The sequence below is a fragment of the Bradyrhizobium ingae genome, from assembly GCF_055791185.1.
The window spans coordinates 56972-112318 of record NZ_JBVUBB010000028.1; the positions used below are offsets into that span (position 1 = coordinate 56972).

Annotated in this window: 49 protein-coding genes and 1 tRNA gene (1 of these 50 running past the window's edge); 16 read left to right on the forward strand and 34 right to left on the reverse strand. The window is 63.2% G+C overall.

Annotated elements, in window-relative coordinates; all coding sequences use genetic code 11:
- The 3 genes from chrA to ACV1FX_RS30275 form a co-directional block, all read left to right on the forward strand.
- On the forward strand, positions 1 to 9 hold the final stretch of the coding sequence (gene chrA / locus ACV1FX_RS30265; protein ID WP_473121255.1) for a chromate efflux transporter. Its footprint begins 1377 nt before the window's first position; the window shows 9 of its 1386 coding nt (coding positions 1378–1386); the start codon falls outside the window, past its left edge; its stop codon occupies positions 7 to 9.
- Positions 10 to 206: 197 nt separating this feature from the next.
- Positions 207 to 3581: an AAA family ATPase gene (locus tag ACV1FX_RS30270; RefSeq protein ID WP_473121213.1), complete on the forward strand. Its 3375-nt coding sequence runs from the start codon at positions 207 to 209 to the stop codon at positions 3579 to 3581.
- A 250-nt stretch (positions 3582 to 3831) separates the two neighbouring features.
- The gene (locus tag ACV1FX_RS30275; protein ID WP_473121214.1) at positions 3832 to 5013 is read left to right on the forward strand and encodes a patatin-like phospholipase family protein; all 1182 of its coding nucleotides are present in this window, start codon (positions 3832 to 3834) and stop codon (positions 5011 to 5013) included.
- 42 nt (positions 5014 to 5055) lie between these two features.
- Here ACV1FX_RS30275 and ACV1FX_RS30280 read toward each other — a convergent pair whose 3' ends face one another.
- Both ACV1FX_RS30280 and ACV1FX_RS30285 read right to left on the reverse strand, forming a co-directional pair.
- Positions 5056 to 6771 carry a SulP family inorganic anion transporter gene (locus ACV1FX_RS30280; RefSeq protein WP_473121215.1) on the reverse strand — a complete coding sequence of 572 codons (1716 nt, stop codon included), beginning with the start codon at positions 6769 to 6771 and terminating at the stop codon, positions 5056 to 5058.
- A 113-nt stretch (positions 6772 to 6884) separates the two neighbouring features.
- Complete coding sequence (locus ACV1FX_RS30285) at positions 6885 to 7310, reverse strand: hypothetical protein (protein WP_473121216.1); 426 nt, start codon at positions 7308 to 7310, stop codon at positions 6885 to 6887.
- A 269-nt stretch (positions 7311 to 7579) separates the two neighbouring features.
- Between ACV1FX_RS30285 and ACV1FX_RS30290 the strand changes: the two genes are divergently transcribed.
- On the forward strand, positions 7580 to 8890 hold the full coding sequence (locus ACV1FX_RS30290) for a hypothetical protein (RefSeq protein ID WP_473121217.1): 1311 nt from the start codon (positions 7580 to 7582) through the stop codon (positions 8888 to 8890).
- Positions 8891 to 8961: 71 nt separating this feature from the next.
- Positions 8962 to 9768: a hypothetical protein gene (locus ACV1FX_RS30295; RefSeq protein ID WP_473121218.1), complete on the forward strand. Its 807-nt coding sequence runs from the start codon at positions 8962 to 8964 to the stop codon at positions 9766 to 9768.
- An 81-nt stretch (positions 9769 to 9849) separates the two neighbouring features.
- Here ACV1FX_RS30295 and parC read toward each other — a convergent pair whose 3' ends face one another.
- The 11 genes from parC to rpoZ all read right to left on the reverse strand — a co-directional run bounded on the left by parC (position 9850) and on the right by rpoZ (position 20965).
- A complete protein-coding gene (gene parC / locus ACV1FX_RS30300) occupies positions 9850 to 12108 on the reverse strand; it encodes a DNA topoisomerase IV subunit A (RefSeq protein ID WP_473121219.1) in 2259 nt (752 codons plus the stop codon).
- Positions 12109 to 12336: 228 nt separating this feature from the next.
- A complete protein-coding gene (locus tag ACV1FX_RS30305; RefSeq protein ID WP_473121220.1) occupies positions 12337 to 12609 on the reverse strand; it encodes a hypothetical protein in 273 nt (90 codons plus the stop codon).
- Between the two features lie 97 nt (positions 12610 to 12706).
- Positions 12707 to 13456: a DNA repair protein RecO gene (recO, locus tag ACV1FX_RS30310; RefSeq protein ID WP_473121221.1), complete on the reverse strand. Its 750-nt coding sequence runs from the start codon at positions 13454 to 13456 to the stop codon at positions 12707 to 12709.
- A 144-nt stretch (positions 13457 to 13600) separates the two neighbouring features.
- Positions 13601 to 13981 (reverse strand): hypothetical protein, encoded by a 381-nt coding sequence (locus ACV1FX_RS30315; RefSeq protein WP_473121222.1) that lies wholly within the window; start codon positions 13979 to 13981, stop codon positions 13601 to 13603.
- 22 nt (positions 13982 to 14003) lie between these two features.
- Positions 14004 to 14933 carry a GTPase Era gene (gene era, locus ACV1FX_RS30320; protein WP_473121223.1) on the reverse strand — a complete coding sequence of 310 codons (930 nt, stop codon included), beginning with the start codon at positions 14931 to 14933 and terminating at the stop codon, positions 14004 to 14006.
- Positions 14923 to 15738, reverse strand: coding sequence for a ribonuclease III (rnc, locus tag ACV1FX_RS30325; protein WP_473121224.1), 816 nt, complete (start codon positions 15736 to 15738; stop codon positions 14923 to 14925). Before rnc ends, era begins: the two co-directional genes overlap by 11 nt.
- On the reverse strand, positions 15735 to 16496 hold the full coding sequence (gene lepB / locus ACV1FX_RS30330; protein WP_473121225.1) for a signal peptidase I: 762 nt from the start codon (positions 16494 to 16496) through the stop codon (positions 15735 to 15737). The genes rnc and lepB overlap by 4 nt, the downstream gene beginning before the upstream one ends.
- Before the next feature lie 252 nt (positions 16497 to 16748).
- The gene (gene acpS / locus ACV1FX_RS30335; RefSeq protein ID WP_473121226.1) at positions 16749 to 17168 is read right to left on the reverse strand and encodes a holo-ACP synthase; all 420 of its coding nucleotides are present in this window, start codon (positions 17166 to 17168) and stop codon (positions 16749 to 16751) included.
- Positions 17165 to 17917 (reverse strand): pyridoxine 5'-phosphate synthase, encoded by a 753-nt coding sequence (locus tag ACV1FX_RS30340; protein WP_473121227.1) that lies wholly within the window; start codon positions 17915 to 17917, stop codon positions 17165 to 17167. The genes acpS and ACV1FX_RS30340 overlap by 4 nt, the downstream gene beginning before the upstream one ends.
- 149 nt (positions 17918 to 18066) lie before the next feature.
- On the reverse strand, positions 18067 to 20352 hold the full coding sequence (locus tag ACV1FX_RS30345; RefSeq protein WP_473121228.1) for a RelA/SpoT family protein: 2286 nt from the start codon (positions 20350 to 20352) through the stop codon (positions 18067 to 18069).
- 220 nt (positions 20353 to 20572) lie between these two features.
- Positions 20573 to 20965 (reverse strand): DNA-directed RNA polymerase subunit omega, encoded by a 393-nt coding sequence (gene rpoZ / locus ACV1FX_RS30350; protein WP_027522935.1) that lies wholly within the window; start codon positions 20963 to 20965, stop codon positions 20573 to 20575.
- Positions 20966 to 21291: 326 nt separating this feature from the next.
- On the opposite strand from rpoZ, the gene ACV1FX_RS30355 reads away from it, so the two are divergent.
- Together ACV1FX_RS30355 and ACV1FX_RS30360 are read left to right on the forward strand one after the other, a co-directional pair.
- Entirely contained in the window at positions 21292 to 21936 is a 645-nt protein-coding gene (locus ACV1FX_RS30355) for a LabA-like NYN domain-containing protein (RefSeq protein WP_254095709.1), read from the forward strand.
- On the forward strand, positions 21917 to 22591 hold the full coding sequence (locus ACV1FX_RS30360) for a uracil-DNA glycosylase (RefSeq protein ID WP_473121229.1): 675 nt from the start codon (positions 21917 to 21919) through the stop codon (positions 22589 to 22591). Before ACV1FX_RS30355 ends, ACV1FX_RS30360 begins: the two co-directional genes overlap by 20 nt.
- On the opposite strand, the gene ACV1FX_RS30365 is transcribed toward ACV1FX_RS30360, so the two are convergent.
- From ACV1FX_RS30365 to dapA, 4 genes are read right to left on the reverse strand one after another with little or no spacing between them, the layout of a single operon-like run.
- On the reverse strand, positions 22588 to 23169 hold the full coding sequence (locus ACV1FX_RS30365) for a peroxiredoxin (RefSeq protein WP_473121230.1): 582 nt from the start codon (positions 23167 to 23169) through the stop codon (positions 22588 to 22590). The genes ACV1FX_RS30360 and ACV1FX_RS30365 overlap by 4 nt on opposite strands.
- Positions 23170 to 23173: 4 nt before the next feature.
- Positions 23174 to 23647 carry an SsrA-binding protein SmpB gene (smpB, locus tag ACV1FX_RS30370; RefSeq protein ID WP_449380856.1) on the reverse strand — a complete coding sequence of 158 codons (474 nt, stop codon included), beginning with the start codon at positions 23645 to 23647 and terminating at the stop codon, positions 23174 to 23176.
- Between the two features lie 59 nt (positions 23648 to 23706).
- Positions 23707 to 24123, reverse strand: a complete 417-nt coding sequence (gene mscL, locus ACV1FX_RS30375) for a large conductance mechanosensitive channel protein MscL (protein ID WP_473121256.1) — start codon at positions 24121 to 24123, stop codon at positions 23707 to 23709.
- A 52-nt stretch (positions 24124 to 24175) separates the two neighbouring features.
- Positions 24176 to 25066 carry a 4-hydroxy-tetrahydrodipicolinate synthase gene (dapA, locus tag ACV1FX_RS30380; protein WP_473121231.1) on the reverse strand — a complete coding sequence of 297 codons (891 nt, stop codon included), beginning with the start codon at positions 25064 to 25066 and terminating at the stop codon, positions 24176 to 24178.
- A gap of 281 nt (positions 25067 to 25347) precedes the next feature.
- Between dapA and ACV1FX_RS30385 the strand changes: the two genes are divergently transcribed.
- Positions 25348 to 27747: a lytic transglycosylase domain-containing protein gene (locus tag ACV1FX_RS30385; RefSeq protein WP_473121257.1), complete on the forward strand. Its 2400-nt coding sequence runs from the start codon at positions 25348 to 25350 to the stop codon at positions 27745 to 27747.
- 582 nt (positions 27748 to 28329) lie between these two features.
- The gene (locus ACV1FX_RS30390) at positions 28330 to 28602 is read left to right on the forward strand and encodes a DUF3551 domain-containing protein (RefSeq protein WP_473121232.1); all 273 of its coding nucleotides are present in this window, start codon (positions 28330 to 28332) and stop codon (positions 28600 to 28602) included.
- Between the two features lie 53 nt (positions 28603 to 28655).
- Here ACV1FX_RS30390 and ACV1FX_RS30395 read toward each other — a convergent pair whose 3' ends face one another.
- From ACV1FX_RS30395 to ACV1FX_RS30410, 4 genes are all read right to left on the reverse strand, one after another.
- Positions 28656 to 28967: a DUF3551 domain-containing protein gene (locus tag ACV1FX_RS30395; RefSeq protein ID WP_473121233.1), complete on the reverse strand. Its 312-nt coding sequence runs from the start codon at positions 28965 to 28967 to the stop codon at positions 28656 to 28658.
- A 145-nt stretch (positions 28968 to 29112) separates the two neighbouring features.
- The gene (locus ACV1FX_RS30400) at positions 29113 to 31719 is read right to left on the reverse strand and encodes a tetratricopeptide repeat protein (protein WP_473121234.1); all 2607 of its coding nucleotides are present in this window, start codon (positions 31717 to 31719) and stop codon (positions 29113 to 29115) included.
- A 183-nt stretch (positions 31720 to 31902) separates the two neighbouring features.
- A complete protein-coding gene (locus tag ACV1FX_RS30405) occupies positions 31903 to 33396 on the reverse strand; it encodes a porin (protein ID WP_473121235.1) in 1494 nt (497 codons plus the stop codon).
- Between the two features lie 617 nt (positions 33397 to 34013).
- Positions 34014 to 34107, reverse strand: a tRNA-Ser gene (locus ACV1FX_RS30410).
- Between the two features lie 407 nt (positions 34108 to 34514).
- Between ACV1FX_RS30410 and ACV1FX_RS30415 the strand changes: the two genes are divergently transcribed.
- Together ACV1FX_RS30415 and ACV1FX_RS30420 are read left to right on the forward strand one after the other, a co-directional pair.
- A complete protein-coding gene (locus ACV1FX_RS30415; protein WP_473121236.1) occupies positions 34515 to 36401 on the forward strand; it encodes an O-linked N-acetylglucosamine transferase, SPINDLY family protein in 1887 nt (628 codons plus the stop codon).
- A 254-nt stretch (positions 36402 to 36655) separates the two neighbouring features.
- Positions 36656 to 38665 (forward strand): tetratricopeptide repeat protein, encoded by a 2010-nt coding sequence (locus tag ACV1FX_RS30420; RefSeq protein ID WP_473121237.1) that lies wholly within the window; start codon positions 36656 to 36658, stop codon positions 38663 to 38665.
- Positions 38666 to 38740: 75 nt separating this feature from the next.
- On the opposite strand, the gene ACV1FX_RS30425 is transcribed toward ACV1FX_RS30420, so the two are convergent.
- Positions 38741 to 39007 (reverse strand): hypothetical protein, encoded by a 267-nt coding sequence (locus ACV1FX_RS30425; protein ID WP_473121238.1) that lies wholly within the window; start codon positions 39005 to 39007, stop codon positions 38741 to 38743.
- Positions 39008 to 40471: 1464 nt separating this feature from the next.
- Positions 40472 to 41956 (reverse strand): Asp-tRNA(Asn)/Glu-tRNA(Gln) amidotransferase subunit GatB, encoded by a 1485-nt coding sequence (gene gatB / locus ACV1FX_RS30430; protein WP_473121239.1) that lies wholly within the window; start codon positions 41954 to 41956, stop codon positions 40472 to 40474.
- A 180-nt stretch (positions 41957 to 42136) separates the two neighbouring features.
- Between gatB and ACV1FX_RS30435 the strand changes: the two genes are divergently transcribed.
- A complete protein-coding gene (locus ACV1FX_RS30435) occupies positions 42137 to 43579 on the forward strand; it encodes an FkbM family methyltransferase (protein ID WP_473121240.1) in 1443 nt (480 codons plus the stop codon).
- Between the two features lie 28 nt (positions 43580 to 43607).
- On the opposite strand, the gene ACV1FX_RS30440 is transcribed toward ACV1FX_RS30435, so the two are convergent.
- The 6 genes from ACV1FX_RS30440 to ACV1FX_RS30465 all read right to left on the reverse strand — a co-directional run bounded on the left by ACV1FX_RS30440 (position 43608) and on the right by ACV1FX_RS30465 (position 48173).
- A complete protein-coding gene (locus ACV1FX_RS30440; RefSeq protein WP_473121241.1) occupies positions 43608 to 43898 on the reverse strand; it encodes a hypothetical protein in 291 nt (96 codons plus the stop codon).
- A complete protein-coding gene (gatA, locus tag ACV1FX_RS30445) occupies positions 43889 to 45364 on the reverse strand; it encodes an Asp-tRNA(Asn)/Glu-tRNA(Gln) amidotransferase subunit GatA (protein WP_473121242.1) in 1476 nt (491 codons plus the stop codon). The genes ACV1FX_RS30440 and gatA overlap by 10 nt, the downstream gene beginning before the upstream one ends.
- Entirely contained in the window at positions 45361 to 45573 is a 213-nt protein-coding gene (locus ACV1FX_RS30450; RefSeq protein WP_473121243.1) for a hypothetical protein, read from the reverse strand. The genes gatA and ACV1FX_RS30450 overlap by 4 nt, the downstream gene beginning before the upstream one ends.
- 18 nt (positions 45574 to 45591) lie before the next feature.
- Entirely contained in the window at positions 45592 to 45879 is a 288-nt protein-coding gene (gene gatC / locus ACV1FX_RS30455; RefSeq protein WP_473121244.1) for an Asp-tRNA(Asn)/Glu-tRNA(Gln) amidotransferase subunit GatC, read from the reverse strand.
- A gap of 192 nt (positions 45880 to 46071) precedes the next feature.
- Positions 46072 to 47148, reverse strand: coding sequence for an NAD(P)H-dependent flavin oxidoreductase (locus ACV1FX_RS30460; RefSeq protein ID WP_473121245.1), 1077 nt, complete (start codon positions 47146 to 47148; stop codon positions 46072 to 46074).
- Between the two features lie 11 nt (positions 47149 to 47159).
- Positions 47160 to 48173 carry an NAD(P)H-dependent flavin oxidoreductase gene (locus ACV1FX_RS30465; RefSeq protein ID WP_473121246.1) on the reverse strand — a complete coding sequence of 338 codons (1014 nt, stop codon included), beginning with the start codon at positions 48171 to 48173 and terminating at the stop codon, positions 47160 to 47162.
- A gap of 98 nt (positions 48174 to 48271) precedes the next feature.
- Between ACV1FX_RS30465 and ACV1FX_RS30470 the strand changes: the two genes are divergently transcribed.
- A complete protein-coding gene (locus ACV1FX_RS30470; RefSeq protein ID WP_473121247.1) occupies positions 48272 to 49162 on the forward strand; it encodes a LysR substrate-binding domain-containing protein in 891 nt (296 codons plus the stop codon).
- Here the strand turns inward: ACV1FX_RS30470 and ACV1FX_RS30475 are convergent.
- The gene (locus tag ACV1FX_RS30475; RefSeq protein ID WP_027522959.1) at positions 49149 to 49364 is read right to left on the reverse strand and encodes a hypothetical protein; all 216 of its coding nucleotides are present in this window, start codon (positions 49362 to 49364) and stop codon (positions 49149 to 49151) included. The genes ACV1FX_RS30470 and ACV1FX_RS30475 overlap by 14 nt on opposite strands.
- A 47-nt stretch (positions 49365 to 49411) precedes the next feature.
- On the opposite strand from ACV1FX_RS30475, the gene ruvX reads away from it, so the two are divergent.
- Together ruvX and ACV1FX_RS30485 are read left to right on the forward strand one after the other, a co-directional pair.
- Complete coding sequence (ruvX, locus tag ACV1FX_RS30480) at positions 49412 to 49903, forward strand: Holliday junction resolvase RuvX (RefSeq protein WP_473121248.1); 492 nt, start codon at positions 49412 to 49414, stop codon at positions 49901 to 49903.
- Positions 49904 to 49906: 3 nt separating this feature from the next.
- Complete coding sequence (locus ACV1FX_RS30485) at positions 49907 to 50836, forward strand: AEC family transporter (RefSeq protein WP_473121249.1); 930 nt, start codon at positions 49907 to 49909, stop codon at positions 50834 to 50836.
- Here ACV1FX_RS30485 and ACV1FX_RS30490 read toward each other — a convergent pair.
- Positions 50833 to 51036 (reverse strand): CPBP family glutamic-type intramembrane protease, encoded by a 204-nt coding sequence (locus ACV1FX_RS30490; protein ID WP_473121250.1) that lies wholly within the window; start codon positions 51034 to 51036, stop codon positions 50833 to 50835. The genes ACV1FX_RS30485 and ACV1FX_RS30490 overlap by 4 nt on opposite strands.
- Between ACV1FX_RS30490 and ACV1FX_RS30495 the strand changes: the two genes are divergently transcribed.
- Positions 51016 to 51708, forward strand: a complete 693-nt coding sequence (locus tag ACV1FX_RS30495; protein WP_473121251.1) for an integrase core domain-containing protein — start codon at positions 51016 to 51018, stop codon at positions 51706 to 51708. The genes ACV1FX_RS30490 and ACV1FX_RS30495 overlap by 21 nt on opposite strands.
- 163 nt (positions 51709 to 51871) lie before the next feature.
- Here ACV1FX_RS30495 and ACV1FX_RS30500 read toward each other — a convergent pair whose 3' ends face one another.
- From ACV1FX_RS30500 to ACV1FX_RS30510, 3 genes are all read right to left on the reverse strand, one after another.
- Positions 51872 to 52642 (reverse strand): lysostaphin resistance A-like protein, encoded by a 771-nt coding sequence (locus tag ACV1FX_RS30500; protein ID WP_473121252.1) that lies wholly within the window; start codon positions 52640 to 52642, stop codon positions 51872 to 51874.
- 92 nt (positions 52643 to 52734) lie between these two features.
- A complete protein-coding gene (locus ACV1FX_RS30505; RefSeq protein ID WP_473121253.1) occupies positions 52735 to 54378 on the reverse strand; it encodes an acyl-CoA dehydrogenase family protein in 1644 nt (547 codons plus the stop codon).
- 20 nt (positions 54379 to 54398) lie between these two features.
- Positions 54399 to 55148 carry a M15 family metallopeptidase gene (locus ACV1FX_RS30510; protein ID WP_473121254.1) on the reverse strand — a complete coding sequence of 250 codons (750 nt, stop codon included), beginning with the start codon at positions 55146 to 55148 and terminating at the stop codon, positions 54399 to 54401.
- Between the last annotated feature and the right edge of the window lie 199 nt (positions 55149 to 55347).

Genomic DNA, 55347 nt, shown 5'->3' on the forward strand with positions numbered 1-55347 from the left:
TTGATCTAGGAGCCAAGAGAGCCCCGGCGGCTTGATGGCGACGCTGCCGTTTGCTGCGGTGCATAAAACTTGAATCGCATGACGGCGTCGAGCACCGCTTCGGCCTGGCGGCGCCCTCTGCCCGCATGCGATCGGTCCCGGTCGACTGACCTGCTTCGCATGCGTTTCTAACGTGCTACAATTCCTGCGTGAGCCATGGATTAGCCATGACTGGGTTTGCCATGACTGGTATCGCAGAGTGGCTAGCATCGATCGGCTTGGAAGAATACGCTCCGCGCTTCAGCGAGAATGCCGTTGACGTCTCGGTCCTGCGCGATCTCACGGAGCAGGATCTCAAGGATCTCGGCGTCTTGCTTGGACATCGCCGCAAGATGCTGCGCGCGATCGCAGAACTTACTGCGGACGACCCTCGAACCCTCCCAACCGGCCTTCGACCGGCATCGCGCGACGGCGCCGAGCGGCGTCAACTTACGATCATGTTTTGCGATCTGGTGGGCTCGTCGGCACTTTCGGCCCGCCTGGATCCGGAGGACTTGCGGGCGGTAATCCGCGCCTATCACACCTGCATCGCAGCGGTTATCGCCCAGAAGGAGGGCATCATCGCGCGGTATATGGGGGATGGCGTGCTCGCATATTTTGGCTACCCCCAGGCACACGAGGACGATGCCGAGCAGGCGATACGCGCGGGTTTGGCGCTAGTCGATGCCGTGGCCAACCTTCAAACCGATGCCGGAATTGGCCTCCAGGTTCGCGTTGGCATCGCTACCGGCATGGTGGTCGTGGGCGATTTGATCGGCGAAGGCGCTGCCAAGGAGCAGGCGGTCATCGGCGAGACACCGAACCTGGCGGCTCGCCTGCAGGCATTGGCCGAGCCCGGTGCAGTGCTGGTTTCCGAGAGCACTCACCAGCTCTGCGACGGGCATTTCGAATTCCGCAATCTCGGTCCCGTGGCGCTCAAAGGATGGACAGACCCCGTACCAGCCTGGCGGGTACTGGCGGCAACCGGAGTTGAAAGCCGCTTTGAGGCCCAGCACAAGGCCCGGTTGACCCCACTCATCGGCCGGGACGAGGAGATGGAGCTGCTGTTGCGCCGCTGGCAGCAAGCCGCGCGGGGCGAAGGCTGCGCGGTGGTTCTGACCGGAGAGCCAGGCATCGGCAAGTCGCACATTGCCCTGGCGCTCCAACAGCAGCTTGAGGCCCAACCCCACATTACGGTGCGGCAGTTCTGCTCGGCGCACCACACCAATAGTGCACTCTATCCATTGATCGCCCAACTCGAACGGGCGGCTCGGTTCGAGCGAAGCGACTCCCCGGCGGAGAAGTTCGCCAAGCTCGAGGCCCTGCTCCTGCGGTCCGGCGCTGACGCCGGCCGCGTGGTGCCACCTTTGGCCAATCTTCTGTCGCTGCCGCTCAACGACCGGTATTACGTACCAGAGCTCAGCCCCCAGAAGCGCAAGGAAATGATACTGGCGGCGTTCCTGGCTCAGCTCGAGGGCTTGGCGGCGCGGCAGCCCGTATTCGTCATCTTTGAGGATGTTCATTGGGCGGACCCGACCTCGCTGGAACTGCTCACGATCACGCTGGAACGGCTGCCGCAGCTTCGAGTGCTACTGCTCATAACCGCAAGGCGAGAGTTCAAGCCGCCGTGGCCCGGTCATGCGCATGTTACGACGATCTCGCTCACGCGACTGAGCAGGCGCGACGGGGCGGCGTTGGTCGAGCGGATCACGGCCGGCAAGACGCTACCGGAGGAAGTACTGGACCAAATCCTCGCTCGCACCGACGGCGTGCCACTATTCGTCGAGGAGTTGACCAAGACGGTCCTCGAAACCGGGCTTTTGCAGGAAGGCGACGATCACTACGTCCTCAATCGCCCGTTACCCGCGATGGCGATTCCGACGACATTGCACGCATCGCTGATGGCGAGGCTCGACCGATTGGCACCGGTCAGGGAAGTCGCTCAGATCGGCGCGGTCGTGGGTCGCGAGTTCTCTTTCGAACTGCTGAGCACAGTCGTCGGGCTGCCAAGGGAGAGACTTGAAGAGGCGCTTGCCCAGCTGGTTCGGTCGGAACTGATATTTTGCCGGGGCGAAGTGCCCCAAGCGGTCTATACTTTCAAGCACGCCCTCGTGCGAGATGCCGCCTACTCCGGACTTCTAAAGAGCCGACGCACCGGACTGCATGCCACGATCGCGGACACATTCGAGCAACACTTCCCGGAGATCGTAGAGGCGCAACCCGAAACTCTCGCACATCATCTCACCGAAGCCGGACTGATCGAAAAAGCCACAGGCTATTGGCTACAAGCCGGTAAGAAGGCTGCCATGCGCTCCGCCAATCTCGAAGCCATCGCACACGCGCAGCGAGGCCTCGAAGCCCTGCGTCATTTGCCCGAAGGCGCAGCGAGGGACGCGCTGGAGCTTGATTTTCACCTCGTGTTGGGGCCATGCCTGATCGCTACCCAAGGGCCAGCGTCGAACAAATCGATGGCGACCTTCGCTCGCGCTCGCGAACTGTGCGAACGCCTCGGAGACCCCCCTGAGCACCTCCAGGTCTTGTTCTGGTTGACCACCGCGACGGTCATTCGTGGCGAGCTGCCGCTGGCCCAGGAAATGATCGCGGCTTTGCTTCAGCTCATTGAAGCGCGCGGTGAGCGACCGGCATTGCTCAATGCGATGCGCGGACAAGCCATGATCCGTCTCTTCATGGGCCATGCCAGCGCTGCCCGAGAATTGCTGCAACGCGCTTTCGAGGCATTCAACGCAAGCAGCGAAGAACAACAATGGGCAGCGCGCGCCGCTGGCCAGGACGCTGGAGTGGCTGACCTCGCCTTGATGTCGTGGTCTCTCTGGCTACTCGGTCACGCTGATACGGCTATCACGCGAATAAATGCCGCCGTTCAGCGGGCCAACGCCATCGATCATCCGCATTCCCAGGCTTACGCCTACTATTATGCGTCCGTTCTTCACGCTCTCCGCGGCGAGTTCTCGAACGCGCATTGGTTTGCCGAGCGCTGTCTCACCCTGTCGGAAGAACACGGATTCCGGCAGTGGCGCGGCTTGGCCCGCGCCATTCGGGGCATATGCGTCACCCTGCTCACCCCTTCGCCCAGCGTGATCGAGGAAGTACGGAGCGCGTTCGATGAATATCGAGGAGCGGGTTATCAACTCGGTATCACTGCGCTTTACGTACTCTTGTGCCCGGCGTTGTTGCTCAGCCACAGCTACGACGCTGCGCTGGATCTGATTGAGCTGGGGCTCGCTACCGTGAACCGCAATCGCGAGCGAATATTCGAGGCCGAATTGTATCGACTGAAAGCGCAGATACTGATCGTCCGCGACGCGGCTGCCGCCAGCGCGGACGCACAGTCTCTGCTCGAAACGGCACTGAGCACAGCGAGAAATCAGGACGTCAAGGCACTCGAACTTCGAGCTGCAAAGGATCTTGCTGCGCTGTGGAACGATCAGGGAAGGCGCGAGGACGCGCTGGACCTCCTGGCGCCCATCTATGCCTGGTTCACCGAGGGCTTGGGTACCCAGGACCTGAAGGAGGCAAAGGCTTTGCTCGACCAGCAACGGTAGCTCGCATCGACAGCGTTCCAACAAATCCTCGGACCGGTCCGCACGATTCGATCGAGCGCGGCGGACCAACCGGCTACCGTTTTCCATTTCACCGCCGAGGACGGAGATTAGCGCCAGCGACTATGAAATGCTTCACATTGGTTTGCAGAGCTGCGTGCTATGCAACCTCTAGAAGAGGCGCAAGTGCCTTTCCCCAACACAGTGCTTATTGCAGCAGATTCAAGCGACCTTGCTTGAGAGGGGGAGTCCAATGAAAAGAGCGATTACGCTTGGTGGCGGCGGCCCGGCAGCCGGGTTGCATATCGGCATTCTGGAAGCTCTTCAGGGCCATCCAGACATCAAGTTCGATGTGTGGTCATTGTCCTGCATCGGTGCGTGGGTAGGCATCGTCTACAATCAGTTCGAGGGATCCGACAAAGCCCGGCTCACATATCAATTCTTCAGGGATCACGTGTTTCGTGACGACGAAAGCTATGAACGCTTTCCCATCAACTCCGTCTTCGGGACGGACTGGTTCGGCAACACACAAGCCTTGATGAACTTCGTGTTTGACGTCCGGAATTATGACAAGGTGTGGTTGCCGGGCAGAATGGTGAAAGCCGTCGGAGAGACCATGTCGATGCTCTCCGACCCCGGGCAGAAATGGGATCGCGGAGATATCAACGGCTGGGTTTTGAACCAGGCCTTGGCGCCAAATCCCTTTGTTCGCTATCTGACGTCGCTCATGTATTTGTCCGGCGTCAATGGTCTGTCCAAGATCAACTATCCGGACAGCAAATTTATGAGAAGCATAAAGTTCGAAAGACTGCTGCGGCACGACATGCCGCTCATCTTTCACAACGCATTCGACCTTCACAGCCGCGAACTGGTGTTTTTCGACAACAATCGCATGAAGCGCAATCGTCCCAGAGGGACCATCAGCGCATCGTCTCTATGCGCGTGTTCAGCCCTTCCATTCATCGAGGAGACCGTGGAGATAGGCGGAGTTACTTATTGCGAAGGGGCGCTGGTTGACACGGTCAACTTCCAGACGCTGCTGGAAGAACACGATGATCCAAATGATCTGGATGAAATATGGGTGTGCAGGATCGTCGACAGGAAACAAATCCAAAAGCCCGGCAACCTTCACGATTCCCTCGCGAATCTCTGCCAGCTATTCGCCGCGACCGTCGGCGAAGACGACGTGAAGCTGTTCAGGTATCACGTCAAGTATGACCCTCCCGCCAAGGGAAAAAAGAAATGGACCGGTACGGTCGTCGAGATTCACGTGCCGCACCATATCGACTTCAAATGGAACCACAGCAATCTGGATGCCGGGCGAAATCATGGGAGGAATGCGGCACTGAAGGCGATCGAGGAGTACAAGCGCGCGGGTACAAAGTGCGCAAAGGACAATGGAGAAGTACGGTTCATAAATGAGATGCGGCAATGAGCGACGCCCGACCGGGGCCAAGCGGCGATCGGGCGGGGACTTTCACAAATCGTCACGGTTAAGCCGCGCGATTGGTTGCGACTCTCGCCGGTAGGTCTTCAGGGCCTGACGCAGGGTAGGAAGGATCCACGCCTCATGTTCGGGCCGGTAGAGACCGGCTTCCCGAAACCAGGCCAGAAACTCGGCCTTGCGCCCAGCTAATATCAGGGACGTTCCGCGCGCTTCGAGCCGTTCCCGCAGATCGCGGAGTGCATACAGTCCGGTCGTATCGATCTGGCTGACTGGAATTGCATCAATCACAAACCACCGAAGTTCCGGGCCTTCGGCGTCGGCCGCCGCCAACGCTCTCGCCTTGAAGTAATCGGAATTGAAGAAGGTAAGCGGGCCATCGAAGCGATAGAGCACGAGCCCTGGAAACGTCCTGGCGTTTGGGTGGCGTTCGATCGAATGCAGACCGGGAAGACCGTCGACGGTTCCCAGGATTTCGTCCCTGGGCCGCGCGGTCAACTTGACGAAACGGACCAGGGCCAACCCCACAGCGATGAGGATCCCGTTGATGGCGCCCAGCGCGACCACTCCGAGCGTAGTAATTACGGCCAGAACGACCTCGCCGCGATCGATGCTCCAGATTTCGCGCAGCGTTCGCGTGTCGAACAGCGAGATCGAAGCGAACACGAGCAAAGCGCCGAGCGCAGCAATCGGCACATATCGCAAGGGACCGGTCAGAAACAGCAAGACAGCGGCGATCGCCGCCGCCGCGACGAGGCCTGTCACCTGGGTGCGACCGCCGGCTGCAACGGCCATTGCGGTGCGTGAGTCAGCGCCGGTCACGGCGAACCCTTGAGACAAGGCTGAGGCGAGATTGGCTGCGCCAAATGCTGCGAGCTCACGGTCCGCGTCGATCTCGTAGCCGCCCTTCGACGCAAAGCTGCGCGCAGTCAACATGCCGCTCGAAAACAGCACGAGAGCGAGGCCAGCCGCGCTGCCCAGCAGGGACGGTATGTCGTCCGTCGGAAATCTGGGCAATCGCAGCGGCGGCAGGCCCGCAGGAACCGGCCCCAGAATAGCCACTCCATACCGGTCCAGCCCGAACAATGCGACCGCGGTCCCGGCAGCGATCAATATGATCGGCGCAGCCGGAAGTCGCGGCACCCTGCGCGCCAGCCCAAACAATATCGCCAGGCTTGTCGCTCCGACGATCAGCGTCGGAACCTGTGTCTGAGGAAGCTTGGCGAAGATTTCGAATAGTTGCGGAATAATCCTTTTGGATTCGATGGAAAAGCCGAGCAGCTTGCCGATTTGCCCGAGGCAAATGGAAATTGCGACGCCGTTCAAAAGTCCAACAAGGATTGGCTTGGAGAGAAATTCCGCCAGCGCACCGAGCCGCATGAAACTCGCTGCAATGCAGAACATGCCGGCCAGAAATGTGACGGCGACCGAGAGCGACCAGTACAGCTCGACATTGCCGCCGGCCAGCGGCGCCACTGCGGCCGCGACCATGGCGCACACGGCCGCATCGGGATTCACGATCATTTGCCGCGACGTGCCGAAGATGGCGTACGCGACCAGCGGCACAATGCTCGAATATAGTCCCACGACCGGATCGAAGCCTGCGAGCTGCGCGTAGGCGATCGCGACCGGCAAAGCCACTGCGGCAACAGAGATACCGGCCAACAGATCGTGCCGAAAGTCATCGGCAAGACTGTAGGACAAGAGTTTTGTCAATCCGGGTGCAATACGCGTCAGACGGTCAGTCATGCCGGATTACGAGTAGTGGTACGCCAGAGCGCGAGCCATGCAACTCTAGCTGCACGAGCGAGGGTTCGCCAGTGCCCCTTCGCGATCACATTGCGCCGGGCACGCCGACCCGGTCATGTCGGCGCGATGGCAATATAGGGAATGCAGGCCACGACGACGGCAAGCTGGATCGCGTTGGCCAGCATTCCACCCCAATGCAGCCGGCGCAGCCGAAGCGCGGCCTCCGTGTCGTCGGCATCTCCATCACTGATCCGCGCGTCCATCTGCCGCAAGAACCAGCGTCGCGACGACACGGCGAGAGCCGTGATCAAGCCGACGCCGAGGGCCAGGACCGGGCGGCCGTCCACGGCGACGGCAATCGTGCCCACGGCCCCGGCAACGGCCAGCGTCAGGAAATAGCCGTTGGACATGGCGCGTAACAGCAGGGCGACAGGTCGGACGTCCAGCTTGACCAGCAGAAAGGCCGGCGCCGCCAGCAGCAGATAAAACATCGGAAGCAGCAGGATGATCGTGGCGAACAGGGCGACGTTGTCTGGCATCATCCGATCCCCCTCTGCCCGTGCCGCGCAAGCACTTTCGCGCAGCGCAGTATCGGCCTCGACCCGTCACCGGCACCATTGGGGTTGGACGCGCACTGCTTCCGCCGTCCTGGAGCATGATCCGCCCTCGCGACAAACGCGGAACGCGTTTGCGCGGAGATCATGCGCACACAACAACCCAAAGCGCGATGACGATGCATCCTAATCTCATCGCGCTTTAGGACCCGATCTCCACCGGAAACGTTGTTAGGGGTCATCGAAGGCGCGCCATGGAAACACTCTCAGCCTATCTCGACAGGAAGCACGAGGAACTTGCATTGTTGAATGGTTGCCTTGCGAAGCCGTTGGCGCTGCGAAAGCCGATTGCGGTCGTGGAGGTGATCGAACAGAAATTCCGCCTCGCCGCGGCACTGAAGGCCGAACACGCCCTGCACGACTGGGCGCGCACTGAAACCGACTGGGCACATTGGGGGCGGCAGCGCGCCGGCCCGTTCGAGTTCAGCTACGATTACCAACGCGCCGATCTCGAAGTCCGCGGTCCGCCGTTCTACGACGTCGAGGACACCGCAGCGTCGGAGACCATCTACACGTCGTCGGGCATGGCAGCGATAGCAGCGCTGCTGCTGGGCTCGGCTCGCGTGATCCCGAGCGCAGACATCCTGGTGCTGCCCGGCTCCTATGGCGAGACCATCGAGCTTGTCGAACGCCACGCCCGACACCTGCGCCTCGTGCCCCTGAACCACGCGCCCGATGAACGCGCGTTTCGCGCGGACCGGCCGAAAATGCTTCTCTTCGACTCCTGCACGCCGGCCGCCGCCTTCGAGGCGACGCTGCGCTGCGAAGCGAGCGGGCTCGATCTCATCATCTTCGACACGACCTGCTTCTCGATCGGCTCAGGACGGATCCGTCGCGTGCTCGGCTGGGCCCGCCGCCGGCACATTCCCGTTGTCCTCGTGCGCAGCCACACCAAGCTCGATTCCCTCGGCCTGGAATATGGTCGGCTCGGCTCTGCGACATTCGTTGAGCCCGACGACGGCGCAAGCACCAACAGCCGGCGATTGCTGGCCGATCTGAAGGTTGAGATGCGTGATGCTGTACGGCTGTTCGGCGGCGCGGCGCTGCCCGCGCATTTTCCACCCTATGTCGGAACGGAAATCTACCGCGCGCTGACCGGCCGGCGCGTTGCGGCCATTTTGCGCAACAGCCGGCGCACGGCCCGCCATTTTGCAGCGGCGCTTCCCACCTCATCGGCCGAGCTGCACTTTGCCCATGGGCTCTATGTCACGCTGGCACCGAGGCGCAGGATGGACGAGCATCAGGCCCGGCAGATCGCCGTGGATCTGTCGGGTGATTTGGGCAGGGCCGGATTGCCGATTCGCCACGCAGGAAGCTTTGGCTTTGATTTCGGTGCGACAGAGTGGTTCCACGACACGACCAACGGTCGCTATGTCATCAGAATTGCCGTGCCGGATCTGCCGACGTCATTGTGGGACGAGGTCGCGGAGGCCGTGACTGGCTGGTGGTCGTCTCGCGAGCAGGACGCGCTCGAACGCGGGCTGCCCGCCAACGCATCCGCATAGCCTCACGTTGCCTCCGGACTCCTCGGCACCCGTGAAAGACGCTAAGATGCGTTCGAGGGGGAATCTGCGCTGTGGAATCGCTTCCGGATCAGAAGGCCAGGCCGCGTCGACGGCCGGTCATCGTGCTCGTGCTTCTGTCCCTCCTCCTGATCGCTTGCTTCGTCGCCATGTTCTACGCCGGCGACCTGTCGAAGTACCAGGCCGTCGTTTCCGCCGAGGAGACACACGCCGCCTTGCGCGAAGTGACCGATGCCGACCAGCTCGATCAGGTCGTCAAGCTGCATCCATCCAACAAGTTGCTCAGGATGCTCGCGCTCGCAAACAGCGACGCGATGGACATCGATGCCGCCATGCGAAAGCTGTTAAGCGAGGTCGAGCCGAAGCCGCTGCCGAAGCTCGGGGATCTCGGCGCATCCAGCCGCGGCGACCTTGACGGGCTGCGCCGCGATCTCAAGACCGCGGAAAGCAATGCAGCAGGCCTGGCGCCCCGTTACGCCGCGCTGATCAAGGCCACACGTGACAGGATCGAAATCGAAGCCCGCACACTGAACCCCGGCGATGACAGGCTCTCCGGTTTCATGGCGCTGATCGATGAGCAGCACGCAGCATGGACCGCGCTCACCTCCAGGGCGCTCGCTTCAAAGGCGGACTACTACAATGCTTTCGACAAGTGCGTGGCGCTTCTGATCCGCGAGTTCGGGGTCTACAAGGTCGCGAACGGACAGTTCATCTTTCCCTTTCAGTCCACGGCCGACAGCTACAATCGCGCAGCGACCGCCATGGCTGATGCGGCGAGGCGCACGACCGAACTCGACGAGGAAAGCAAGAGCCTGCGACAGTCACAACTCGCCAAATGGCGAGCATTCGTCGAAGGTTAGCGCCTGACTGCACGCGGGGGCAGATCGCCCGCTTGCGCGGGCGATCACAGCGGTATGCGAGGCAATAGCTCTGCTGTGCCCCTACGCGATCAGGCGGCCGAACTTGTTCGACTTCGGGAAGCCCTTCGGCGGCAAACGGCCGGCGTCAGCGCGGGTACCCTGCCACTCGGCGAGTTCCTTCATGGTCGCGCTGAACTCGCGGCCGGCGGAGTCTTTCCAGGTGAGACCCGCCTTGGCGTCGAACACGGCAACGTCGGACAAGCCGCCGTCCTTGTATTTTTGCAACCGAACGCCGCGGCCGCGCGCCATTTCCGGCACCTGATCGAGCGGGAAGATCAGCATCTTGCGGTTCTCGCCGATGACCGCGATCGTGTCGCCGAGCACCTCGGTGATCGCGCGTGCCTCGTTCGGCATGTCGACGTTGAGGACCTGCTTGCCCTTCTTCGTGGTGCCGACGCAGTCGTCCTCGTTGACGACGAAACCCTGGCCTTCGTGGCTGGCCACCAGGAATTTGCGCCCGCCCTTGTTGACGAACAGCGCGACCGGCGCCGCCTCCTGCTCGAGGTCGATGAACAGGCGGATCGGCTCGCCGTGACCGCGGCCGCCCGGCAGCTTGGCAACATCCAGCGCGTAGAACTTGCCGTTGGTCGCGAACAGCAGGAGCTTCGAGGTGGTCTCGGCGAAGAAGGCGAAGCCGAGCTTGTCGTCCTGCTTGAAAGCAAGCCCCGACAAATCCTCGACGTGGCCCTTCATGGTCCGGATCCAGCCCTTGTCCGAGACGACGACGGTGACCGGCTCGCGCTCGACAAAGGCTTCCTCGATCGCGGCAAGGTCGTGCTCGGGCGCATCGGCAAAGGTGGTGCGGCGCTTGCCGAGCGGCGTCTTGGGTCCGAACATGTCGCGGACCTTGCCGACCTGCTCGCCGACCTTCTTCCACTGTTCCGCCTCGGAGGCGAGCAGCGCTTCGATCCCCTTCAACTCCTTGCGCAGATCCCTGTCTTCATTGCGGATCTCCATTTCCTCGAGCCTGCGCAAGTTGCGCAGACGCATGTTGAGGATGGCCTCGGCCTGGACCTCGGTGAGCTTGAACGCCTTGATCAGCGCCGGCTTCGGCTCGTCCTCGGTGCGGATGATCTTGATCACCTTGTCGAGGTTCAGATAGGCGATCAAATGGCCGCCGAGGACCTCCAGCCGGTGCTCGATCTGGCTCTTGCGGAAGTTGGAGCGGCGGATCAGCACGTCGCGCAGATGGTCGAGCCATTCGCGCAGGCACTCCGCGAGCCCCACAACCTTGGGGATGCGCCCCTTGATCAGCACGTTCAGGTTCAGCGGAATCTTGCTTTCGAGCTCAGTCAGCCGGAACAGCGATTCCATCATCAAGGCGGGATCGACGTTTTTCGACTTAGGCTCGATCACGAGACGAACGTCTTCGGCCGATTCGTCGCGGACTTCGCCGACGAGCGGCAGCTTCTTCTGGTCCAGGAGCTCGGAAATCTTCTCGATGAGACGCGACTTCTGCACCAGCCACGGAATCTCCGTGACCACGACCACCCAGGTGCCGCGGGCGCCCTCCTCCTGCTCCCATTTGGAGCGGACTCGGAAGGAGCCTCGGCCGGTGGTATAGGCTTCCGCGATCGCCTGCTTGGAATCGACGATGATGCCGCCGGTCGGGAAATCAGGCCCCTTCACCCACTTCAGAAGCGACTTCGACTTGGCGTCGGGCTTCTCGATCAGATGGAGAGCGGCATCGCATAGCTCGGCCGCATTGTGCGGCGGGATCGAGGTCGCCATGCCGACCGCGATGCCTTGCGCACCGTTGGCGAGCAGGTTCGGGAAGCCGCCGGGCAGCACGACCGGCTCCTTGGACTGGCCGTCGTAATTGGCACGGAATTCGACGCCGTCCTCGTCGATGCCCTCGAGCAGAAGCCGCGCGACGTCAGTCATGCGGGCTTCGGTATAGCGGTAGGCCGCGGGGTTATCGCCGTCGATATTGCCGAAATTGCCCTGGCCGTCGACCAGCGGATAACGCGAGGAGAAATCCTGCGCGAGGCGCACCATGGCGTCGTAGATCGCCTGGTCGCCATGCGGATGGAACGAGCCCATCACGTCGCCGACGATCTTGGCGGACTTCTTGAAGGCCGTGCCGGGGTCGAGCCGGAGCAGGCGCATGCCGTAGAGGATGCGCCGGTGCACCGGCTTCAGGCCGTCGCGCGCATCGGGCAGCGCGCGGTGCATGATGGTGGAGAGCGCATAGGCGAGATAGCGCTCTTCCAGCGCCTCCTGCAGCCGCACCTCGTGGATTTCGGCCGGCTCTTCCGGCGGTACCTGTCGTTTTCCCATGGGGAGGCGTTAAACCGAGACGGTGAATCGGGCAAGCCGCGAATAAAAACGCAGGATTTGGCGGGCTAACCTTCTCACAGGAAAAGGATTTGCCGGCCGATTCGGATCGGGCTCCGCGCCACCACTCAGGTCGCAAATCGCGGCCGATCGACTCAAAGTCGGCCTTGCTCGTCCCCGGCCCGCCACGCCGGCGGCCCGATCGAGAAGCCCGATATTATCGATGCCCTGTTATTGCCCGGCCCAGCCTGCGGTCACGGTCTGGCTCTTGGCCTGCGCGGGCGTCGGTGCATTGGCCAGACACCGGCGCGCTGTCTCGATTTCCGCGTCAGTCGCACCGTGGGATCGCGCCCATGTCTCCGCGGCGGCTGCCGAATATTTGGCAACATAGTACCGTACGACGCTGCAGGAGGCGCGGCGAAACAACCCGGGCTGCTGCTCGGCAGCCATTGCGTCCGGCGCCAGCGCAAGCAGCGCGGCGGATACCACGAATCCTCTGATCATCTGGACGTCCCCGGTGGAACCAATCCGGCCAACTCAGTTAGCGTGATTTGGTTCCATCTTTCATCACCTGATCAGGCAGGGCAGAGGCGCGCCTTCCTCATGGCGAGGCGATCGCCCTCGCCTGCTGCCGCGTCAAGGCATTGAGGAAGCCGCTTCTTGCGTCCGAATGGCCCTGCCCGCGCGGCTCCAGCACGTGGCGGAGCAGGAACAGGCCGGTGAGCCGAAAGCCATCCTGGAGGTCCTGGTCCGTGAGTTCGCTCGCCGCCTCGCCCTGCCGCAGGAACGGCGGCAGGCGCAACAGCCGGTCGCGCCACGGCTCGCCGGCGGAGCGCGATACCGCACCGCCGGATTTCGGCGAGACGTAGATCAGGTCCGAGGTCTCGCCGGTCACCGCGCAATTCTCCAGCGCGAGGCCGAAGCCGAGTTCGGCAAGCATCGCGAGCTCGAAATGGATGATGTGCACGGCGGCCCCGCCGATGTCGTCGAAGTCATCGAGCGCGTGCTCGAGCTGCGCAAAGATCTCCTCATGCGGGTCCCGCTCGGGCAACAGCCGCGCGAGCGAGGCCAGATGCGTGACGCCATAGACGCCGTGCGAGGAGGCAAGCAGCCCCGCAGCTCGCAACCGCAGGCCCTCGATCGCATAGGTGCCGAGATGCTCGTCCAGCCGCGCCCGCCACACCGCGCGCACGCTGTTGCCGGGCTGGAGCAGCGGCCGCATCCGCGAACTGGCGCCGCCGCGGACGAGCCCGAGATGCCGCCCCCGCGCGCGCGTCAAGAGCTCGACGATGGCGCTGGTCTCGCCATGCCGCCGCACCCCCAGCACGATGCCGTCGTCGGTCCATTCCATGGGATGAAGTTTAGCGCATTCACACGTGCGTAGGGTGGGCAAAGCGAAGCGTGCTCACCAATTTGACCGACGAAGAGACGACCAGTTGTGGTGGGCACGGCGCGCGAAGAGCCCGCCTTTGCCCACCCGCACCGCTACGCATGTCTAGGCGTTGAACCAGCCCTGCGCGTCGCCGGTGAAGGAGAAATACAAGCCGATCGTCGTCAGCACGCAGGATATGATCTCGATGCCGCTGTCGAGCTCGACGCCCTTCTCGCCGATGATCTGAGCAAGCGAGATCACCGACAGCACGAGGGCGGCCGCCAGCACCCAGCGTGGCCAGTTCTTGCGCTTTTGCGCCGCAAGCCAGACGAAATAAACCAGCAGAAGGATCATCCCGCCGGCGATCAGCGTCGCCGTCGTGATCATCTGGTCCGTCATGTCGGGGTTCGGCGTGCGATCCTGGAACGCAACCGACAGCGCATCCAGCATCAGCGATGCGTAGAGCAGCACTTCGAAGCGCAGGACGTTGCGGGGCACGCTCATCACCAACCCATCTACTTCTTGTTCATTCTTTGGGGAATTCCAGGCCCATTTCCCGATAGCGGTCGGGATCGTCGCCCCAGTTCTCACGCACCTTGACGAACAAGAAGAGATGCACGGGCACGCCGAGGATGTCGATGAGCTCTTTTCGCGATTCCGCGCCGATCGACTTGATGGTGGCGCCGCCCTTGCCGAGCACGATCTTGCGCTGGCTCTCGCGCTCGACGAAGATCGTCTGCTCGATGCGCACCGACTTGTCCTTGCGCTCTTCCCATTTGTCCGTTTCGACCGTGGACTGGTAGGGCAATTCCTGGTGCAGCTTCTGATAGATCTTTTCCCGCGTGATCTCGGCGGCAAGCTGCCGCATCGGCGCATCCGACATCTGGTCCTCGGGATAGAGGAAAGGACCAGCCGGCACCATCGCGGCAAGCGCGTGCCGGATGTCGTCGACGCCGTCGCCGGACAGCGCCGAGATCATGAAGGTCTTCGCAAAGCGAATGCGCTCGTTGGCGGCCTGCGCCAGCGCAAGGAGCTTCTCGCGCTGGACCAGGTCGACCTTGTTGAGCACCAGGATCTTCTCGTGAGCCACGCTTGCGACCTTGGCGAGGATCGCTTCCGCCTCCTCGTCCAGGCCGGCCTTGGCGTCGAGCAGCACGCAGACGAGATCGGCGTCATGCGCGCCGCTCCAGGCGGTCGACACCATGGCGCGATCGAGCCGCCGCTTCGGCGAGAAGATGCCGGGCGTATCGACCAGGATGATTTGCGCGTTGTCCTCGATGACGAGGCCGCGGATCAGCGCCCGCGTCGTCTGCACCTTGCGCGAGACGATCGTGACCTTGGCGCCGACCAGCGCATTGACCAGGGTCGACTTGCCGACATTGGGGGCGCCGATCAGCGCCACGAATCCGCAGCGTGTAGCGGCCGGCGTTGCCGCATTGCTCGCCTCAGCCATCATTGCCGCCGCCAACGCCTTCTCGTTCGATCATGACAGAGGCCGCCACCTTCTCCGCCGCGCGCTTGCTGCCGCCGATGCCTTCCGCCGATGCCAGCCCCGGCAGATCCACGGCGACGCGGAACTGCGGATCGTGATGCGGCCCCGTGCGCTCCACCTCGCGATAAACCGGCGTCGGCAAGCCCTTCCCCTGCGCCCATTCCTGGAGCACGGTCTTGGGGTCGCGCAGCGGCCGCCGCGGCTTGTGCATGCGCTCGGTCCAGTTGCGCTTGACGAACTCGGCCGCGGCCGCATGCCCGCCGTCGAGATAGATGGCCCCGATCACAGCTTCGCAGATGTCGCCGAGCACGGACTTGCGCAAGCGGGCGTCGGCGGCGGGGCCGACGCTGCCCAGCTTGATGTCCTCGACGAGGCCCAGCAACTTCGCAACGTCGGCGCAGCTCTCCTTGCGGACGAGCTCGGCAAGCCGCTTCGACAGCTCGCCTTCATCCGCGCTTGGAAAGGCGTGATAGAGCATGTCGGACACGACGAGCCCGAGCACGTGGTCGCCCAGGAATTCCAGCCGCTGATAGCTGTCGCCGCGCTTGCGCCCACTCTTCAGCGCGGAGACATGCGTGATCGCCTGGATCAGCAGGTTGGGATCGGCGAAATCGTGCCCGATGCGCGCCTCGAGCGCCGCGTTCGCGCCCTTGGCCTTGCCGCTCCTCGCCCGCTTCTTCTTTGCGGGAGCTTTGGGAGCAGCTTCGGCGTCAGGGCTCGCAGCGGCCTCGATCGGTTGGATTGCGATGTCCTTGGCTTCGTCTTTCATCGGACGATTTTGAACATTCGGTTCCAGCGCACCGCCCAGGGCCAGCGCCAGAACATCCAGGCGTGCTCGCCTTCGGCGATGGAGAAGAAGATCATCTGGGCACGCCCGATCAGGTTCTCCTGCGGCACGTAGCCCACTGCCGACTGCACGCGGCTGTCGGTCGAATTGTCACGGTTGTCGCCCATCATGAAGAAGTGGCCGGGCGGCACCGTGTACACGTTGGTGTTGTCGTAGAAACCGTTGTCGACACAGTCGAGCGTCTCATAGGTGACGCCGTTCGGCAGCGTCTCCTTCCAGCGTTTGACCCGCGCCGTCGCATCCGACGAGCCACAGGGGTCTTCACCGACGAAGTCGCTCAGCCGCTCGCGCTGCACCGGCACGTCGTTGATGTAGAGCAGCCCTTCCTTCATCTGGATGTGGTCGCCGGGCAGCCCGATCACGCGCTTGATGTAATCAGTGGTGTCGTCCTTCGGCAGCCGGAACACGACGATGTCGCCGCGGTTCGGATCCGAGCCGAAGATGCGCCCCGAGAACAGTGGCGGCGAGAACGGGATCGAATAGTGGCTATAGCCGTAGGAATATTTCGACACGAACAGATAGTCGCCGACGAGCAGCGTCGCCTTCATCGAGCCGGAGGGGATGTTGAACGGCTGGAACAGGAAGGTGCGGATCACCAGCGCGATCAGGAGAGCGTGGATGACGACCCGGACGGTTTCGCCGAGGCCGCTCTCAGATTTGGTTCCTGAAGTCACGCTCATCGCTTTCCCAATTCTGGTCCCGCGGTCACGGAACGCCCATTCCCGCGCATAGCCCGGTACGCTTTGTGGCGTAAGGAGATTGTCCTGATTCTGATAGTGAGGACCAATTCCGGCGTAAAGCCGAATTCGCTCCGGCTCATTTTGCGCCGGCGAACTTTTAGACGGTTGTCGGCAGCCACGCAATCAAGGGCCGCATCAACAATATGCAAAACACTGATTTTATTTGATTATTTTAATTTTCAAGCTCGCGGATCAAGGTTTTGCCAGCGGCACGGCTGAAATGATGACGAAGGCCTGGGCCAGCGGCCAGTCGTCGGTGATCGACAGGTCGATCCGCGCCTCGAAGCCCTCCGGCGTCAGCGCCTTCAGGCGGGCCAACGCCCCGCCGGTCAGCTGCATGGTCGGCCGCCCCCCTGGCATGTTGACCACCCCCATGTCGCGCCACCAGACGCCGTGCCGGATGCCGGTCCCGAGCGCCTTGGAGCAGGCCTCCTTGGCGGCGAACCGTTTGGCATAGGTCGCGACCACCATCTTCTCGTTCTTGGCGCGACGCTCAGCCTTGGCACGCTCGGCCTCGGTGAAGATGCGGTCGAGGAAGCGCTCGCCATGGCGCTCGATCACATTGGCGACGCGGGTGATGTCGACCAGGTCGGAGCCGATGCCGATGATCATGCCTTGCTCCGGCCACGGTCCATCGCGGCGCGCATGCTGCGGACGGTTTCGGCAAGGCCGACGAACAGCGCCTCGCCGATCATGTAGTAACCGATGTTCAGCTCGACGATTTCGGGGAGGCCTGCGATCTTCTCCGCCGTCGCGTAGTCGAGCCCATGGCCGGCATGGACCTCGAGGCCCGCGGCGCGCGCGAGCTTGGCGCCGGCCACGATCCGCTGCCACTCGGCTTCGGCCTTGTCGGAGTGTCCCTCGACGACGGCGTCGCACCACGCCCCGGTGTGAATCTCGATGACGGGCGCGCGCAGTTGCGCCGCCATCTCGATCTGCGCAGGGTCGGCGGCGATGAACAGCGACACGCGGATGCCGGCATCGTTCAGCCGCGCGATGAACGGCGCGAGCGCATTGTGCTGTCCGACCACATCGAGCCCGCCTTCGGTCGTCACCTCCTGCCGGCGCTCCGGCACCAGGCATACCGCATGGGGCTTCGTGGCGAGCGAGATGCGCATCATGTCGTCGGTCGCCGCCATCTCGAAGTTCAGAGGCTTGGAGATTTCCGCCTTCAGCCGCGCCATGTCCTCGTCGCGGATATGACGGCGGTCTTCCCGCAGATGTGCGGTGACGCCGTCGGCGCCGGCCTCGATCGCCAGCAAAGCAGCGCGCACCGGATCGGGATTGCGGCCTCCCCGCGCGTTACGCAGGGTCGCGACGTGGTCGACATTGACGCCGAGGCGAAGCGGAGGAACGGGCATGGCGAGGCTCACTTATACGACATTGCTGAATTCGTCATGCGCGGGCTCGACCCGCCTGCGGGGCCTAAGCCCCTCCGGCGCGGCGAGGGCCCGCGCATCCATCCTCTTCAAAAGATGGGTTGCCGGGTCAAGCCCGGCAACGACGATCACTATCCATTAACACGTTCGACGCGGGCGACGACCGCCTTCGCGCGCAACTGGGCTATGATCGCGCTCAGGTGCTTCAGGTCATAGACCTCGAGATCGATGGTCGTCTCGGTGAAGTCCGGCGAGCGGCGCTGCATGCTGATATTGTCGATGTTGCCGTCGTGCTCCGCGATCACGGTCGCGATCTGCGCGAGTGCGCCGGGCTCATTGACGTTCTCGACCTTGATACGGGCCGGGAAGCGCTGCGGAGCGGTATCCTCGATGTCCCAGCGCACGTCGAGCCAGCGCTCCGGCTCCTCCTCGAAATCCTTCAAGGCGGGCGCCTGGATCGGATAGATGGTGATGCCCTCGCCCGGGGTGACGATGCCGACGATGCGGTCGCCCGGCACGGCGCCGCCATTCGGCGCGAACTTCACCGGCAGGTCGGAATTGATGCCGCGGATCGGGATTGCGGCCGGGGGACGCGGCGTCCCCGGCACCACGGTCTCCTTGAGCTTGGCGGCCAGCCCCTTCTTGGCGTAGCGACCCACCCGCTCTTCCTTGTAGTCGGGATACATGGCCCGCGCGACGTCGGAAGCCTTGATCTCGCCGCGGCCGACCGCCGCCATCACGTCCTCGATCGAGGAGCGGGCAAGACGCGGCAGCGCGCCCTTCAGCTTGTCGTCGGCGTAGTCGATCTTGGCACGCTCGAACAGGCGCTCGACGATACGCCGGCCAAGGCCGGCATATTGGTCGCGGACCGCGGTGCGGGTGGCGCGCCGGATCGCCGCGCGCGCCTTGCCGGTGACGGCAAGCGATTCCCAGGCCGATGGCGGCGCCGATTGCGCCTCCGAGGTCAGAACCTCGACCTCGTCGCCGTTCTGCAGCTCGGAAGACAACGGCGCGAACTTGCCGTTGATCTTGCAGCCCACCGCGCTGTTGCCGACATCGGTGTGCACCGCATAGGCGAAGTCGATCACATTGGCATGGCGCGGCAGAGCGATCAGCTTTCCCTTCGGGGTGAAGCAGAACACCTGGTCGTGGAACAATTCGAGCTTGGTGTGCTCGAGAAACTCCTCGGGATTGGTGCTCTCGGAAAGAATTCCGACGGTGTGGCGCAGCCAGGCAAATGCATTGGACTCGCGCTTGAGGAACTCCGTCGGCGATCCGGCGCCCTCCTTGTAGAAGACGTGCGCAGCGATGCCGCGCTCGGCAATCTGGTCCATCTCCTCGGTGCGGATCTGGAGCTCGACGCGCTGGTTGCCTGGGCCGATCACCGTGGTGTGGATCGAGCGATAATCGTTCTGCTTGGGCGTCGAGATGTAGTCCTTGAAGCGACCGGGTACGACCGGCCAGGTGGTGTGGACGATGCCGAGCGCGCGGTAGCAGGCCTCGACGTCGTTGACCACGACACGGAAGCCGAAGATGTCGGACAATTGCTCGAAACCGACCGACTTGCGCTCCATCTTGGTCCAGATCGAGAACGGCTTCTTGCGACGACCGTAGACGCGCGCACCAAGGCCCCTGTGACGCAGATTGTTGGAGAGCTGAGCCTCGATCTCGCCGACCAGATTGCGGTTGCGCTCGGCCAGCGCATCGAGCCGCTGCATCACCACGTTGTAGGCTTCGGGATCGAGGGTGCGGAAGGACAGGTCCTCCAGCTCCTCGCGCATCTCCTGCATGCCCATGCGGCCCGCAAGCGGCGCGTAGATGTCGAGCGTCTCCTCGGCGATCCGCCGGCGCGATTCCGGCCGCACGAACTCCAGCGTGCGCATGTTGTGGAGGCGGTCGGCGAGCTTGACCAGAAGGACGCGAACGTCGTCGGCGATCGCCAGCAGCAGCTTGCGCAGGTTCTCTGCCTGCTTGGCCTCGCGTGATACCAGCTCCAGCCGCTTCAGCTTGGTCAGGCCCTCGACCAGCGCGCCGATCTCGGGGCCGAAGATCTGGTCGATCTCGGCACGGGTCGCCTCGGTATCCTCGATCGTGTCGTGCAAGAGCGCCGCGACGATGGTGGCATCGTCGAGCTTCAGGTCGGTGAGGATCGCCGCCACTTCGAGCGGGTGGGAGAAGTATGGATCGCCCGAGGCGCGGGTCTGCGAACCATGCGCCTTCATGGCGTAGACATAGGCGCGGTTCAGCAGATCTTCGTTGGTGTGGGGGTTATAGGACCTGACGCGCTCGACGAGGTCGTATTGCCGCATCATGCGGGCCCGCGGCTTCGAGGGCCGTGCGGTCGGCGCAGTCGGGGCCACGGCGACCGATTCGGTCGCAGCTTCCATCTGCGTAAATTTGCGACGCCGATACACCATCTCTGCCCGCGTCTTCCTGCCTTCAAACAAACCAGGAAATGGTCCGTTGTATACATCCTAACGCCAATCGCGCGCGTGTCCGACACAATCGGAAACGGCGCTCGCAAGCGCGCTGTGCCAGCGCTATGGTAACCACGAAAAGGTCAACAAAAGCAAAGGCCCGAACGCGGGTTCGGGCCTTTGATGAAATCAAAATTTCGTCGGCGCGTCGCGAGGACGATTACTCGTCCTCCTCGGGCTGCTCTTCGGGCGGCGCGAGACCCTCGAGACCCTTCAGGAGCTCCTCTTCCGTCATGCGCTCGACAGCGACCTCGGTATCGTCGGCATCGACGCTGGCGCCAGCGGAACCGATCAAAGGCACGGTATCGGGCTCAGGCTCGTCCACCTCGACGAATTTCTGGAGGGAGTGGACCAACTCCTCGCGCAGGTCCTCCGGCGAAATGGTCTGGTCGGCAATTTCGCGCAAGGAGACAACTGGGTTCTTGTCGTTATCCCGGTCAACCGTTAGTTGTGAACCGGACGAAATCATGCGGGCGCGGTGGGCGGCCAGCAAGACGAGGTCAAACCGGTTGTCGACCTTGTCGATACAATCTTCTACGGTGACGCGAGCCATTAGACTGTCGCTCCGCTCTTGGGTGGGTCAAAACATGTGGATGATGCGGGCTAGTTATAGAGGCCGGGGCGATTTCGCAAGATCATTTTGTGATTTGGCCTCGCCAAACGCCTTTGATAACCCCACATTAGGGCTAGAATCGGCATTTCCCGGGTCGCCAAGGAGGGCGGCATCGGACGGGCCGACCGCCCTAACTATACCTTGGTTTGCCCCGACTTCTCCGGATTTACGGTTTCGACGGGTTTTGGCAGCCTCTTGATCTGCGCGGATTGCTGCCGTCGCGCCAACAATAAACGATTGAACACGAACACTACGCGAGCAACTGAATGTCACCTTCTCCAACCAACAAGATCGCGCTCTTCATCGATGGGGCCAATCTTTACGCGACGGCAAAAACTCTGGGCTTCGACATCGATTACAAGCGTCTGCTGAAGGAATTCCAGAGCCGAGGGACGCTTCTGCGCGCGTTCTACTACACCGCCATCATCGAGGATCAGGAATACTCTTCGATACGCCCCCTGATCGACTGGCTCGACTACAACGGCTACACCGTTGTCACAAAGGCCACCAAGGAATTCATCGACGCCAGCGGCCGCCGCAAGGTCAAGGGCAACATGGATATCGAGCTCGCGGTGGACGCCATGGAGCTCGCCGAGCACATCGACCAGATGGTGCTGTTCTCCGGTGACGGCGACTTCCGCTCGCTTGTCGAGGCCGTGCAACGCCGCGGCGTGCGCGTCACCGTCATCTCGACCATTGCCAGCCAGCCGCCGATGATCGCCGACGAGCTGCGCCGCCAGGCCGACGTCTTCACCGACCTCGTCGAGCTTCAGTCCAAGCTTGGTCGCGACCCTTCCGAGCGCCCGGCTCCACGCGAGCGCGGCGACCGCGAAGCACGTCATCACGCCCCGCAATTCCTCCAGCGCGCGACGACGATGGCGCCGAGGGGCGATGACGACTTCGACGAGTGAAGCACCCCGGTTAAGCCGCCAGGCTCCCACCGTCGTACCCGACCGTGACTGCCCGCTCTGTCCGCGTCTGGTCGCCTTTCGCGAGGCGAACCGGACGCGCGAACCGTCCTGGCACAACGCGCCGGTTGCTCCCTTTGGCGATATCAAGGCGCGCCTCCTGATCGTCGGTCTCGCGCCGGGGATGCAGGGCGCCAATCGCACGGGACGCCCGTTCACCGGGGACTATGCCGGTGATCTGCTCTACGCGACGCTGATCGAGTACGGATTTGCCAAGGGGACCTATCGGGCACGGCCCGACGACGGCCTCAAGCTGATCGACTGCCGGATCGCCAATGCGGTGCATTGCGTGCCGCCGCAGAACAAGCCGCTGCCGGCAGAGATCAACACCTGCCGCCGCTTCCTCGCCGCGAACCTCGAGACCATGCCGAACCTGCGTGCCATCGTCGCGCTGGGACGGATTGCGCACGATACCGTGCTCAAGCCGCTGGGCCTGAAGGGCGCGCAGGCGCCGTTCGGTCACGGCGCCGTGCACCAGGCCGGCCCGCTCCGGCTGTACGACAGCTATCACTGCTCTCGCTACAACACGAACACCGGCGTGCTGACGCCGGAGATGTTCCGCAAGGTGTTTTCGAAGGTGAAGGCTGATCTCGACTAGGCCTTCACCGGATTGGCCTTCAGCCAGTCCAGCACGTCGCCGGCATTCCGGTCGGGCGGGAACACCGGATAGAACACGTGCGTGATCTTCGCGTCGTCGATGATCAGCGCAAGGCGCTTGATCAGCGTCAACCCGGCAACCTCCATCGTCGGCAGCTTGAGCGCACGGGTCAGTTCGAGCTTTTCGTCTGACAGCACCGGGAACGGCAGGTGCAGACGCGAGGCCATCTCGGTCTGGTAGTCATTGCTCTGGGTCGAGAGCCCGAAGACATAAGACGCGCCGGCCGCCTTCAGTTCGGCAAAGAGATCGCGGAACGCGCAGGTCTGCGGTGTGCAGCCGCGCGCGCCGGGGATCATATCCCAGTCGTCGACCAGCGCGATCTTGCCGGGCTCGCCCGTGCGCGGATAGCCGAACACGACGGTGCGGCCGCGGAGCGCCGACAACGTCACTGACGTATCGTCGGTCGCGCGCAGGCTGACCCGGGGGATCGGCATGCCCTTCAAATGCGCTGCGCCGCCATCGTCTGTCGGCGCCGGGATCTTGCTCCAGTCAACCTCGAGCAGGTTTCTCTGGTTCATCGCCTCATCCCCTCGCCCGCATCAGCCGGCCCTTTTCCCGGCCCCAGTCGCGCTTCTTCTCACTCTCGCGCTTGTCGTGCAGCTTCTTGCCCTTTGCGACTGCCAGCTGAAGCTTCGCCCGCCCGCGCTCGTTGAAGTAAAGCTTGAGCGGGATCAGCGTCATGCCTTCGCGGTCGACCGCGCCGATCAGCTTGTTGATCTGCCGGCGATGGAGCAGCAGTTTTCGCGGCCGCTTGGGCTCGTGGTTGAAGCGGTTGCCCTGGAGATATTCGGGAATGGTGGCGTTGATCAGCCAGATCTCGCCGTTCTTCGAATCGGCGTAGGATTCCGCGATCGTACTCTTTCCGTTGCGGATCGATTTGACCTCGGTCCCGGTCAGCGCAATGCCCGCCTCGACAGTGTCTTCGATGGCGTAGTTGAAACGGGCCTTGCGATTTTCCGCCATGACCTTGATCGGGCGTTCGTTCTTATCGGCCATGGCGAGTAAACCTGATCGAGATGCGCACAGACGCTAACAGTTTGGATGAAGTGCGCGCGTCAAGACTTCTTGAGCAGATCGCGGATCTCGGTCAGCAACTCGACCTCGGCTGTAGGCTTCGGCGGAGCGGCAGGCGCGGCTTCCTCCTTGCGCTTCAATTTGTTCATGGCACGGATCACCAGGAACAGCACGAAGGCAATGATGATGAAGTTGATCGTCAGCGTGAGAAAGCTACCCCAAGCCAAGACGGCGCCCTGCTTTTTCGCATCCGCAAGAACGCTGGCGGTGACCTTGCTCGACAGCGGCGTAAAGTAGTTCGAGAAATCGAGCCCGCCGGTGGCGGCGCCGATGATCGGCATGATCACGTCGCCAACCAGCGAATTCACGATGGCGCCGAACGCTGCGCCGATGATGACGCCGACCGCGAGGTCGACGACGTTGCCCTTCATCGCAAACTCACGGAACTCCTTGAGCATCTGCATGCCCTTTTCCTCGACGCTCATGAAAGGCCCCCGATTGGCTAAGGCGTCAGTTGATCAAGCCTGCATGGACCATGGCGCTCCGTACCGCGACGCGGGTCGGCTCGGACACCGGCACCATCGGCAGCCGCAGCGTCTCGTCCATCTTCCCGAGCAGCGAGAGCGCATATTTGATCGGCGCTGGATTGCTCTCGATGAAGAGGTTGTTGTGCAGCGGCATCAACTTGTCATGCAACTTTAAGGCGGCAGCGTGGTCACCCTTCTGCCAGGCGGTGTGGAATTCCGAGCATAGGCGCGGCGCAACGTTGGAGGTCACCGAGATGCAGCCATGGCCGCCATGGGCCATGTAGCCGAGCACGGTCGCGTCCTCGCCCGAGAGCTGGTTGAACTCCTCGCCCATCGCGGCGCGCTGCTGCGACACTCGCACCATGCTGGCGGTCGCATCCTTGACGCCGGCGATGTTCTTCAGGTCCCACAGGCGCTTCATGGTATCGACCGACATGTCGATCACCGAGCGCGGCGGGATGTTGTAGATAATGATCGGGATTCCAATCGCATCGTTGATCGCCTTGAAGTGCTGGTAGAGCCCTTCCTGGGTCGGCTTGTTGTAGTAGGGCGTCACCACCAGCACGGCATTGGCGCCCGCCTTCTCCGCGTGCTGGGCGAGTTCGACGGCTTCCTTGGTGGAGTTGGAGCCGGCGCCAGCGATCACGGGCACGCGCCCCTTGGCCTCCTCGATGCACCATTCGACGACCTTCTTGTGCTCGTCATGGCTGAGCGTCGGGCTCTCGCCGGTGGTGCCGACCGGGACCAGGCCGTGGGTGCCCTCGGCGATCTGCCAGTTGACCAGCGAGCGGAACGCGGCCTCGTCCAGCGAGCCGTTTTTGAACGGCGTGACCAAGGCGGTAAATGACCCCCGGAACTTCGTCTTGGCTGCCATGGGCTTCCTCCGTACGCGTGCAGGCCTGAAAAGAGGCCTCTTTCATATCGGGTCTAACGGGCTGGTAAAAGGCCCGGTCAGAGGTGACGCACCGTTTAGGCCGCGATTTTGCCGTGGTGATGGTCCAAACACGGCCGCGGTAAGCGGCTGTTGGTATTTTTTCCGCATATTCAATCAAATACAGCTAGGTCTTGAGCCACTTGAACGATTCGGGGCGACGAAACGCCGTGACCTCCACCGCCCGTGCCGCATGGCGATCCACTGGTCTGATCATGTGCCTGATGGCAGGGCTCTCGGTCGGCTGCGCCGCCCTGGCCAAATCCAACGACACGACCGCAGAAGGCGTGAAGGAAACGGCCAAGCCTGACACCAAGGATACCACGAAGGGACCCGCCAAAGGATCGACCAAGGGAACCGGCAAGGAGACGGGCAAGGACGCAGCCAAGGAGAGCAATAAGGGGACGAGCAAGGGCGCAGCAGTCTCTCCCGCCAAGGACGCCGCGAAGAAGCCGGCCAAGGATGCCGGCAAGGACCTCGGTAAAGACTCTGGCAAGGACAAGCCCAAGCCCGCGGCAACGGCCGCCGCGCCGAAATCACAGCCGGCCGCCAACGGCTCTCACCCCAAGGCCGCACCCGCGCCGGCCGTGACGGCCACCGTCAGGCCTGCCGCCGCGGTCCCCAAACCGATCGCAGCTCCCGTACTCGCTCCGGCGACCCGCCAGCACGCCGCACCGCGCAAGCCCGTCATGCCGGCCGCGGTCGCTGCGACCTCGTCGACCTCGCAGGCCGACAAGGATACGCTCGAGAACGTCATCGAGCTCGTGCGCAAGCGCAGGCCGGGCGATGCCACCGACAACGCGGCCACGATCTCGGATCCGGTCGCGCGGAAGCTCGCCGAATGGATCATCCTGCGCAGCGACGACAATGGCGCCAGCGTCGAGCGCTATCGCGCCTTCATCAGCGCCAATCCGAGCTGGCCATCGCAGACCTTCCTGCGCCGCCGGCTCGAAGCCGCGCTCTGGGACGACCGGCGCGACGATTCAGTCGCCTGGTCATGGTTCGAGAATGAATCCCCGGTCTCCGCCAAGGGCCGCTTCTCGCTCGCCAGGGCGATGCTGGCGCGCGGCGACCGCGCCAATGCCGAGCGCCTCGTGCGCGAGGCCTGGCGCAGCGACCCGATGTCGGAAGAGACGGAGAACAACGCGCTCGACCAGTTCGGCGCGCTGCTCACGCCGGGCGATCAGAAGGCCCGGATGGACACGCTGCTCTATGGCAGCGAGCACGAGGCCGCGCTGCGCGCTGCCAAGCGGCTCGGCGCCGGCTATGTCGCGCTCGCCAAGGCCCGTATCGCCTCCTTCAAGAAGGCGCCCAACACGCGCGCGCTGCTCGAAGAGGTGCCGCGCGAGCTGCACAGCGATCCCGGCTTCGTCTTCAGCAAGATCCAGCTCCTGCGCCGCGAGGAGAAGTTTGCGGAAGCCGCCCAGCTCATGCTGTCGGCGCCGAAGGATCCGAACCGGCTCTACAATCTCGACGAATGGTGGATCGAGCGACGCCTGCTGGCGCGCAAAATGATCGACACCGAGGAATTTCGCAGTGCCTATCTGATCGCGCGCGATGCCGCCCTGCCCTCGCGCGACATCTACAAGACCGAGCAGGAATTCACCGCGGGCTGGATCGCGCTGCGCTTCCTGGGCGATCCCGCGGCCGCCGCCCAGCACTTTGCCCGTATCGGCGTCGGCAGCGTCAACCCGACCACGCTGGCGCGCGCCGGCTATTGGCAGGGCCGCGCGGCGGAAGCCATGGGCCGCCAGCAGGAAGCGCGCAATGCCTTTGCCCGCGCGGCCGAGCAGTCGACGAGCTATTATGGCCAGCTTGCGCGGGCAAAACTCGGCCTGCCGCAGATCGAGCTCAACAGTGCGCCGCGCGGCCGCAGCGCCGAGCGGCTGGAGATCGTGCGCGCGGCGCAACTGCTCTACGAGCTCGATGAGCGCGAGATCGCGGTCCCGATGCTCGCCGACATGGGCGAGAACGGCGACCCCGAAGCGCTTGCCGGCCTCGGCGAGCTGACCCAGCGCTACGGCGACGCCCGCGGCATGCTGCTGGTCGGCAAGGCAGCGCTCAACCGCGGACTGCCTTTCGACTTCTACGCCTATCCGGTCAACGGCATCCCGCAGTTCAGCCAGATCGGGCCCGAGGTGGAGCGCAGCATCGTCTACGCGATCGCGCGGCAGGAAAGCGCGTTCAATCCGGCGGTGGTCTCGCCCGCCCAGGCCTACGGGCTGATGCAGGTGACGCCGGACGCCGCGCGCTATGTCTGCAAGCGGCACGGCGCGACCTACGACCTGTCGCGGCTGAAGAACGATTCGGTCTACAACGCTACGCTTGGCGCGGCCGAGCTCGGCGGCCTGCTGGAGGACTACCGCGGCTCCTACATCATGACCTTCGCCGCCTATAATGCCGGCCGCGGCAGCGTGAAGAAATGGGTCGAGCGCTACGGCGATCCGCGCGAATCCAAGATCGACGCGGTTGACTGGGTGGAGCTGATCCCGTTCTCCGAAACGCGCAACTACGTGCAGCGCATCATGGAGAACCTTCAGGTTTATCGCGCGCGCTTCGGCGGCGGAACGCGGCTGCAAATCGAGGCCGACCTGCGCAGAGGAACGACCGGCAGCGTCGAATAACTGCTCCGCGGGTTGAGCCTGTTCCCTTCATTCGGCACCGCATCAAGCGGGCGACAACTCCCATTGCCCGCTTAGGAACGTGTTCGTCCGCGACTCATTAGCCTGCCGTCAAACCAACAGGAGTACGGCATGCGGAATAAGGTCTTCACGGCGATGGTTGCGGCATTGCTTGCCAGCGCGTCGATCGCTCCGGCGTTAGCTCAAGGGGCCGGGAGTGGCGGGTCCGGAGGTGCTGGTGGAACAGGTTCGGCCGGCACCGGCGCAGGCGGCACCGGAGGCGGCGCTAACACTGGCGGAATGGGTACGAGCGGGACCACCGGCAGTTCGGCAAGCAGCGGAACATCCAACTCCGCAGGCGGATCTCAACATCCGGGTCCGAAGCGGGACAGGTACTCCCGTCCAAGATAACCCACAAGATAACCCATCGAAGCTGGAAACGAGAATGAGCGGAGGGCTTCGTGGTTTACCGCCCTCCGCCTCTCCAGACGCGGTTCAAGGAGAGCTGCCAAGCCGGCGGCACCGCCATATAATTGGCAGCGCTGCGCGTCGAATTGGTCGGCGCTGCGGACCAGGAGGCGTGCCATGTCTCGCGTGACCTGCGCATTGGTATCGATGGCCCTGATCCTGTCAGGTATCGCGATCGATAGCTCGACGGCGCACGCCAAGAAACGCCCCCATTCGGCACCCGAGGCGGTCGCGCAGGATCGCTATTGTCTGCAAGGACGGCGCTGGGGGTATCCAGGCAATTGTCAATTTGCCACTTACAGCCAATGCATGGCGACTGCGTCGGGCACGATAGATGCTTGCGGCCTCAATCCCACCTACGCCTTCCAGGAATGGAAGGGACCCAGGTGATTGCTCGCGGCGAGGCTTGGTGAGCCATGCCGGCCAACCCGCGCGTTCCTTGGTCACCAGGTCCGGTACGGAGCTTGCCTGCCGGGAGCCCGCGCAGCACCCGTCGTGGTCGACTGCGACCAGTACGGATTGTCCATGCACATCGCCGACAATCCAGCCGCCGCCGCCTTGCACGCCTCCCAGGACGGATAGTTGCAGTACATCGTACTGCTGCCACCCCACTCCCACTTCTGGAGGCAGACGGGGAATCTGGGATCGTAGCGTTCAGCCATGGCTGGCACAGGAGCGAGGATCGTAGTGCCGGCGATGACGGCCGCGCCAAGCACGCCCATCAGCACTGTCTTCGAAATTGTTTTGCCGATCACGCTTGAATACTCCAATACCGCGCTGTCACGCGCGAGAGAGCCGTTCGTCCGAAACAATATACGCCGCGACGCGCAAAGAAAAACCTGCGCGGTTAGTCGCAATCGGAGCGAGATCAACCGGCCGCTTGCGGCGCGCAGCTGCCCGTCAAGCCCCCGACGAAATCTCGATATGGTCCGGCGATAGTCCAGTCTGATACCGCCGATACATGGCTTCGAAGGCCGCCTCCATATGTCGCGCGAACAAAGGCGTGTCGAACACCGGTGTCGTGAGGCGGCGAGCCTCAAGCCTTTCTTTGATGCCTCGCAGCTTCTGCGGATCAAGAGCCAATTCTACCGCGCGTTCCTCGTACTCTTCACGGGACCGCGTGATCAGTTCGGGAATTCCTAACCCTGTGAGCAGACTTGCCGCAACCCGCCCAGCAAACGCTTGCCCCATCAGCGTCAGCAGCGGCAGACCAGCCCAGAGGGCGTCGCTCGCCGTGGTGTGCGCGTTATAGGGCAGCGCGTCGAGGAAAAGCCCTGCCAGCCGATGTCTCGCCAAATGATCGGCGGTCGATGCGACGCGCGTCGCAAAGACCAGACGATCAGGATCAACACCGCTGGCTTCGGCTTCTCTTCTCAAATTGTTTTGCACGACCTCTGGAGCACCAGAAAGCCAGACAACGGATCCCTCAACTCTTTTCAGAATACGCATCCAGCTCCGGAACGTCGCTGGATTGAGCTTGTAGGCGTTGTTGAAGCAGCAAAAGACGAAGCCGTCAGCCGGCAGCCCCTGCTCTCGTCTGTCCACTGCGACAGACGATACCTCTCGTTGTTTGGCGTCGTGAGGCATGAAACAATGAGGCAGGTAGACAACCTTCTCCGAAAACTGCCTTCGGTCTTCTGCCGGGATGACTGTTGCGTCCGCGATCACGTAGTCCAGCAATCCATCGCCAGCGGTACCCGCAAATCCGAGATAGTTTACGAGAATGGGGGCGGGCCGCTGTGCCAGAACGCCGAGCCGCGCTCCCAACGTGTGTCCCATCAAATCGACCAGAATATCGATCCTGGCCGCCTTGATGCGGCCGATGATCTCATCATCGCTGCACGCATGGAGGTCGTTGAATTGGTCGAAAGCGACCTCGAGCCGCGCACGCACGTCGCTGTCGTCGGCCGGTCCGATCGAAAACGCATGCGTTTCAAATCGGCCGCGGTCGTGGGCCTCGAAGAGACCCGCGGCCAGATAGCTGACCGGATGGGCACGAAAATCTGCCGACAAATAGCCCACTCGAATCTTGTCGGCCTGCGCCGGAACAGCATCCGATTGCTCGCGCGGGGTGATACGAAGGAGCCTGCCGATCCAAAAGTCTGCACTTCGACGTTGATCTTCCGACAATTCGGCAATCGAGAGCAACGCAAAGGGCTGACAGCCCCCCTCTCCTGCGCGAATGGCCTCGATCATGCGCGTCTTTTCGGCTTCCAGGTTCGCCCAGTTGCAGCAATTGAGCTTCGCATAAAGCCTTGCACCTTCAATGCCCGGCAAGTCGCGATCCAACGCAAACGCCTTGTCGAAGGCCGCGAATGCTTCGTCATGACGACGAAGATCAGCGAATACGTTCCCTCGTCCAAACCAGGCTTCCGCCAGGTAGGGCTTGAGGGACAATGCCTTGTCATAGCTTTCGACCGCTTCCTTATATCGCTTCAGGTCGGCAAACAGATTACCTCGGCCAAGCCAGGCTTCCGCCAAATCGGGCGTGATGGAGATTGCCTTCTCGTAAGCAGCCAGCGCGTCGTCATGGCGGCGCAGCTCAATGAAGACATTGCCTCGACCGAGCCATGATCCGGCCAAGTCGGATTTGATGGCGAGTGCCTTCTCATAGATGGCCAGAGCTTCTTCATAGCGCTTGAGGCCGGTGAAAACATTTCCGCGGCCAATCAGGGCCTCTACGGAGTCCGGCTTGATCGAGAGAGTTTTCTCATAGGCCGAGAGCGCCTCGTCATAACGTTTGAGATCCGTGAAGGCATTGCCCCGCCCAAGCCAGGCAGCGGCCGAGTCCGCCGCGATGCCCAGCACCCTGTCATACGCGGCAAGCGCGTCCGCATGGCGCCTGACTTCGTTCAGAACATTTGCTCGACCGAGCCAGGCCTCAGTCAGGTCAGGCCTCATGGAAAGTGCCCTGTCAAAGGCAATAAGGGCATCATCGTGTCGCTTGAGGCGTGCCAGCGCGGTGCCGCAACCGATCCAGGCTTCGGTCAGGTCGGGCCTTATGGAAAGCGCCCTCTCGCAGGTCGCCAAAGCCTGTTCGTAACGACCGAGCTCGAGCAGTGATTTGCCCTTGTTCGCATGCGGCTCGGCGTAATTCCGATCGAGGGCTATCGATCTGTCGAAGTCGGACAATGCCGCTTCATAGTCCCCCAGATCATTGCAGACTGCACCGCGGTTATTCCAGCTCTCCCGCACATTTGGATTGATCTGCAGAGCTTTCGTGAACTGCTCATAGGCCACCCGGGGCTTGTTGAGCTGCTTTGCGATCAGTCCGTAGTTGTAGAAGGAAACATCGGAGCCCTGATTGAGCTTGACCGCTCGCGCGATGAGCGGCTCGGCCTCGGCGAACCGGCTAGCGTTCATGAGAACCACGGTGAGCAGGTTGAGCGAGGGAACATGCGACGGCTCGAACTTGATGACGCGCCGGAATCCTTCCTCGGCCTTTTTGAAATTGCGGGCGTTGAGCGCCGAGAGCGCTTCGTTGAAGATTGCTGCGACGTTTTTCATTGCGGGGGAAGCACCCTCTCAGCACTCACGTTTCGGCACCATGCAGGCCGTCCTGCTTGGAGGCACGGGCCAATACTTCAGGTATCCGTTCGACCGAACGGATAGTGCAACGGCCCAAAAAAGCAAAACCCCCGGCGGTTTCCCGCCGGGGGTCCTGTTACATCCGTCGTCAGACGAATGATATCAGAAGTTGCGCTGAGCGCGGAGGAGCAAGCTGACCGAGTTCTGGTCCTTCAGCTCATACACGGCTGCCGGCTTGGCGGCGGCCGCAATGCCCGGGCTCGCGATGGCGCCGGAGTACTTCTGGTCCAGATGGGTCCAGTTCACGTCAGCCGTGAAGGCCAGGTTCTTGACCGGGGTCCACACGGTGTTGACACCGATAACCGCGAAGTTGAAGTCCGGGTTACAGGTCGAACCGGCCACGGCGATTGCCGCGAAGTTCGTGCAGATCAGGGCCTTGCCCGTATCGCCGTACTTCAGCTGAGCATAGCCACCGTAGATGGCGCTCGCCCAGTTCGGGTTCCAGTTGTGGGTGTAGCCACCGCGGAAGCCCCAGGTCTTGACGGTGTCGATGCCACCGCCGAGGCCGAAGACGCCGTCAGCAATGCCGGCGATACCGACGCTCTGATACGCGCCAGCCAGACCGGTGCCGCTGAACATGAAGAAGCTCTGCGGGAACAGGCTCTGGAAGTTGTAGCGGCTTGCACCATCCGTGTAGACGGCCTGCATGTTGATCGAGTCGCCCGGACCAGTCGGGATGTTCTTGATCGACAACGAACCCTGGACAGCCCAGCCCCACTTGTCGCCGGGGTGACCGGTGAGTTCAGTGGCGCCGTAGTACGCGGGATGCATGTCATGCGCCGCGACCGAGATCTGAGCCAGACCCCAGGCCTGATCGACGCGAACCGCACCGACGATGTCGGGAACGCGCGTTCCACCCCAATCGTTGTTGCCATACTGGCCCTGCACGAACGCAGCGGCAGCGGCAGACGCCGAGGTGAAGCCGTTGACGTTCCAGAGGTTCGACTGGCCGTTGGCCGAGGTCGTCTCATCCTGCACCGCGATCGAACCGGTGATGCCCTGGCCGAAATCAGCCGTGTAGGCAACCTGGTTCACGCCGGTGACGTGGTTGGAACCGCCCGGAATGGTATCGGGACCGCCAGCCGGATAGCTCTGCCACGGAGCGTCGAAGATCGAGACCGTACGGCCGAAGGTGAAGCCGGCGAACTGGATGAACGCGTGGTAGAGGCCGAGCGAGGCCGAACCGGTCGAGAACGTCGACGGGTTGCTGCCGGTGACCGCGGTCGTATCCCAGCTGAAGACCATATCGGCGTAGGTGCGAACCACGCCATACTCGGTCGCCGTGCGGGTATCGACCGTGAAGTCCATACGAGCGCGGCCGCCCCAGTAGTTCGTCAGACGGTTGTTCGAACCCTGGTTCGCGCCTTGCGCGAAACCATAGTCGCCACCGAGGGCCCAGGCATCGGCGCGCAGATAGCCGCCGAACTTGATGCAGGTGTCAGTGCCCGGCATGTAGTAGAAACCGGCACCGTACAGGGAGCAGATCTTCACGTATTCGACCGCCTTGGCCTTTACGGGGAGATCGGCTGCCTGCGCTCCGCCCACGGCGATCAGACCCGCCGCTGAGCCGAGCAAAAGGCTCTTAACCAACTTCATGTTAAACCTCCAAGTTGCTCTTCAGGGAAGGTCACTGACCGGACGGCCAATTCCCCATTCCCGTTCTAAATCACCGCTAGAGCCTCTCCGCGCCTTCGGACACACCCGCATGAACGCGAGGGACTTAAGCGAAAGACCTAAACGGGACGACCTTGGGATGCCCCCCTCCGTCGCTCGATCACAATTACCGAACGTCCTTGCACACACAACAAAAGAACGCTCCGAACCGGCCCTACAAAGCGCGTTTTCCGACGGGTGTTGCACAAAAAGCACGCAGATGTGATCGCGCCGCATTTGTAAGTAATTGTTTTCCATATTCTTTTCGAGACGGTTCCAAACGCCGTCAAAATTCCTGCCTTGAAGTGGCGCGCGCGCCCTCTCTCCTGTGACGCTCTTGCGAGGCGCTCGAATCGAGGAATCGGCAGCAGAATCGGAAGAATGCTGGATGATCGCGCCAGCGCGCCTGGAGACCGCTGGAGACACCGCCTTTGACGAGACGACGCCGATTCTGCGGACCACCGCGCCCGGCGCGATTCAGCGTGAGGGGCGAACCGCCAGCCTCTGATGCCAGCCTTTATATTGTGCGGGGATTGGAAGCGCGCGCCAGACTTCACGGCTGGCGGAGACGGAGGGATTCGAACCCTCGATAGGCCTTTACAAGCCTATAACGGTTTAGCAAACCGCCGCCTTCAGCCACTCGGCCACGTCTCCAGTGATGCCGGGTATGCCCGACCCGGCGGCGGGCCGCAAGCGGCAGAATTGCGGCTGGCGGGTTTCTTTACACATGAAAGCTTTGACATCGACGGAAGCCACGCAGGGCTCGGGCCTGGCCGACGACCGGAGCGCCGGCTGGCCGTCGCCGGCCGTCGCGCGCGTTAGCTTCGGGCCTTGAAGCGCGAACGGCGCAGCGGTTGTCCTTTACCGCAAAAGCGACTAGAGGTTTGGCACCCGTTCGCCGAAGCACAGACCCGTCATCGGTCCAGAAACCCCATCACATGTCGCAGCAAAGCCGCAACAAGGGAGCTTCGGCCCCCTCCTCACTCCGCCCGTCGGCCATTCTGGACCAGGCAATTGCGGCGCACCGTTCGGGCCAGCTGTCGGATGCGGAACGAGCCTACATGACCGTCCTGCGGGGAAGCAGAACGCATCCCGTCGCACTCCATATGCTGGGGCTGTTGCACGCCCAGCGCGGCAATTTCGCGGACGCCGAGCCGTTGCTCAAGAAGGCTGCCCGCGCCGACCCCGGCAATCCCGACGTACTTTTCAACTATGCCAACGTGCTGCGTGCATTGGACAAGACAGACGATGCGCTCGCCTGGCTTGCAAAGGTAATTGCCCTGTCGCCGAACTTCGCCGATGCGCATCTCAATCGCGGAGCGATCCTGCTGGCACGACAGGAGCTTCAAGGCGCCATCGCGGAATTCGATCGCGCCATTGCGATCGCGCCATCGAGCGCAGCGTTCGTAAACCGAGGCAGTGCGCTCCAGCAGCTCGGTCAGCATGATGAAGCGCACGACAGCTACCAACGCGCTGTCGAGCTTGCACCGTCGAATCCACAGTACCATTTCGTCTTGTCTGAGGTCCTCACCCAAATGGGTCGACACGACGAAGCGATCGCAGCGCTCGAAAGAACGGTCGCACTGAACAAGGCCTTCCCGTTCGCGTTGAGCAAGCTCGTTAATTCCAGGCGGAGCCGTGCCGACTGGCGCAGTTTCGAACGTGAACAGGCCGCCCTGGACGAGGCCGCCGAATCCGGCGTGGCGATCGACCCCCTCACCTTCATTCATGCCTCGTCGTCTCCCGCTCACCAATTGACCTGCGCGAAGACATTTGTCGCGAACGTCGCCCCGGAGCGAGGTGCCGCGAGACCCGGAACGCCGTCGCCGGTTTCCAGGCTGCGGGTCGCGTACCTGTCTGCCGATTTTCGCAATCACGCCACCGCGAATTTGATGGCCGGACTGTTCGAGGCGCACGACCGCGACCGCTTCGACGTCAGCGCCATCTCCTACGGACCGGATGACCGCAGCAAGATGCGCGATCGCCTGAAGGCAGCATTCGAACGCTTTGAAGACGTCAGCCATCTTGCCGACGAGGACGTGATCAAGCTGATACGCCAGCTCGACATCGAGGTCCTCGTCGATCTCGGAGGCTTCACCGCCGGTGCGCGGCCGAAAATCCTTGCGCGCCGGGCGGCTCCCATTCAGGTCAACTATCTCGGCTTTCCCGGCACGATGGGCGCGTCATATATCGACTACGTCGTGGCCGATCGGATCGTCATCCCTGAAGGAGAGCAAAAGTATTACGCCGAGAAGGTGATCTATCTCCCCGACACCTATCAGGCGACCGACGCGAGGCGACCGCTCCTGCCAAATGTACCTGCCCGGAGCGAGGTCGGACTGCCGGACGATGCATTCGTCTACTGCGCGTTCAACAGAACATCCAAGATCACGCCCCCGCTGTTCGATGTCTGGATGAGGCTGCTGACCAAGACCGCCGGCAGCGTCCTTTGGCTGCTTGATTGGGACCCGATCGCCAGGGAGAATCTGAGGCGTGAAGCCGGTGCGCGCGGCATCGCCGCCGAGAGGATCGTGTTCGCCCCACTCGTCCCTGCCGACGAACACTTGGCGCGCCACCAGCTCGCCGATCTGTTCCTGGATACCCTGCCCTACAACGCCCATACCTCGGCTAGCGACGCCCTTTGGGCTGGCTTGCCGGTCCTGACCTGCCTCGGCACCGCCTTTGCGGGACGTGTTGCAGCCAGCCTCCTGAATGCTGTCGGCCTTCCCGAGCTGGTGACGCGATCGCTGAACGAATATGAGAATTTAGCGCTTCGGATCGCACACGATTCCGAACTTCGAACCGCCCTCGAGACCAAGCTGGCGACGCAACGGTCCACTCGGCCTCTCTTCGACACTGCTCGCATGACGCGACACGTCGAAAAGGCCTTCGATGAAATGTGGCGCCGGCACCGTGCTGGCGAAGCGCCGGCCTCGTTTGCCGTCTAAATCTCATCATGGGGGCGCATCGGCGCAATCGCGCCGATCGGCCAAAGCTCGGTTCCCGGTCAGTGCGCGGTAACCCAGTCCCGCGCCTTCATGCTGCGCGGCCGCGATCTCGGGCGTCGATATTGTCGCGTGCAAAATTTCGGCACGAGCGTGATAGTTTCGTGCCTTGAGGCGCGAATGGCGCGGCCGTTGTTCTCTGCCGCAAAGGCGACTAGAGTTTTTGCACCAGTTCGCCAAAGCACAGATCCAATCCCATGTCGCAGCAAAGCCGCAACAAGGGAGCATCGGTCCCCTCCTCACTCCGCCCGTCGGCCATTCTGGACCAGGCAATTGCGGCGCACCGTTCGGGCAAGCTGTCGGATGCGGAACGGGGTTACACGACCGTCCTGCGGGGAAGCAAAACGCATCCCGTCGCACTCCATATGCTGGGGCTGTTGCACGCCCAGCGCGGCAATTTCGCGGACGCCGAGCCGTTGCTCAAGAAGGCTGCTCGCGTCGACCCCGGCAATCCCGACGTTCTTTTCAACTATGCCAACGTGCTGCGCACATTGGACAAGACCGACGACGCGCTCGCCTGGCTTGCGAAGGTAGTTGCCCTGTCGCCGAACTTCGCCGATGCGCATCTCAATCGCGGAGCGATCCTGCTGGCACGGCAGGAGCTTCATGGCGCCATCGCGGAATTCGATCGCGCCATTGCGATCGCGCCATCGAGCGCAGCGTTCGCAAACCGGGGCAGCGCGCTCCGGCAGCTCGGTCAGCTTGACGAAGCGCATGACAGTTACCAAAGCGCTGTCGAGCTTGCACCGTCGAATCCACAGTACCATTTCGTCTTGTCTGAGGTCCTCACCCAAATGGGTCGACACGACGAAGCGATCGCAGCGCTCGAAAGAACGGTCGCACTAAACAAGGCCTTCCCATTCGCGTTGAGCAATCTCGTTGCTTCCAGGCGAAAGCGTGCCGACTGGCGCAGTTTCGAAGGTGAACAGGCCGCCCTGGACGAGGCCGTCGAATCCGGCGCGGTAATCGACCCCTTCACCTTCTTTCACACCTCGTCGTCTCCCGCACACCAATTGACCTGTGCGAAGAGCTATGTCGCCCACGTTGCCCCGGACCGAGGTGCCGCGATACCCAAAACGCCGTCACCGGTTTCCCGGCTGCGCGTCGCGTACCTGTCTGCCGATTTTCGCAATCACGCCGTTGCGCATTTGATGGCCGGACTTTTCGAGGAGCACGACCGCGAGCGCTTCGAGGTCAGCGCCATCTCCTACGGACCGGATGACCGCAGCGAGATGCGCGACCGCCTGAAGGCAGCATTCGAACACTTCGAAGACGTCAGCCATCTTGCCGACGAGGACGTGGTCAAGCTGATCCGCCGGCTCGACATCGAGGTCCTCGTCGATCTCGGAGGCTTTACAGCCGGCGCGCGGCCGAAAATCCTTGCGCACCGGGCGGCTCCCATCCAGGTCAACTATCTCGGCTTTCCCGGCACGATGGGCGCGTCCTACATCGACTACGTCATGGCCGACCGGATCGTCATCCCTGAAAGCGAACAGCAGCATTACGCCGAGAAGGTGATCTATCTCCCCGACACCTATCAGGCGACCGACGCGAGGCGGCCGATCCGGTCAAATGTACCGGCCCGGAGCGAGGTCGGACTGCCGGACAATGCATTCGTCTACTGCGCGTTCAACAGAACGTCCAAGATCACGCCCCCGCTGTTCGATGTCTGGATGAGGCTGCTGACCAAGACCTCCCGCAGCGTCCTTTGGCTGCTTGATGGGGACCCGATTGCCAGGGAGAACCTGCGACGCGAGGCCGTTGCGCGGGGCATCGCCGCCGAGAGGATCGTGTTCGCCCCACTCGTCCCTGCCGACGAACATTTGGCGCGCCATCAGCTCGCCGACCTGTTCCTGGACACACTACCCTATAACTCTCATACCGCAGCCAGCGACGCCCTTTGGGCCGGCCTGCCGGTCCTGACCTGCCTCGGCACCGCCTTTGCGGGACGTGTTGCCGCCAGCATCCTGAATGCCGTCGGCCTTCCCGAGCTGGTGACGCGATCGCTGGACGAATATGAGAATTTAGCGCTTCGGATCGCGCACGATTCCGAACTTCGAACCGCCCTCAAGACCAAGCTTGCGACGCAACGGTCCACTCGGCCTCTCTTCGACACTGCCCGCATGACGCGACACGTCGAAAAGGCCTTCGATGAAATGTGGCGCCGGCATCGCGCCGGCGAAGCGCCGGCCTCGTTTGCCGTCTAAATCTCATCATGGGGGCGCCTCGGCGCAATCGCGCCGATCGGCCAAGGTTCGATTCCCCGAGGCGAGGTGAACGGCTCAGTGCATGGTGACCCAGGCCCGCGCCTCGCGCTGCGCGGCCGCGATCTCGACATCCGACATCTGCGCCGCGAGTTCCTGGCGATGGGCAATCGCGTCCTTGCGACCCTTCAGCGCCGCCAGGTTGAACCATTTGTGCGCGGCAATGAGATCGACGAGGCCGGAGCGGCCGCTCGCCCAATACATGCCCCGCTCGAACAGCACGTCCGACAGCGCGCTCGCGTCGACCGGCGTCGCGGTCTCCAGATCGAAAGTCCCCTGAAACATGTCGCATCCCCTTTATTGTTGTGCCGCCTCGTTCCCCCGAGCGCGGCTCCCGTCCAAACTGTTCAACTCGTCCCCATGCCGTTCTTGCCGGCTTGTTGAGGGCGATCTTGGCGAGCAAATTTGAATGGCAGTTTAAGTATCGCGATGAAGGGGACGTAAACGAGGGGCCACGCAGGGCGGCCGCGAAAATGGAAAAAGTCTTCGACTCACAAGCACTTCGGCGATCCGTCAGATTTGGTTTACCGTTCGGATCTTCGGACGATGATAACCATCGCGAGTGGTGAGATAGGCACGATCGCAGCCGCACTCTGAGCTGTCATTCCCCGCGAAGACGGGGAATCTACCAGTACGCGGCGGCTTCTGCCTCTGCAATACCGGATCGTCCGGTCGAGCCGGGCTATGACGCCGGAGTGTGGCCGCAGCCATCGCGAGCCTGTTCGGCTACGCTGCCACGTCTCGTTTTCAAATCTTGGGGAATGAAAATGCCGGCGAGGATCCCGGCTACTCGAACGAGGGCGTCGGCGAACACGTCAGGACCAGATTTCATTTTGGCCGCGAGGCTACTCATGAAATTGCGGAGCCGATTAGGGCCAGCCGCACCGAACGAAGAAAACTCGTTTCTTCTGCCGGACCGGTCCTTGACGAGCTAGCTCGGCAAGGAAGGATGATCCGACCGTTGACCTGATGTCTCGCCGACACCCTCTATCGCCGATCAGAGCCCTGTTGACTGAGACCTGCCCTGCTGGAGGCAAACCAGATCGCAGAAGGCGCTGATGACGTGCCGGCCGTCAGAGAGGCCGGCGACTTCAGAAGCGAAGTTACTTCTTCTTCTTCGCGACCTTGCGGGTCTTCTTCGCAGTCTTCTTCACTGCGCTCTTCGCCTTCTTCGCCTTCTTCGCTTTCTTGGCCATGTTGCCCTCCGATGTGTGAGATGGCTTTAATCGCTGCGTGCATTCGGGGATCGAATGCACTTCATCCCGAATACACCAACACGGCGAAAAAAACATCTTCTCGCTTAAGGAAGTGTTGACGCAGCAAAGCGCGCAAGTACTCCGCGCTTCGTGCACGCGCTCGGCGAGTCGTTCGATCGTCTATGCAAAAAGTGCCCGCCGCATCGACGCCGTCGGAAGCATCGATTGCAAGAAAACCCTATGCTGCAAGCCCATTCCGCATTCGCGCGTTGCGCGCGATCGACGCGACGTCGCGCGTTGCGTCTTGTTCGAAGGTGCACGAAGTGCGTTTCGCGGACTCTGAGTCGCGAATTTTGGCAACGAAAATATTTTCATGCTTAACGGCGCGATCGCTCGCCGGAGCGTACTCGAAGCCGTCGTTTTGCGCGAATCGAAGACGGCGATTCGGTTGAGCCTGGACGGCGCGATCGAGGTGACGTTGATGTCGCCGCGTGCGCGCGACCGATGCGCAGAGGCAGATCGCGGTGACGGCACGCGCCGTCACCGCAACACGTTAGACGCCGAGCTTGGACTTGAGCAGGTCGTTGACGCTCTGCGGGTTGGCCTTGCCGCCGGACGCCTTCATCACCTGGCCGACGAACCAGCCGAGCGACTGCGGCTTGTCCTTGACCTGCGCGGCCTTGTCGGGATTGGCCGCGATGATGTCGTCGACCACCTTCTCGATCGCCGAGAGGTCGGTCACCTGCTTCATACCGCGGCCTTCGACGAGCGCGCGCGGATCGCCGCCCTCCTGCCAGACGATCTCGAACAGATCCTTGGCAATCTTGCCGCTGATCGTGCCCTCCCCGATCAGGTCGATGATCGCAGCGAGCTGGTCGGACGTCACGGGCGAGTCCGTAATGTCCCGGCCTTCCTTGTTGAGACGGCCGAACAGCTCGTTGATCACCCAGTTCGCCGCCATCTTGCCGTCGCGCGCGCGGTTACCGAGCCTGTCGAGCACGGTCTCGTAGAACACCGCGCTCTCGCGCTCGGCGACGAGGACACTTGCATCATAGGCCGACAGGCCAAAGTCGGCGACGAAGCGCGTCTTCTTCTGATCCGGCAGCTCGGGCAGCTCCGCCTTCAGCTCGTCCACGAAGCCTTGCGAGAACTCGAGCGGCAACAGATCGGGGTCGGGGAAGTAGCGGTAATCGTGCGCCTCTTCCTTCGATCGCATCGAGCGCGTCTCGCCCTTGTTGGGGTCGTAGAGCCGCGTCTCCTGGTCGATTTCGCCGCCGTCCTCGAGGATCTCGATCTGGCGCCGCGCTTCGTACTCGATCGCTTGCCCAATGAAGTTGATCGAGTTCATGTTCTTGATCTCGCAGCGGGTGCCGAGCGGCCCGCCGGGACGACGCACCGAAACGTTGACGTCGGCGCGCAGGCTTCCCTTCTCCATGTCGCCGTCGCAGGTGCCGAGATAGCGCAGGATCGAGCGCAGCTTGGTCACATAGGCTTTGGCCTGCTCGGCGTCGCGGATGTCCGGTTTTGACACGATCTCCATCAGCGCCACGCCGGAGCGATTGAGATCGACATAGGACATCGTCGGCGATTGGTCGTGCAGCAGCTTGCCGGCGTCCTGCTCGAGATGCAGCCGCTCGATGCCGACGGTGACGCTGCGGCCGCCGTCGAGCTCGACCAGCACCTCGCCCTCGCCGACGACCGGCGACTTGTACTGGCTGATCTGATAGCCCTGCGGCAGGTCGGGATAGAAATAGTTTTTCCGGTCGAACACCGAACGCAGATTGATCTTTGCGTTGAGACCGAGCCCGGTCCGGACAGCCTGCCTGACACACTGCTCGTTGATGACGGGCAGCATGCCCGGCATCGCCGCGTCGACCAGCGACACGTGCGTGTTCGGCTCGCCGCCAAAGGCGGTGGACGCGCCCGAGAACAGTTTTGAGTTCGACGTCACCTGGGCATGGATCTCCATGCCGATGACCATCTCCCAGTCGCCGGTAGAACCCTTCAGAAGCTTATGAGATGTCGCGGCAGCGGTCATGGCGGAAGTGTCGCTTCGTGATTGTGGAAAAAGTCGCACGCGGCCACGGATCGAGGCCCGGCAGGTGACAAATAAGCCGAGGCCGGGTGCGATGCAACCTGGGCCGGCCCGGCAGGATTTGGCGTGAAACCGCAGGGCATCCGTGCCAAGAAGGCCGCGCAGTGAACGGATGGGTGAAGCATGGATCAATTGTCGCTTCGCATGGCCGACGGGACGCATATCGTCGTGCCGGCGTCGCTGGAGGCGATCACGACCTATGTCATTCTCGAGCAGGAGCAATGGTTCGAGAAGGAGGCGGCGTTTCTTGCAAGCTGGCTGAAGCCGGGAATGACCGCGCTCGACATCGGTGCCAATCTGGGCGTTTACAGCCTGCCAATCGCGCGGCTGGTGGGCCCGAACGGTCGGGTCTTCGCCTATGAACCTGCCAGCGAGCCGCGGGGTCTGCTGGCGCTCAGCAAGGCGAAGAACGAGGCCACCAACCTGCAGCTCGTCGATGCAGCTCTCTCCGACAGCGTCCGCGAGGGCCGCCTGGTGCTCGGCGCATCAAGCGAGCTCAATTCGCTCAGCGGCGACGGGCCCAGCGAGATCATCCAGATCACGACGCTTGACCAGGAACAGAGGTCGAGGAACTGGGGCCCGGTCGATTTCATCAAGATCGACGCCGAAGGTGAGGAAGAGCGGATCCTGGCCGGCGCGCCAGATTTCTTCACCCAACAGTCGCCGCTCATCATGTTCGAGGTGAAGGCCGGCAAGGTGCAGAACGACGCATTGCCGGCCGCCTTCACGAGGCTCGGCTTCGGCATTTACCGTCTGCTCGGCGGCGCTCCGCTGCTCGTCCCTGTCGGGAAAGACGAGGCGCTCGATACGTACGAGCTGAATCTGTTCGCGGCCAAACCCGACCGCGCCGCCGCGCTGGCGCGGGATGGCTTTCTGATCGAAGCCGCTCCGCAGTGGAAGCTCGGCGATGCCGCGCGCAGCAAGGCACTAGCCTTGTTCGCGGCACAGCCCTTCGCCGCGATCTTCAAGGCGCTGCCGGGCGGCGCGGTCGCGGAAGACAAGGTCTATCGCGATGCGCTCGCGTGCTACGCGCTATGGCGATCGCAGGATTTCGCCTGGCCGACCCGCTACGCCGCGCTCACGCATGCCTTTGCCACGCTGGAGCCATTGTGCCGCACCCAGGCCTCACTGCCGCGCCTGTCGACGCTCGCCCGCATCGCGCTCGATCTCGGTCACCGCACTATTGCCGTTGGCACGCTGCGGTTCGCCGCCGATATCCTCAAGGGCGGCAAGGGCCGGATCGCCGAACCGTTTTGGCCGGCGCATCCACGGTTCGATCAAGTCGCCCCGGGCTCCGATCCCGTCGGGTGGTTCGTGGCCGCCGCGCTGGAGCAACTCGAACTGACGGCAGCTTTCTCCTCGTGCTTTGCCCCCTCCGGGGTCGATCTCGACTTTCTGGCAAAGCATCCGCTCGCATGCACGGAGATCGAACGCCGGCGCACTCTCCAGCGCGCTCTCGCCGGCGGCACGATCGAGGTGCCCGCGCGTCTGCTTTCGGCCGCAGCCGACCATGTCAACGCCGAGGCCTGGCGCTCCGGCGCGGTGCCGAACACCGTGGTGCGGTGAGCCCGTCGGATCGCAGGCGCTCTCCCGCTCAGACCAGCGCCTGAGCGATCCGCTCCCATTCCGCCTGCAATGAATCCTTGGCCGCTGGTTGACCGGCGCGGCGATACCAGTAGCCTGCATTGCCGAGATCGCCTTCGACGCGATGCAGATAGGCGTGGACCCAGGCCGCCTCGCGGCTGTCGTCGTCCTGCACGATTGTGTGCGCCTTGTCCCAATCACCCTTGGCGGCCCACCAGAGGCCGGCGAGTGGCGCGCTAAGTTCGGGCGCCGGCGCTGCGCCCTCGAGGCTGGCTATGAACGCCGCGACATTCACCACCACCTCTCGGGCGTGAAGCGGCCGGCGGCCTGCTCGATCACCTCGCCGAGCGAGAACAGCGTCTCCTCGTCGAAGGGACGGCCGATCAGTTGCAGGCCCAGCGGCAGGCCCTGCGCGTCCTTGCCGGCGGGCACGGCGATGCCGGGCAGACCCGCCATGTTCACGGTCACCGTGAAGATGTCGTTGAGATACATCTCGACCGGATCGGCGCCGCCCTTCTCGCCAATGCCGAACGCAGCCGACGGCGTCGCCGGCGTGAGGATCGCGTCGACGCCCTTGGCGAAGCAATCCTCGAAATCCTTCTTGATCAGCGTGCGCACTTTTTGCGCGCGCAGGTAATAGGCGTCGTAATAGCCGGCCGAGAGCACGTAGGTGCCGATCATGACGCGGCGCTTCACCTCGGCGCCAAAGCCTTCGGCGCGGGTGTTCTCGTACATCTCGATGATATTGCGTCCCTGCTCGCGCAGGCCGTAGCGCACGCCGTCATAACGCGCGAGGTTGGACGAAGCTTCCGCCGGCGCCACGATGTAGTAGGCCGGCAGCGCATATTTGGTGTGCGGCAGCGACACTTCGACGAGCTCGGCGCCGGCCGCTTTCAGCCAGGCCGCGCCCGCTTCCCAAAGCTTTTCGATCTCGGCCGGCATGCCGTCGAGGCGATACTCCTTTGGGATGCCGATCTTCATGCCCTTCACGGACTTGCCGATGGCGGCCTCATAGTCCGGCACAGCGATGTCGACGGACGTCGTGTCCTTCGCATCGTGACCGGCCATCGAGCGCAGCAGCATCGCGCAATCGCGCACGCTACGCGCGATCGGACCCGCCTGGTCGAGCGAGGACGCAAAGGCGACGATGCCCCAGCGCGAGCAGCGGCCATAGGTCGGCTTGATGCCGACGGTCGCCGTGAAGGCTGCCGGCTGGCGGATCGAGCCGCCGGTATCGGTCGCGGTCGCGCCCATGCAGAGCAGCGCGGCGACGGCCGAAGCCGAGCCGCCGGACGAGCCGCCCGGCACCAGCGTCGTGTTGGAGCCTTCGCGCCGCCAGGGATTGCCGACGGGACCGAAGCAGGACGTCTCGTTCGACGAGCCCATCGCGAACTCGTCATTGTTGAGCTTGCCGAGCATCACCGCACCGTCGCGCCAGAGCTGCGAGGTGATGGTCGATTCGTAGGTCGGCACGAAATTGCCGAGGATCTTCGAGCAGGCCGTGGTGCGCACGCCCTTGGTCGCAAAAAGGTCCTTGATGCCGAGCGGAATGCCGGCGAGCGGGCCGGCATCGCCCTTGGCGATCTTGCCGTCAGCTTCGCGCGCCATGGCACGCGCCTGGTCGGGCGTTTCCAGGACGAAGGCGTTGAGCGCGCGTGCAGCTTCCATCGCGCTCAGATGCGCGTCGGTCAGCTCAAGCGACGTGAATGTCTTGTCGGCGAGACCCTTGCGGGCCTCGGCGAGCGTCAGCGATGTCAAATCGGTCATTTATTGATCGGGCTGCAGAAGAATGGAGACAGGGTCTTGTCGTTGGCCGGGTCGTCCTTTTTGGCAGCCGCTTTCGCGGCGGCCTCGATCTCGTCGAGCACGGCATTGACGGCGACATTGGGATCGGCAGCCTTGCCCTGCCGCTCCATCGCGTCGAGATAGTTCATGTAGGCTTGATAGGCCTTCTCATCGTCGCAAAGCATGCACATCGGACCACGTCCTAAAAGTTACTCGACGACCTTCGGCACCAGGAAGAAGTGCCCCTCGGTCGCCGGCGCATTGCCAACGACATCGTCGGCGATCTCGCCGTCATTGACCACATCCTGGCGCTTCTTCATCTCCATCGGCGTCACCGAGGTCATGGGATCGACGCCCTCGACATTGACCTCCGAGAGCTGCTCGACGAAGGCAAGCATGGCGTTGAGCTCGCCCTGGAGATGCGGAACCTCGTCGTCGGAAACCGCAATACGCGCCAGATGCGCGATGCGGCGGACGGTAGCAGCGTCAACGGACATTATATAAGGCCTCGAACGGCAGAGATCAGGTCTGCCGTATAGCAGAGGCCGGTTTTGCGCCGCAACCGGCGCTAGGCGCATGATCCGGACCAGAAGGGCCGCATTAGCGCAAAGTGCGCAGCGGTTTTCCGAAAGATCATGCGCAAACAATAGCCTAAAGCGCGATGACGATCTTCCTGGATCTCATCGCGCCTAGCCGGCCAGCGCTTTCAGGCGGGCCTGCGCGGATTTGGCCAGCTCCCGGGTCAATTCGGCCGCGGGCATCTCGCGGCCCATGCCGATGGCCTGGCCTGCCCAGAGATTGGTGAAATCCACCCTACCCTGCTTTTCGGCCGCCGCCTTCAGCGGCCCCAGCGCTGTCGCGGCATGGGGAAAGGCCGGTGCATCCGGCGAGATCGGGCCGGCTTCGCGCATCAGGCGGTTCTGCACGCCGCGTGCGGGCCGGCCGGTCATCACGTTGGTGATGACGGTGGAATCGTCCCGCGCCTCCGCCAGCGCCTTGCGGCCGCCGGCGCTGACCTTGGACTCCGGACAGCGCAAATAGGCACTGCCGATCTGGACGCCGGCTGCACCGAGCGCGAAGGCTGCCGCGATACCTCGCCCGTCGGCAATGCCGCCGCAAGCGATTACCGGTACCTTCACCGCATCGACGACCTGCGGCACCAGCGCGAAGGTGCCGGGCTGCTCCGAGATATTCTCGGTCAGGAACATGCCGCGATGGCCGCCCGCCTCGGCGCCCTGAGCGATCACGGCATCGACCCCGTGCTGCTCGAGCCAGACCGCTTCCTTCACCGTGGTGGCCGACGAGATGACGAGGCAGCCGGCCGCCTTGACGCGCCTCAGCAGCCCTTCTGCCGGCAGGCCGAAATGGAAGCTGACGACTTCCGGCTTCAGCTCCTCGACGACCTCGCAGAACGCCGCATCGAATGGCGCGCGGTTGGCGGCGCTGATCGGCGCCGCCGGATCAAGACCATGCTCCCTGTAATAGTCAGCCAGCCGCTGCTTCCAGCGCGCTTCGGACTCGGCGGTGAGCTCGAGAGGTTTGTGGCAGAAGAAGTTCATATTCACGGGCGCTGCGACATGCTGGCGAATGAGATTGACCTGCTCGCGCGCCTTCTCCGCCGACAGCATCGCACACGGCAGCGAGCCGAGCGCACCGCCTTGCGCCGCCGCGATCACGAGCTCCGCGTCCATCACGCCGGCCATCGGCGCCAGCACGATCGGGAATTCGGTCTTGAAGAGGTCGATCAGTCGACGGTTCGGCCACATGGTTGGTCTCGCTAGTTGGCTCGCTGCAAACCTTCGCCCCTTGTGGGAGAAGGAAAAGAAGCACCTGAGTTGCGCCGGCCGGCGAGCAACTGCTCCGCCTCCGTCGCGATTCGCTCGACGATCTCGGCGGCCGGCGGAATATCATGGATCAGGCCGACAGCCTCGCCGGCAAAGACCGCCGCGACCTCGAAATTACCGGCGGTCTTCGCCGCAGCATACTCCACGGCAATCTCGCCGGCGCGCTGCATGAGCTCGATCTCGCGGCCGGTCCAGCGCCTGATGTGATCGTTGAGCAGTGTGCGCGCGGTGAACGGGGCCGGCCAGAACAGGCTGCGTGACCAGTCCACGATGACACCGCGCACGGTGTCGTTACCATTCGCCGCGCAGATGCGTTGCTTCGCCTCCTCTGCGCCATCGGCCTCGATGCTCGCATAGAGGCGCGTCCCGATCAGCACGCCGGTTGCGCCCAGCATCAACATCGCAGCCAGGCCGCGCCCGTCCGCGATGCCGCCGGCAGCAACGACCGGCACGCGCCCGGCTGCAAGATCGACGATCGCCGGCACGATATCCACGGTGGTGCGCGACGCGCCGTGGCCACCGGCCTCAGTGCCCTGCGCGATCAGGATGTCCGCACCGGCGTCCAGCGCCTGCTTCGCCATGTCCTCGCTCTGCACCTGGCAGATCAACCGGGTGTTACGCGCCTTGATGCGCGGCGCGAACGGCGCGGGATCGCCGAACGACAGCATGACGGCCTGCGGACCTGCATCGAGCGCGATGTCGAGAAGCTCGGGCTGCCTTGCGAGGCTCCATGTGATGAAGCCGATGCCGAACGGCGCAAAGCCGCTCAGCTTTTTGGTCTCAGCCTCGAGCCGAGCCCGGTCACCGTATCCGCCGCCAAGAATGCCGAAGCCACCGGCGCCGCTGACAGCGCGGGTCAGCCGGCTGCCGGAAATCGTGTCCATCGGCGCCGACAGAATCGGATGCCTGATCCCGAGGAGCTGGGTCAGCGGTGTGACGATCGGCAATGGCGCCTCCGAAGCTGGACAGCAAGGTTAGACCGGAATAGCATTCTCGAAAATTGAATTCTTTTGAATGCTGCCATCTCAGAAACGAAACGAAGGCGATGGAACTCAGCGATATCAGGACGTTTGCCGCGGTCGCCCGCACCGGCGGCATCACGCGCGCCGCAGAAGAACTCAACACCGTGCAGTCGAACGTCACCCAGCGGATTAAGGCGCTGGAGGCCGAGATCGGCACGCCGCTGTTCGAGCGCCACAGCCGGGGCATGACGCTGACCGGCGCGGGAAAACGGCTTTTGCCTTACGCGCAACGGATGGCCGCGCTCTCGCGCGAGGCCGTGCTTGCCGCCCGCGACGATGGCGAGCCCAAGGGGCCGCTCGCGATCGGCTCGATGGAAACGACCGCCGCCGTGCGCCTGCCGCCTCTGCTTGCCGATTTCCATCGCCGTTTCCCCGCCGTGCGACTGAGCCTGCGCACCGCAACCACAGCCGATCTCGTCGCTGCCGTGCTCGATGGCGCGCTCGACGGCGCCTTCGTCGCTGGCCCGATCGAACATGCCGAGTTCACCGCAGTCAGCGTATTCCGCGAGGAGCTGGTGCTGGTCAGCGCGCGCCGCTGGGCGTCGCTGCAGGAGCTGCGTGCCGGCACGCCGGAGTCCGGCCCGACGGCGCTGGTGTTCCGCACCGGCTGCACCTATCGCCAAAAGCTCGAGCAGATCTTCGTCGAGTTCGGCTGGCCGTCGGCCGCGCGCTTCGAGCTCGGCACTCTCGACGGCATGATCGGCTGCGTCGCCGCCGACATGGGCGTGACGCTATTGCCTCGCGCCGTTGTCGAACGCAGCGCGATGATTGGCAATGTGGCGATCCACACGCTCAGCCCGGCGTCCGCGCGCGTCGAGACGCTGTTCATCCAGCGCCGCGCCGGCCATCAATACAGCGCACTTCAGGGTTTTGCGTCCTGCCTGAACAGGGATGACGAGGTCATCGCGGCCTGAGCGACCAACGCCGCAGCGCCACGATCGCCCAGATCGCTTCCACGACGCCAAACGGCCAGGCGCCTTGCAGGAAGCCGTAGGCCGAGCCGAGCGCGCAGGAGGCGGCGAACAGCAGCACGAACCAGTGGCTGCGATCCTCCAAAGCATAACAGACCAGCATCGCGGTCACGGCGAACAGGCCGAATAAGGTCAGCGCATCCATTGTCCAGGGTTCACTCCGCAGCGCTTCGCATGGTATGCGCTAACGCCATGCCGGCTCCTATCCTACCCCTGGTCGATGCTGCAACCCACTGGCCCGTGCGCGGTGCGCTGATCGGGCTCGATCTCGGCACCAAGACGATCGGCGTTGCCGTCTCCGATCCGGACCGGCGGCTCGCGACCGGCGTCGAGACCATCCACCGCAAGGCGTTCAAGCAGGATGCGGCCAGGCTTCTCGCCATCGCTGCCGAGCGGAAGGCGGTCGGCTTCGTGCTCGGCCTGCCCATCAACATGGACGGCAGCGAGGGCCCGCGTGCACAATCGACCCGTGCCTTCGCCCGCAATCTCGCCGGCCTCACCGCACTGCCGATCGGCCTGTGGGACGAACGTCTCTCGACGTCGGCGGTGGAGCGCGAGCTGATCGGCATGGACGTCAGCCGCGCCAAGCGCGCCGAGGTGATCGACGAGCACGCCGCGATATTCATCCTGCAGGGCGCGCTCGATCGTCTGGCCAATCTACGCGCGGCACCCGGAACGGACTGACCCATGGCGGTGGTGATTGCTGCACTGCTGCCGGTCTTCATTCTCATCGTGCTCGGCGTAGTGCTGAAGCACAGCCTGATGCGGCTCGACACCCAATGGCACGGGCTGGAGCGGCTGACCTATTACGTGCTGTTTCCGATGCTGCTGATCCAGACGCTGGTGAAGGCCGACCTCGACAAGGTACCGGTCGCAGGCGTCGGCGGCGCACTGCTCTTGTCCTCACTTGCGATGTCACTGTTGTGCCTGGCGCTGCGCCCGGCCCTGGCGCGGCTCGACATCGACGGGCCCGCCTTCACCTCGATCTTCCAGGGCGCGACCCGCTGGCAGACCTATGTCGCGCTGTCGGTCTCCGCCAATCTGTTCGGCGATGTCGGCCTTGCGCTGGCCTCAGTCGCGATGGTCGCGATCATTCCGCTGGTCAACGTGTTCAGCGTCGCGGTCCTCGCGCACTACGCATCGCCGGAGAAACGATCCGTCGGCGCCATCGTCATGACCGTGGCAAGCAACCCGCTGATCTGGGCCTGCGCGATTGGCCTCTTCGTTAACGTCCTGCACCTGCCGCTGCCAAGGATCTGGCACGAGGTGGCGGATGCGTTGAGCCGCTCCTCCCTCGCCATCGGCCTGCTCGTCACCGGCGCAGGCCTGCATCTGAACGGCCTGCTTCGCCCCAGCGTGGCCGCCGCCATCGGCGTCACCTTCAAGCTCGTGCTGATGCCCGTGATCGCGCTTCTGCTGGCCCTGTGGTTTGGGCTGACCGGGACGAGCCTTGCGATCATCGCTGTCTGCGCGGCGGTGCCGACCTCGCCGAGCGCCTATGTGCTGGCCCGCCAGACGGGCGGCGATGCGCCGCTGCTCGCCCAGATCATCACGTTGCAGACGATTTTAGCGGCAGTGACGATGCCGTTGGCGATCGCATTGGTGGCAGCGCGCTAGACGTAGCGCCCCATCGTAAAGAAGATAACGATATTGATAGTTGAATGAGCCATCACGGTCAGCCAAGTTGAGTCACTTCTCCAGCGAATATAGCCGAGAGCAAGTCCAGAAAAGAAGATATCTATCTGCCCGAGCCGGAAGGCATTGAGGCAGAGATCGTCGCCTGCCGGAAGCGCGGCATGAATCGATATGAGGTCCACGCCGCCTTGCGTGAACGGCGAGATACGGTACCGTCGCCCTCGACCATCTACCGGGTCTTCAAACGCAATCAGCTGAACCGCCGCACCCCGGCGATGCGCGAGGAGAAACGTCGCATTATCAAGGACAAGATCGGCGAACTCGGCCATGTCGACCTGCACCAGCTGTCCCGCGACATGTTCCTGGCGCCACCATCAAGCCCTGCCTTCATTGTCAGCCTGGTCGATAGCTGCTCGCGCCTGGCCTGGGCCGAGGTGCTGACCTCGAAGAAGGCGCTGCCGGTCATGTTCAAGACGCTGAAAATGATCAACACCCTCAACGTCACCTATGGGGTCCAGTTCGCCGAGATCCTGTCCGACAATGGCGCGGAGTTCGCCTCCCGCAACTCCCCTGAAGAGCACCCCTTCGAGGCCATGCTGATCGAGCTCGGCATCAAGCATCGCTACACCAGGCCCTACCGGCCTCAAACCAACGGCAAGGTTGAACGCTTCTGGCGAACGCTCGACGACGACGTCATCGAAGGCGCAACCTTCGACAACCTCGAGCACTTCGCCAACGAGCTGTTCGAGTATGTGATCTACTACAATAACTTCAGGCCTCATCAGGCCCTCGGCGGCAAGACACCAAAGGAATTTGCCGAGGTCCAGACCCAGACCATTCGATCAGCGAATTAATGAACTTGCACAATTGCGAGCGCAGCGAAGCAATCCAGACCGTCGCCGCGGGGGGATTCTGGATTGCTTCGCTCCGCTCGCAATGACGGTTTCCGTGGCTGCAACTCAAGGCTAAACGTCTGCTTGGCGCTCGTTCATTTCGCGCGAGGCTAGAGCCGCCCACCTACCCCCCCAGCCACATCGTTAGCACCACTGCGGTCAGGTTGTTCAGCGCGTGGAGCACGATTGTGAGCCACAGCGAGTTGCCGCGGTAGCGCATGTAGCCGAACCACAATCCGATCGAGAACACCTCGGCAAGGAAGTACATGTCGTACTGCAGATGCACGGCGGTCCAGACCAGCGACGACAGGATGATCGCGCCGGGCACGCGCAGAAAACTTTCCGACCAGCCGCGGAAGAGGAAGCCCCGCGCGATCACCTCTTCGGACATCGGCGCGGCGATACTGAAGGAGAGCACGAGCAACGTCGCTGCCCCCTTGTCGCGACCCGACTTCAAGAGATCGGTCATGAAGCCCGGCGTCGCCTCGCGGCCCAGCGCGCGCGACATCGTCTCCCAGATCACCACGATCAGGATGAGACCGACGACCCCAAGCAAGATCTGCAACCAGGACGGCCATCGCAGCGCGAGATAGTCGGCGAAGGAAGCGCGCTTCAGGCGAATGGCAAGCCACACCGCCGCCAGCGTGGTCGGCAGGCCCGCGATCACAGATAGCGCCAGCGCCTGCGGATCGCGGCCGACGGACTCGAGGGACGCCATATTGATCGGGCCACCGCGATGCGCGACGAGATAGACGATCGTGCCGATCTGGCCGACGAACATCGCGGCGAACACGAACAGGCCCCACAGCGCAGTGCCCCAGAATTTCCAGACGCGCGGCGCCCCGTCGTCGGGTGTCACGATGAGCGGCGGATGGTCGGGATTGAGAGTATCCATCAAGAGGCTTTCGTTGGATAATCGCTGTCATTCCGGGGCGATGCGCAGCATCGAACCCGGAATGACGGAGCGAGTGATCGACACAAAAGATTTCACGGCAACGCTCGCTCCAGCAGCGCTCGCACGTCGGCACTCTCCAGCTCCACGGCACCATACATGCTGGCGTGGTTGGCAGTCAGGCGCGTGGCGGCGAACAATTCGGCGCTCCGCGGTGACACGATGTTGAGCGCAGCGGCGGCCGCCAGCAGAGCCAGCTTCTCCACAGCAAGCCGCGCGAAGCACTCGCCGTCGGCACGGCGAAACGCGTTGCCGATGAAGCTTACCGCCTCGCCGGCGCCAGGCAGCCCCTTGGTCTCCGCAGCCAGGTCCTCCAGCACGGCCATTGCGGCTTCGGGCTCGCGCGCGAGGGCGCGGAGAACGTCGAGGCACATCACGTTGCCAGAACCTTCCCAGATCGCGTTCACCGGCGCCTCCCGATAGTGGCGCGCCAGAATGCCGTCTTCGACATAACCATTGCCGCCGAGGCACTCCATGGCCTCATACAGGAACGCCGGCGCGCTCTTGCAAACCCAGTATTTGATCGCGGGCGTCAGCAGCCGCATGTAGGCGGCCTCGCCCCCATCACGCGGCGTGCGGTCGAAGGCGCGGCAGAGCCGCATCACCAGCGCGACCGTTGCCTCGACATGCAATGCCATGTCCGACAGCACCGCCTGCATCAGCGGCTGATCGGCGAGATGTTTCTGGAATACGCTGCGGTGACGCGCGTGATGCAGCGCATGGGCGAGCCCCGAACGCATCAGTCCACCAGAGGCGATCGCACAATCCTGCCGCGTGAGCTGCACCATCTGGATGATGGTACGGATGCCCTTGCCCTCCTCGCCGACGGCTTCCGCATAGGCGCCGACGAACTCGACCTCCGAGGAGGCATTGGAGCGATTGCCGAGCTTGTCCTTCAGCCGCTGGAACTGTATCGCGTTCACCGACCCATCCGGCGCAAAGCGCGGCATGAAGAAACAGGTCAACCCGTCCTCGGCCTGCGCCAGCACGAGGAAGGCGTCGCACATCGGCGCCGACATGAACCATTTATGGCCGGTGACGCGGTAGGCGTTCCCGTCGCGCATCGCGCGCGTCATGTTGGAGCGTACGTCGGTGCCGCCCTGCTTCTCGGTCATGCCCATGCCGAGTGTCATGCCGCGCTTTTCCCACCACGGCGCGAAGCTCGGGTCGTAGCTCTTCGTCGACAGCACCGGCATCACGCGCGCGAGCAAATCAGGCTGCATCGCCAGCGCCGCGACGGAGGCGCGCGTCATGGTGATTGGACAGAGATGTCCGGTCTCGACTTGCGATGCGATGTAGAATTTGGCCGCCCGAACGACCTCGGCCGCATCGCCCGCGGGCCGTCCATCCGCAGCCCAGGTGGAGTTGTGCAAGCCGGCATGCGCGCTGTGCGCCATCAGCTCATGATAGGCGGGATGAAACTCGACCTGATCGCGGCGGTTGCCCCTGGCATCAAAGGTGCGGAGTTTGGGCGTGTTCTCGTTGGCGAGGCGCCCACGCTCGGCCATCGCCGCCGAGCCCCAGTGCCGGCCGAACGTGGACAACTCGTGCTCCGCAGCACCCCCGCCATTGGCCTTCACCGCATCGACCAGCGGCCGGTCAGCGGCAAACAGGTCGATGTCCTCGAACGGCGGCGACTGATTGAAAACCTCGTGGGTCGCGAAGTTCGGCTGGGTCATGGCATGTCCTCAGGCCGGAATCAGTTCCGCCGCGGCTGGATCGGGAAATCATAGGCTGCCCCGCCCGCCCCCGGCAGGGAAAAATGCCACCACTCCTTCGAATAGTTCACAAAGCCTTGCCGGGCCATCGCAGCCACCAGCCTCTTGCGCCAGGCGCGCTGATCGGCCGTGATCATTGGAGCGGCGGTGTGGCCTTTCGCGTCCGTACAATCATAGCCGGTGCCCATGTCGACGCTGCCTTCGGGCGGGCGGGCCTCAACCGGCGCCGTGCAGTCGGCATAGGTCTTCGCGGGATCGTATTTGACGGAGTTATCGGCCTTGAGATCGACCAGCGTCAGATCAAGCGCAGCACCAGTGGAATGTTGCGAGCGGCTTGCGATGTAGCCGAGCCGAAACAGCTCCGTCTTGGGAATCCTGGGGTTGTAGCGCCGCTCGGCCGCCGGCTCGCGGCCGTTCTGCGCCCACGCCACCATATCAAGCGACGCGCGCACCGGCCGGTAGCAATCGAACATCTTCAGCGAGAGATTTTGGCCGGCGAGCTCCTGCTGGATCGCCTTTAGCCGCAGCCCCACCTCGCGCTTCACCACGCATTCGCCGGCGCCGTAGCCGCTCAGCCGATGGCCGGTGAAGTTGTTGGAGGTCGCGTAGCGGATGTCCTGGATGATGGTGGGATCAATGTCCCGCAGATATACGAAGCCACCGGGGAGCGATTGGGCGTGGGCTTCGCTGATAATCGCTAACGCCACGAACACTGTCAGGATCGTCTTCAACGGAAGCCCCCCACATCGTCATCGCCGGGCTTGTCCCGGCAATCCACGATCTTCTATCGCATTTGACGCAAAAGGACGTGGATGCCCGGGACAAGCCCCGGCATGACGGAGAAAGTTGCACCGCCTCAGCCTGGGAAACAGCACCGCAGACAGATCAGGGGATAACTCACTTCCCTACCTTTGCCCCTTGCCCCCCCAC

Bases quoted from the DNA above. Each gene is read 5' to 3' on its own strand.
- dapA (WP_473121231.1), bottom strand. From the start codon at position 25,066: ATGGCAGCCAAGACGAAGTTCCGGGGGTCATTTACCGCCTTGGTCACG.
- ACV1FX_RS30280 (WP_473121215.1), bottom strand. From the start codon at position 6,771: ATGACTGACCGTCTGACGCGTATTGCACCCGGATTGACAAAACTCTTG.
- ACV1FX_RS30365 (WP_473121230.1), bottom strand. From the start codon at position 23,169: ATGAACCAGAGAAACCTGCTCGAGGTTGACTGGAGCAAGATCCCGGCG.
- ACV1FX_RS30355 (WP_254095709.1), top strand. From the start codon at position 21,292: ATGTCACCTTCTCCAACCAACAAGATCGCGCTCTTCATCGATGGGGCC.
- ACV1FX_RS30315 (WP_473121222.1), bottom strand. From the start codon at position 13,981: ATGAGCGTGCCCCGCAACGTCCTGCGCTTCGAAGTGCTGCTCTACGCA.
- ACV1FX_RS30460 (WP_473121245.1), bottom strand. From the start codon at position 47,148: ATGTGGCCGAACCGTCGACTGATCGACCTCTTCAAGACCGAATTCCCG.
- parC (WP_473121219.1), bottom strand. From the start codon at position 12,108: ATGGGAAAACGACAGGTACCGCCGGAAGAGCCGGCCGAAATCCACGAG.
- ACV1FX_RS30345 (WP_473121228.1), bottom strand. From the start codon at position 20,352: ATGGTGTATCGGCGTCGCAAATTTACGCAGATGGAAGCTGCGACCGAA.
- rpoZ (WP_027522935.1), bottom strand. From the start codon at position 20,965: ATGGCTCGCGTCACCGTAGAAGATTGTATCGACAAGGTCGACAACCGG.
- ACV1FX_RS30385 (WP_473121257.1), top strand. From the start codon at position 25,348: ATGGCAGGGCTCTCGGTCGGCTGCGCCGCCCTGGCCAAATCCAACGAC.
- ACV1FX_RS30285 (WP_473121216.1), bottom strand. From the start codon at position 7,310: ATGCCAGACAACGTCGCCCTGTTCGCCACGATCATCCTGCTGCTTCCG.
- recO (WP_473121221.1), bottom strand. From the start codon at position 13,456: ATGGAATGGACCGACGACGGCATCGTGCTGGGGGTGCGGCGGCATGGC.
- ACV1FX_RS30475 (WP_027522959.1), bottom strand. From the start codon at position 49,364: ATGGATGCGCTGACCTTATTCGGCCTGTTCGCCGTGACCGCGATGCTG.
- ACV1FX_RS30360 (WP_473121229.1), top strand. From the start codon at position 21,917: ATGACGACTTCGACGAGTGAAGCACCCCGGTTAAGCCGCCAGGCTCCC.
- ACV1FX_RS30420 (WP_473121237.1), top strand. From the start codon at position 36,656: ATGTCGCAGCAAAGCCGCAACAAGGGAGCATCGGTCCCCTCCTCACTC.
- ACV1FX_RS30405 (WP_473121235.1), bottom strand. From the start codon at position 33,396: ATGAAGTTGGTTAAGAGCCTTTTGCTCGGCTCAGCGGCGGGTCTGATC.
- ACV1FX_RS30485 (WP_473121249.1), top strand. From the start codon at position 49,907: ATGGCGGTGGTGATTGCTGCACTGCTGCCGGTCTTCATTCTCATCGTG.
- ACV1FX_RS30270 (WP_473121213.1), top strand. From the start codon at position 207: ATGACTGGGTTTGCCATGACTGGTATCGCAGAGTGGCTAGCATCGATC.
- ACV1FX_RS30305 (WP_473121220.1), bottom strand. From the start codon at position 12,609: ATGATCAGAGGATTCGTGGTATCCGCCGCGCTGCTTGCGCTGGCGCCG.
- ACV1FX_RS30495 (WP_473121251.1), top strand. From the start codon at position 51,016: ATGAATCGATATGAGGTCCACGCCGCCTTGCGTGAACGGCGAGATACG.
- ACV1FX_RS30415 (WP_473121236.1), top strand. From the start codon at position 34,515: ATGACCGTCCTGCGGGGAAGCAGAACGCATCCCGTCGCACTCCATATG.
- ACV1FX_RS30500 (WP_473121252.1), bottom strand. From the start codon at position 52,642: ATGGATACTCTCAATCCCGACCATCCGCCGCTCATCGTGACACCCGAC.
- ACV1FX_RS30425 (WP_473121238.1), bottom strand. From the start codon at position 39,007: ATGTTTCAGGGGACTTTCGATCTGGAGACCGCGACGCCGGTCGACGCG.
- rnc (WP_473121224.1), bottom strand. From the start codon at position 15,738: ATGAAAGACGAAGCCAAGGACATCGCAATCCAACCGATCGAGGCCGCT.
- mscL (WP_473121256.1), bottom strand. From the start codon at position 24,123: ATGCTCAAGGAGTTCCGTGAGTTTGCGATGAAGGGCAACGTCGTCGAC.
- smpB (WP_449380856.1), bottom strand. From the start codon at position 23,647: ATGGCCGATAAGAACGAACGCCCGATCAAGGTCATGGCGGAAAATCGC.
- ACV1FX_RS30290 (WP_473121217.1), top strand. From the start codon at position 7,580: ATGGAAACACTCTCAGCCTATCTCGACAGGAAGCACGAGGAACTTGCA.
- gatA (WP_473121242.1), bottom strand. From the start codon at position 45,364: ATGACCGATTTGACATCGCTGACGCTCGCCGAGGCCCGCAAGGGTCTC.
- ACV1FX_RS30435 (WP_473121240.1), top strand. From the start codon at position 42,137: ATGGATCAATTGTCGCTTCGCATGGCCGACGGGACGCATATCGTCGTG.
- ACV1FX_RS30470 (WP_473121247.1), top strand. From the start codon at position 48,272: ATGGAACTCAGCGATATCAGGACGTTTGCCGCGGTCGCCCGCACCGGC.
- gatB (WP_473121239.1), bottom strand. From the start codon at position 41,956: ATGACCGCTGCCGCGACATCTCATAAGCTTCTGAAGGGTTCTACCGGC.
- ruvX (WP_473121248.1), top strand. From the start codon at position 49,412: ATGCCGGCTCCTATCCTACCCCTGGTCGATGCTGCAACCCACTGGCCC.
- ACV1FX_RS30390 (WP_473121232.1), top strand. From the start codon at position 28,330: ATGTCTCGCGTGACCTGCGCATTGGTATCGATGGCCCTGATCCTGTCA.
- ACV1FX_RS30340 (WP_473121227.1), bottom strand. From the start codon at position 17,917: ATGCCCGTTCCTCCGCTTCGCCTCGGCGTCAATGTCGACCACGTCGCG.
- ACV1FX_RS30275 (WP_473121214.1), top strand. From the start codon at position 3,832: ATGAAAAGAGCGATTACGCTTGGTGGCGGCGGCCCGGCAGCCGGGTTG.
- acpS (WP_473121226.1), bottom strand. From the start codon at position 17,168: ATGATCATCGGCATCGGCTCCGACCTGGTCGACATCACCCGCGTCGCC.
- ACV1FX_RS30400 (WP_473121234.1), bottom strand. From the start codon at position 31,719: ATGAAAAACGTCGCAGCAATCTTCAACGAAGCGCTCTCGGCGCTCAAC.
- ACV1FX_RS30505 (WP_473121253.1), bottom strand. From the start codon at position 54,378: ATGACCCAGCCGAACTTCGCGACCCACGAGGTTTTCAATCAGTCGCCG.
- ACV1FX_RS30450 (WP_473121243.1), bottom strand. From the start codon at position 45,573: ATGTGCATGCTTTGCGACGATGAGAAGGCCTATCAAGCCTACATGAAC.
- lepB (WP_473121225.1), bottom strand. From the start codon at position 16,496: ATGAGCGTGACTTCAGGAACCAAATCTGAGAGCGGCCTCGGCGAAACC.
- gatC (WP_473121244.1), bottom strand. From the start codon at position 45,879: ATGTCCGTTGACGCTGCTACCGTCCGCCGCATCGCGCATCTGGCGCGT.
- era (WP_473121223.1), bottom strand. From the start codon at position 14,933: ATGATGGCTGAGGCGAGCAATGCGGCAACGCCGGCCGCTACACGCTGC.